Here is a 51,608-nt window from a genome sequence, read left to right on the forward strand (position 1 = left end):
CCCCGCCATCCCTCAGCAGGCCCGCTGTTGCTGTTGCTCCTGAGGTTGCCGGCCAGCGGCCGGCACTACCCGCGGGTGCCGGGTGCAACCCGGCCGCAAACCCCATCCCTCAAAGCGGCAACTGGGTCGTCTGCTTGATCCGCTGCATCGGAATCTCGGTCTTCGTGTTCTGCACCCCGGCGATCCGGTTCAGGTGCTGCATCTGGAACTGCCGGTAGGCATCAAGATCAGCCACCGCCACCCGCAACAGGAAATCGCAGTCGCCCGCCATCAGATGGCATTCAAGCACTTCCGGGAAAGACTTGATGCTGTTGATGAAGTGATTGGTGGTGTCCTCATCCTGCCCGCGCAGCCACACCCGCACGAACACCGTGAAGCCCCGCCCCACCTTGGCCTCGTTCAACAAGGCCACGTAGCGGTCGATGTAGCCGCCCTCCTCCAGCAGACGCACCCGGCGCAGGCACGCCGACGCCGACAGCCCGACCAGACGGGCCAGCTCCAGGTTCTGCAGGCGGCCATCGCGCTGCAGGGCGTCGAGGATGCGCCGATCAAGGTTGTCGAGCTGGTACTGCATGAAATTTCGTCCTGGTCGACTCTGGCCGCATGGAATATCAATCATCCAGAATCCAGTGGCATCAACGCAACCCGATTTCGCGATCGGACCGCTAGCATGGGCCACCCCCATCTCGTTGTGCCGTTCCATGGACGCCCGTACCACCCTCCCCCTGCCCGACGCCTGCGACACCGCCCCGCGTGCCGAATTCCTGCGCGGCCTGCGTGCCGCCGTGCCGGTGATGATCGGCTTCATTCCGTTCGCCCTGGTGCTCGGCGCGCAGGCGGCCCAGAAGGGCCTGAGCGCACTGGAAGTGCCGCTGATGACCGGCCTCAACTTCGCTGGCGGCTCGGAATTCGCCGCCGTCGAACTGTGGACCTCGCCACCGCACATCGCACTGATCGTGGCCATCACCGCGCTGGTCAACAGCCGCCACCTGCTGATGGGCGCCAGCCTGGCCCCACTGCTGCAGCACCTGCCGCGCCGTCGTGTGCTGCCGGCGCTGTTCTTCATGTGCGACGAGAGCTGGGCGCTGGGTGTGGCCGACGCGCGTCGCCGCGCACTCGGCTTCAGCCTGGCCTACTACCTGGGCGTTTCGGCAGGGCTGTACACGGTCTGGGTGGCCTGCACGGCACTGGGCGCGATCGTCGGGCCGATGCTGGGCGACATCCACGCCTATGGCTTCGACATGGCCTTCCCCGCCGTATTCCTGGTGCTGCTGCGCGGCATGTGGCAAGGCATGAAAGCGGCGCGGCCGTGGCTGGTGAGCATGGTGGTGGCCGCTGCCACCTACCTGCTGATTCCGGGCGCGTGGTACGTGGCCAGCGGCGCCCTGGCCGGCCTGGCGGCTGCCTGGCTGCTGGCGGAGGACGCAGCATGATCTTCAACGGACTGATCCACTGGACCTCGGTGCTGACCATCGTGCTGATGGCCGCCGCCACCTACCTGACCCGCATCGCCGGCTTCCTCGCCCTGCGCAACCGCACGCTGAGCAAGCGCGCAGTGACGGTGATGGAAGCCGCACCAGGCTGCGTGCTGATCTCGGTGATCGCCCCGGACTTCGTCGCCGACAAGCCCGCCGACCTGGCCGCGCTGGCGATCACCCTGCTGGCCGCCACGCGGCTGTCGATGCTGCCGACGGTGCTGATCGGCGTGGTCTCGGCGGGTGTGCTGCGCTATTCGATGGGCTGACGCGCCCGCGACTTCCCCACATGATGTGACTGGAGGCGCAAGTGTCGCCATTGGCGCGACCTGCGCATGTCTCTGGCGCATCGAATGTGGCCCGGAGCCAACTACTGCAAGTGTTTGAAACAATTCCGATTGTCTGATCGAGCCAGAGTCGATACGCATTGACTACCGAGCCAGCGGGTTGAGCTGATCGGTCAATCGACGTCAAACCTGGAGCGTACCAATGAGCAATCTACGAGCAATCGTGGCGGCAATCGGTATCACCTTCATCTCTGCTGGCGTGCTGCTCCCCTGATGCAGCGCCGTCAGCCCAAGCGTACCCAACCGGGCTCCGCCCTCGCGCTCTATGCTGGGCTGACGGCAATCCTTCTGGCCACAAGTGCGTGCCAATCCATCCAACTGCCTCCCCGGGACCTGGTCAGTCCCGATGGAGGGTATGCCACCCTGCTGCGAGGCCCATCCTCACATCTGAAGATCAGCACAGTGTCGGTGCTACCCGGCCCGGAAAGCTCGGAGTATCCCAATCGGTCCATCGAGTGCGGGTGGTCATCCGTCGCAACTCGACTTCTCTGGGCAGATGGAGCGCTTTCGGCCATGCAAGCATCACAGCTCTGCGAGGCCGCTGCACGACCCGCTGGACTGCCGCTCCAGGCCAATGGGCAGGAACGGACGCCTGTGCATTATCAGCTCACGATCGTAAGTGACGGAGGCGGCATCTGGCGACAACTGCCAGGACCAGAGCGGCCGGGCCAGGTGGTCAGCTTCTGGTTTCCCTCCAGCCCGGACGCTGATTCGCTGCGCAGGCGCGTGATCGCCACCACCGCGCATGAGTTCCAGCATATCGCCACCGCATTGTCAGGCCAGCCTCGGCGCGGCCGGCAACGGGAACCAGACGCCTATCTGGCTGGCGCATGTGCGCAGCTATTGATCGAAGGCACCCTTGCGCGCGCGAACCTCCCGGGCGGACACGATCCGCGAGCTGATCCGTTCCTGCCATCTGCTGCCAGAAGCTCCGCGCACGCGGGCAGTACGACCGGGGCAGCACTGCTGCGGTTCTTCGGTGACGCAGACACCTTGCACATCAATGAGGGAGGTCGCCACCTCGTGCAGCATTGCCACGAGACGATCGGCTTTCCCCTGCAGCAGTGAACGCTCCCTGCGACACCCGGTCGCAGGCCTTCGCGCTACGCGCTTGACCAATGTCAAACCGCCCGCTGCCACGCGGGCGTATTCCTATGCAGAACCCGAACACGCCGGCGTTACCGGCCTCTACAAGGACCCTGCGATGAGCTACTCCCCCGACAACGCCCAGCTCGTGAATGCGCTGCAGAACGTCATGGTGATCTCCACCACCGACCTGCAGGGCAACATCACCTACGCCAACGACCTGTTCTGCACGCTCACCGGCTTCGCCCGCGAAGAGCTGATCGGCCAGCCGCACAGCATCGTGCGCCATCCAGACGTACCCAAGGCCGTCTACAAGGACATGTGGGACACCATCAAGGCCGGCAAGACCTGGACCGGGATCGTGCCCAACCTCGGCAAGGGCGGCGTGCTCTACGTGGTCGATACCACCGTGCAGCCGCTGTTCGACGCCGACGGCAACATCACCTCGTACATCAGCATCCGCCGCGTGGTGAACGACCTGATGCACAACTACGATCTGGTCGAGTTCAGCAAGGAGAAGTTCGACGACTTCTACGAGGCCGCGTGAACGCCCTCCCGGCCAGTATGCCCTTCAGCCGCCTGCTGGTGGGTTTCGCGTCCGAGTCGGGCAATGCCCGCGCCCTGGCCCAGCGCCTGGGCGCGGACCTACAGCCGCACGCGCCGCAGGTGCTCCCGTTCAACGACATCGACGTGGCCAGTCTCGGCCACGGCGATGTGCTGCTGGCGATTTCCAGCTCGTTCGGCGATGGCGAACCGCCGGCCAATGGCGAGCGGTTCTTCGAAACCCTGCGCCAGACCCCGACGCTGAGCGGCCTGCGCTATGCGGTGTTCGGCCTCGGTGACACCGGCTATCCCAGCTTCTGCGGCTTCACCAAGGCGCTGGATGCCGCGTTGAGCGAGCGCCAGGCCCAGCCGCTGCTGCACCGCGTGGACGCCGATCTGGGCTACGAGCAGTTCTTCCAGCAATGGCAGCCGGTGCTGGGCCAGGTGCTGGGTGGCGACCTCAACGCTGGCCAGGACCTGCACCTGCAGGTCACCGCCTATGGCGAAGACAATGCCTTTGCCGCCCCCATTCTCGAACGCCGCCGCTTGAACAGCAGCGACCCCGCCGCCTGGCACCTGCAGCTGGACATTGCCGGCAGTGGCATGGCCTACCGCGCGGGTGACACCCTGCACGTAGTACCCGAGAACGACCCTGCCCTGCTGCAGGCATTGGCCATCTGGTATGGCGACACCGCCGCCGTGGCCGCCCTGCATGACCGCGAGCTGCGCCTGCTGAGCAAGGGCGTGCTGCGCGAACTGGCCAGGCTCGGCGGCAGCGAGGGATTGAAGCGCCTGTTGAAGGTCAACCAGAAGTGCGAGCTCGACGCCTACCTGCATGGCCTGGACCTGCTGGACGTGCTGCAGGACCACGCCACGCCGCACAGCGTGCCGCTGGCCAGGCTGCACGAACTGCTGTCACCGCGGCTGCCGCGCGCCTATTCCATCGCCTCGCACCCGTGCCACGACCAACTGAGCCTGTGCGTGCGCGAAGTGCGCTACACCCTGCGCGGCCGCGAGCGCTTCGGCACCGCTACCGGCAGCCTGCTGCACGGTGGCGACCACGCCCGGGTGTACTGCCGTTCCAACCCTGGCTTCCACCTGCCCGATACCGGCCAGGCACCGCTGCTGCTGGTCGGCACCGGCACCGGCATCGCGCCCTTGATGGGCCTGATGCAGGAACTGCAGGCCAACGCCTGCGAACGTGAAGTGCACCTGGTGTTCGGCGAGAAGCACAGCAAGCACGACTACCTGTACCGCGACCAGCTGCAGGACTGGCATACCCGGGGCGTGCTGGCTGGCCTGCATACCGCGTTCTCGCGCGATGGCGTCGAAATGGTCTATGTGCAGCACGTGCTGCAGCAGCGCGCCAGCGAAGTGCGCGACGTTCTGGCCCGCGGTGGGCATCTGTACCTGTGCGGCAACAAGCGCCACCTGGAAGGCGCGGTGCGCGAGGCCATCGATGCCGTCGCCGGTGCAGGGCAATGGGACGCGCTGCGGAATGAAGGCCGCACGCACTGTGAACTGTATTGATCCGTTGATCCTGTAGAGCCGAGCCCACGCTCGGCTGCTGTTGGCGGTGTCGCGCAGAGCAGCCGAGCATGGGCTCGGCTCTACAGGTGCAGGTCAATCGCCGACGATGCGGCCGTCCACCATGCGCGCCACCTGCTGGCCGAACATGGCCGCGTCCTGCGGATCATGGCTGATCAACAACAACGGGATGCCGGTCTTGTCCAGCACCGCCTCCAACTCCTGGCGCAGGTGCTGGCGAAGGTCATGATCCAGTGCGGAGAACGGTTCATCCAGCAGCAGCGCCTGCGGTTGCGTCACCAGCGCCCGCGCCAGTGCGGTGCGCTGGCGCTGCCCGCCGGAAATCTGCGAGGGCAGCAGATCACCCACCGTGTCGATGCGGAAGGCCTGCAACCACTGCTCCACCGCATCGAAACGCTGGCCGATCCGAGGATTCAACCACCCCTTCTGCAGCCCGAACGCCACGTTCTGGCGCACGCTCAGGTGCGGGAACAACGCGTAATCCTGGAACACGTAGCCCAGCCGGCGGCGCTGCGGCGGCAGATCCACGCCGGTGGCCGCATCGAACAGGGTCTGCCCCTGCACGCGCACATGACCCTGGCCCGGCCGCAGCAGCCCGGCCACCGCCTTCAGGGTCAGGCTCTTGCCCGCGCCCGAGGGGCCGAACAGCACCACCTGCCGCTGCGTGCACTGCAGCGATACGTCCAACACGAAATCCTGGCCGGCCGCCTGCAGGCGGCGCTGCACCTGCAGGTCAAGCCACATCACGCAGCTCCCGGCGGCGTCCGCCCACCAACCGCGCGGCCAGCAACAGGATCACGATGCAGACCACCGAGGTCAGGATCACCAGCGCATTGGCCTTGCCGTCCTGGCCGGCCTGTACCGCCTCGTAGATAGCGATCGACAACGTCTGCGTCCGGCCCGGAATGCTGCCGGCCACCATCAGCGTCGCGCCGAATTCGCCCATCGCGCGCGCAAACGCCAGCAGCAGGCCGGCGAGGATGCCGCGCCACGCCAGTGGCAGCGTGATGCGGAAGAATACAGCCGCTTCGGACACACCCAGCGTGCGTGCGGCCTGCTCCAACTGCCTGTCCACTTCCTCGAACGCCGCGCGTGCCGGCTTGAACACCAGCGGCAACGAGGCCACCGCCGCAGCGATCACCGCCGCCTGCCAGGTGAACGCCAGGTTGATGCCGAACCACGACTGCAGCCACGCGCCGATCGGGCCGTTGCGACCGATCAGCACCAGCAGGTAATAACCCAGTACCGTCGGTGGCAGCACCATCGGCAGGGTCAGCAGCGAATCCAGCAGCTCACGGCCAGGAAAGCGCCGACGCGCCAGCAGAGCGCCCAGTGCCACGCCCAGCACCAGATTGATCGCGGTGGCCCAGCCGGCCACCTTCAGCGACAACCCCAGCGCGCTCCAGTCCAGATCCATGCGTCAGGGCTTGCCGAACCCGTGCCTGGCCAGGATCGCCTGGCCCTGCGGCGAACGCACGAAGGCAGCGAAGCGCCTGGCTTCCGCCGGCTGCGTACTGGCCCTGGTCACCGCCAGCGGATAGGCAATGCGCCCGGGCACCGGAACCGCGAATGCACGGCGCACCCGGTCGGGCATTGCCTGTGCATCGGTGGCATAGACGAAGCCGGCATCCACTTCACCGCGCGCCACGTAATCCAGCGACTGGCGCACGTTCTGCGTCGTGATGATCCTGCCCTGCACCGACGGCCACAGGCCCGCCGCTTCCAGCGCGCCCTTGGCATAGCGGCCGACCGGCACGCTGTCCGGGTTGCCCAGTGCGATGCGCTGCACACCAGCACCGGCCAGGTCCTTCAAGGTATGCGGCGCAGCCTTGGCCTGCGGCGGCACCACCACCCACAGCGCATTGACCGCGAACACCTCGCGGGTGCCGGCCGCCAGCAGGTCCTGCTGCTGGGCATGGTCCATCGTGGTTTCATCGGCCGACGCGAACACATCCACCGGTGCGCCGCGGCTGATCTGCTGCAGCAGCACGCCGGAGGCGGCGAAGTTGAAATCCACCTTGGTTCCCGGGTGCGCCTTTTCGTAGGCCGCGCCCAGTTCACGGAAGCTCTCGGTCAGGCTCGACGCCGCCGACACCGTCAGCTCAGCCGTCCAGGCCGGTACTGCAACCAGCATTCCCAGCAACAACAGCCCCGCTCGCATCATGGGTCGGCCCCTCGCCTACCTGATCAGTCCAGTCCGGATTCCCGGGTCACGGCCAGTTCCGCCAGCCGCTCGGGTTGCAGCAACAGCATCTCACGTTGGCTCACCGCAATCACACCCTCGTCGCTCAACCGGCGCAGCACCCGGCTCACCGTCTCCGGCGCCATCCGCAGGTAGTTGGCAATCTCGGTACGGGCCATGCTCAGGTTGAAACGGGTGGCGGAGAATCCGCGCCGGGCATAGCGCCCGGAAAGATCCAGCAGGAACGCCGCCATGCGCTCCTCGGTGCGATGGTTGGCTGCCAGCGTGGCGACCTTGCCGATCTCGGCACTGAGCAGGCTGAACAGCCGCGCCTGCAACCCCGGCATGCGCGTGGCCAGCAGGCTCAATCGCGGAAACGAGATCCGGCACAGGTAGACGGTGTCCAGGGCCACCGCATTGCAGGGGAAGCGCGCGCCGTGGATGGCATTGAGCCCGATCACCTCGCCGGGCAGGCTGAACCCCAGTACCTGCTCGTTGCCCTGGCTGTCATCGACGAAGGTCTTGACCATGCCCGCGCGGACCGCTGCGATCGAATCGAACGGATCGCCTGCACGGAAGAGATAGTCGCCAGCCTGGAACGGACCGACGTGGTCGACCAGCACATGCAACTCGCCCAGCGCAGCCTTGTCATAGCCCTGCGACATGCAGGCGTCGGAGAACGCACAGGTACTGCAGAAGTGCAGCGCGTCACCGTCATCGGCCGCTGCCGGATTGGGCGTAGCCGGTCGGGACGCAGAGGGAGCGGAGGGGTTCAGGGGCATTGCAGCAACGCAGGAACGAAGGCCGTCATCATACGACAGCGGGGCGCCCCACCCTGCGCACCATGCGCCTACTCTGCCGCAGGTTCAGCCCGTCGCTGCGGGCCACGCTGGCGCATGCTGTCGCGCACGTCCACGTCGAACTGGAGCTGCAACATGCTGTCGTCATCCAGGGCGATTCCGAAGCCCAGGCCATCGCGGCAAGGCAGCCGCCCCGCCAGCCCTTCAACAGCTTCGCGTGGCAACACCAACCGGCAGAACGTGCCGCCATCAAGCAGCACGGCCTGATCGCCTGCATGCAACGAGACCGCTGCGCCCCAGCCGCCGTTGCCGCCAAAGCGGGTCAGGTTCTCGACCGACTCACCGGCCAGCAATCGTGCCAGTTCTTCCTCATCCACGCGCAGGCGCATCGATTGCTGTTGCAGCTGGACCTTCATGCCGTGATGGACTCCCATTCTGATGGTGTATTGCAGTTGAGCAGCAACGCCTGATCCTCGGGTGCCAATGGCAGCCGGGTCACGCCCAGGCGTTCCTGCAGCGCTCGCAGTGAACGGCGCGCCGTCGGGTCATCGATCAAGGCCTGCAGCACGCGGCGGCAATGATCATCGATCTGCAACCGCATCGGCAACGGTTCATCGTCGAATACCGTGCAGGCGGTGTCTTCTGACAGACGCAGTCGCTGCAGCAGTGCCGGGCTCACTCGTGGCGTATCCACCGGCACCACCCAGGCCGGCCCGTCAGGCATCTGCATCGCCACGCTGTAGAGCCCGCCCAGCGGCCCGCAGCGTGCCACGCGGTCCGGGACGCCGCCAAACGCCGGGTAGTCGCCGCTCACCCACACCCGCCGGGCGCCCGCCTGCTTCAACACGCCGCGCATGTGTTCCAGCAGGGTGCGGCCCTGCCAGGGCAGCAGCGCCTTGTCGCGGCCCATCCGGCTGGACAGGCCACCGGCCAGCACGATGCCGTTGATGCTCATCGCAGTAGAGCCACGCCATGCGTGGCTGCGCCGGCCGGATTCATCGGGAACGCCTCATCCACGCATGGCGTGGATCTGCTGGACCCGGCGCCTCCCGAAGGGCGCGGTCAATGCCCGTGGTCATGTGTGTGGTCGTGGGAGTGCGAAGCTTCGCTGTCCGCATGGCACAGGCTGCAACCTTCGCTCCACTGGCTGTCGCCGTCCTCGTAATGCTCCTGCTTCCAGATCGGGCACTGGTGCTTCACCGCTTCGATCAGCTGCCGGCACGCGCGGAACGCCTCGTCGCGGTGCGGGCTGCCGGCGGCCACCACCACCGCCACATCGCCGATGCCGAGCCGGCCCTTGGCATGGGCCACATACAGTTTCAGCTTCGGACCGAACGTAGCCTCGACCTCGGCCGCCAGGCGCTTGAACTCGTTCAATACCAGCGGCTCGAACAGATCGTAGGTGATCCCGGTCACCCGCCGGCCCACATTGACGTCGCGCACCTTGCCGATGAACACATCGATGCCGCCGAAGCCCGGATCGGAGACCGCGGCGATGCCCTCGGCCGGATCAATCGCCGCCTGCGCGCGGTCCACCACCTTCGCGATGATCTTCTCGTTCATGGCTCAGCCCCCGCTCACCGGCGGCAGGATCGCCACCCGGCCATCGTCGGGCAACGCCTCGTGGTCGCGCAGCACGCGTTGCTGGTCGGCGAATGCCGAGTAATCCAGCAGGCCGGCACGGAATCCCGGCCAACGCAGCGGCAGCAGTTCACGCAGCGCCTGGCGCAGATCGGCCACGGTGCCGCCGGCCACCTCCACGGCAATCTCGCGGCTGGCATCCAGATCGGAGAACGCGCCGAACAACTGCAGATTTACCTGTCTCATTACGGCTCCTGGCTCGCCAGCTGCACCGGGTCCTGATGACCCCAGCCCTGCACACGCACCGGCGTGCCGGCGGCGACCACGCCGCCCTCGCCTTCCAGCACCACCCAGGCGTTGGCCCGCAGCATGGACATCAAACGGAACGACTCCTGCCCGGCCAGCACGCGCGCACTCAGGCGGCCCTGCGCATCCACTTCCACCCGCGCCCGCGCATGGAAACGCAGGCCGGGCGGCGTGCGCACGTCGGCCTGCAGCGGCAACGTCAGCACCGGCTCCGGTGCCAGCCCCAGCAGGCGGCGCAGCACCGGCTCGACGAAGAAGCGCTGGCCCACTGCAGCGGAGACCGGGTTGCCCGGCAGGCCGAAATACAGCGCGCCATTGGGCAGCACCGCGAACAGCAACGGCTTGCCGGGGCGGATCGCCACCTTGTGGAACAGGATGCGCGCACCCCGTCCGCGCAGCGCGTCGGGAACGAAATCGTAGCGGCCGGCCGACACCGCGCCGGTGCTGATCAACAGCTGCGCACCCGCGTCCAGCGCTTCATCCAGGACCGCGTTGAACGCCGCCACCTCATCGCCCACCGTGCCCTGCCAGACCACCTCGGCACCGGCGGCCTGCAGGCGGCCGACCAGATACGGCCGGTTGCTGTCACGAATCTGCCCGGATGCCAGCGTCTGCGCCGCCTCGGTCACCAGCTCCTTGCCGGTGGCGATCACCGCCGCCTTTGGCTGCGCCACCACCGCCACCTCGCCCACACCGATGGCATGCAGCAGGGTGCGCGCGTTGATGTCCAGCACCTGCCCGGCCTGCAGCACGCGCTCGCCGTCGCTCACATCCTCGCCGCGCAGGCGCACGTTCTGGCCTGGCTTCACCGTGCCCTTCAGGGCAATGCGGGTCGGGCGTCCTTCTTCGCTGGCGAGGATCTCCACATTCTCGACCGGCACCACCGTATCCAGCCCGACCGGCATGCGCGCACCGGTCATGATTTCCCAGGCACCCTCGCCGCCTTCGGCGCCGGCATCGCCTGCTGCCTGCCAGCCCTGCACAGCGAACTCGGTACCAGCTTCGAACGTCGCGCCGTTGGCGCGCAGCGCGAAGCCGTCCATCGCCGAGTTGTCGAACGGCGGCAACGACTGCCCGCTGTGGATGTCACTGGCCAGCGTGCGGCCCGCGCCCTCGTGCAGCGGCAGATGTTCGGCCGGCAGCGGCGTGGCCGCGTCCAGTAGGAGCTGCAGGGCTTCGCTGTAGGCAATCATCAGTGGCCACCGCCATCGACCATCGCCAGGGCGTGGCCCAGTACAGGCGCCAGGATGTCCAGGCACTGCGCCGCTGCCTTCGGGCTGCCGGGCAATGCGAACACCAGCATATTGCCCAGCTGCACCACCTCGGCGCGGCTCAGCCAGGCCATCGGCGTGTGCTGTGCACTGAGTGCCCGCACCATCTGCGCCAGGCCATGCACCGGCCGCGCGTTCAAGGAACGCAGCGCCTCCGGGGTCAGGTCACGCGGGCCCAATCCGGTACCGCCGGTACACAGGCAAAGGCGCACGCCCTCGGCGGCCAAGGCCTGCAGGCGGCCCGCCAATGGCTCGATGCCATCGGGCAGTACCTCGGCGGCCACGACCTCGCCGCCCAGTTTTTCCACGCCGGTCACCAGAGTCGGGCCAGAGATATCCTCATAGGTGCCTTCGCTGGCGCGATCGCTCAGCGTGATCACCGCGCAGGCCGCGCCTTCCAGGCCCTTCGGCGCACGCGGCTTGAACCGCTCACGCTCGGCCTCGTCCATGCCGTCCGGGTGCAACCAGACACCGCGCTTGCCGCCTTCCTTGAACAGCAGGCGGATACCTTCGATGCGCAGCGCCGGTTCCACCGGCTTGCTCAGGTCGTACAGGGTCAGCAGCGCGGCGTTGACGCCGGCCAACGCCTCCATCTCCACACCGGTGCGCGCCTCGCTGGCGCACTCGCACCACACGCGGATCGCCTGCCGTTCCGGTACCGGCGCGCAGAACACCTGCACCAGTTCCAGCGGCAGCGGATGGCACAGCGGCATCAGCATCGACGCCATCTTGGCGCCCTGCAGGCCGGCAATCTCGGCCATCACCAGCGCGTCGCCCTTGGGCAGGCGGCGCTCGACGATCAGTGGATAGGCCACCGGACCGGCATGCAGCTCGCCCACTGCCACCGCACGGCGGCGGGTGATGCGCTTCTCGCGGACATCGGCCATATGGAAGGCCGCATTCAATTCCCCACTCATCGTGTTGCTCATCCTCCGATGGAGGCCAGGTGCGGGGTCAGCCCGGTCTGGCCCTGGTGCAGTCCGTGCCCGGCCGCTTTCAGGCCAAGCTGGGTGGTGATGCGTGCCAGCAGCGCGTCATGGTCCTCGTCGCGTTGCAGCAGCGGGCGCAGTGGCACGCCGAACTCGCCGAACAGGCACAGCCGCAGGTCGCCCTTGGCGGTCACCCGCAGGCGGTTGCAGCCCTTGCAGAAGTCACGCGAATACGGCGCGATGATCCCAATGCTGCCGCGATGCTCCGGGTGCACGAACTCGCGCGCCGGCCCGGCATCGGCCGCGCGCGGCCGCTCGTGCCAGCCCGCGGCCAGCAGCTGCTCGATCACCACGTCGGCACGCAGGTGGTGGCGCTGGAAATAGGCTTCGTTGTCGCCGGTGCGCATCAGCTCGATGAAGCGCACGCTGAAGGGTCGGTCACGCAGGTAGTCCATCCACTGCGGCAGCTCGTCGTCGTTCAGGCCACGCAGCAGCACCGCGTTGAGCTTGATCGCCGGCAGGCCCAACGCCTGCGCCAGCGCCAGGCCCTGCTGGATCTCCGGCAGGCGGTCATGGCCGGTGATGGTCTTGAAGCGTTCGCGCTGCAGGCTGTCCATGCTCACGTTCAGCGCGGTCAGGCCGGCCTGGTGCCAGCCCGGCAGGCGCCGCGGCAGCAGCGTGCCATTGGTGGTGATGGCCACCTTGCGGATGCCCGGCACCGCCGCCACGGTGGCGATGATCTCGTCCAGATCCTTGCGCAGGCTGGGCTCGCCGCCGGTCAGGCGGATCTTGCTCATCCCCAACGCCGCAAAGGCCCGCACCAGGCGGCCGATCTCCTCCACCTGCAGGAAACGTGGGTGGCCGTCGGCCTGGTAACCGTCGGGCAGGCAGTAGCTGCACCGGAAGTTGCAGGCTTCGGTGAGCGACAAGCGCAGGTACGGAAAGCTGCGTCCGAAGCTGTCGGTGAGTTGGCTCATGGCTGTTCCGCCTCCTGGTACCACCCTGCAGCCCTGCCCCTGAACGGGTTGTCGACCCCAGCCCGCAGAGTGCGCTGGGGCGTTGAAAGCGTCAACCCGGGACAGCCCGCAGCCTGAATTGGCACCGCATGTCGTGATAGGCCCTTCCCGCCCGTCCCGTTCGCCGTGACAACCTCGACACCTGTCGCAGATTGCACGGTGCGGGCGGATCACTACGCCAGCCAGCGCTGGCGGTGCTTAACTGCATGGGAGAATGCCAAAAGCGTCTCCAATCGAGTGATGTTTGCAACTCTTCTGATTGGCATTGCACAGCGCCAGGGGCTCAGATGGCGTGCCACCGGAAAAGGGTGGCCGGGCTTCGAACACCCGAGTTGATGTTGATGTATGCGCTTGCCAGCCGGCGCCACCTTAGCGTGGCGCCGGCTGGCAATCCGTCTGCCGGCTATGGCGGGCGGTGCGTGGGGGCCTTCGGGCCCGCCGGACTGACATCAACCCGGTGTTCGAACCACGTACCGTCCGCCACTTTTATGGGTGGCGGCTACCGATTGCCCTGCACGGAGCCTTGCCATGAACGAATCGGACTTCCCGCATCTGCACGCCTACCGCAGCACCGCCGGCGACGACGGTTCGCCACAGGCTGCGCCTGCCACGGACAGGAACACCTTCATTGCCAATCTCCACCGCATCGGCTCCGGTGCGGCGGCCGACGGACAACCCTGGCCGGAGCGGCATCAGCTGCCCGGGCGCTGCCTGGCCCTGGCCGATGCCGATTGCGCGTTGAACGGGTTGCGAGTGGTGCTGGAAATGCTGCTGGCGGCGGAACGCACCCGGCAGAATGGCGACCCCGGGCAGTACGTGGGCGACCGGGTGATGGAAGGGTTGGTCATGGCCTGCCAGTCGTTGTGCGCCCAGGCGGTGGGGCGGTTGCAGCCCGAAGGGTGAATGCCATGTGCAACGGACTTCAACGAGAACCGCCTTCCACCCGACATGCCAGCGGCGTAGCGCCCTTCGCCAAGGGAATCGCGAGTACATTCCAGCGCTCGGCCAAGGTACGTTCGACGCGAACAGAGAATGACAGTGCCTCGGCGGGCATCTTCCCTTCAGAGAAGCCGATAGCTATCTCGAAGCGATCCAATCCGAGGTTCCCCGCCTCCAGTCCTGAGCCATCTTCCCGCTTCACTCCGACGTAGACGACAGGGCGCCTCACGTCCACTTTTGCCCTGGCAAGCTGGCGATCCAATTCAGCGCTGCCATCGAAGTACTGCATTCCTTCGTCCTTGGCGATAGAGCTGAGGGTCTGCTTGAACCGATTCACGCCCTCTTGGTCATGCACGCAGAACTGAATCATCTTGAAGGGCCGCTTTCCTACAGCCCATGCGCCGCCAGAGAATCCAAGTCCGACTCCAATCAGAAGTAGTGCTGTCAGGATCCTCACCATCATCAAGGCCTCAATTTGCAGAGTGTGGCGGCCAACGTCGCCGCAGGGCCAAAAATCGTGAAACCAAGCACGTCTCCGCTCGGTCTTCTCAGGCGCCTTCCCCCGGATGAGGGAGCCTTGTCGGGCTGAGGAATCTGGGCACGGAATGTCCTTCAGGGCACTGCACCCGCCATCGGCAGATGCTCGATCCGCCATGTCCTGGCGTAGATGAGAATTACGCTTCCGGTCGAGGTGGTCTCGATACGGAAACATTTCAGGCCGGACAACGGATAGCCAACCGCCTTCCAACGATCAAGAAGATGAGCAAGCCCCGGCTCGTCGTCCTCGACCCTGGCGAACTCTATTCCCTCCTCCCCCAGTACGCCGAAGTTCATGAGCGCCGAGCACCCGTAGGCTTCCGAGAAGCAGACGGTTGCCTGCCGGCCGTCCGGCCAGCGCACGTGGACCTTTACCTCGTCGCATACGCCAGGTTTGCTCCTGTCAATGTTGATGGCCAGCAACGTGGCGTCACACCATTCGAGCAAGTTGAAATCTTCATTCATCCACTGGAATCCGTCAGATGCATACCACGGAGGTGCGACCCCGGTCGCCCCTTCCTCTCTCTCACCGCTCCTGAAGCTCCCCAAGATTGAGATCCCGGGCATAGGACCGCCGACTACTGATCTGCACCGGCTTGGATGCGAACCTCCGGCCGTCCCTGCATTCAACGGCGAATTGGTAGCTCTGGGGTTCCGGCCCTGCAACGACCATCATGGGGACCGAGAATGTGCTTCCAACCGGTTTCGACGAAACTACACCTTCGCCCTCCCCGAGCATGCTCAGCTCACAATCGAGAGCGCGAACGTCACCCTGACCTGGCGGCACGCTTCCCGAGACGCGCACGATCATATCGCCACCCAATGTTGCACAGCCGGCCAGAACCAGACCGGCAATGACAGCTGCGGCACACCCACCTCACCTTTGGCATCCCCGAATCCTCAGTACGCACTGCGACGTCTCATGCCAATAGCCATTCAGGAACGCATCAATCTCATCAATAGATACCCGCCATGATACGAATGTAGTCGTCGAGCGAATCCACCCGCCGATCGACTGCAATACCACGTTTTTTTGCGAGCGATTGAAGCTCGAATATTAAAACTCCATAGCCCGAGTCCCAGCTATGAGCTTCACCAGGCGACAGTTCCTTCGAAAATCGATCTCCAGGACGAAGCTTCCCGGAGGGCAAACGAAGCTCGTCTGCAACATGCTCCAGCAGCTCCCCTACGATTTCCTGATCCAGGCCACTATCCGCATAGTATTGGTCATAGAAGCCAGTTGGCGACAGCGCATCTCTTTCTCTCAGATTGCCTTCCATTTCTATTCGCCTCTCCTTGCCGCCTGTCCTACAGCCACCATAGCCCATGGGGCCGATATCCCAGAACCCTCCCACACACGACGCTCAGCCGGAAATTGCCGAATCAGGTGCCGGAAAAGGAGGCTGCCAAATGCCACTCACGCATTCGCTTGCCAGGTGAGACCGTCCATCCACCTAGAATTTTATTCCGCTGTAAACAAGGCCCAGCTGTTCATCGCGCATGACCCAGCGACCAACATTACCCTCCGGGCACAGATAGAACTTGCCGCCATAGCTTGACGCTCGCGACCACGCGTTGCGGGCAAACTGAGGAAATCTCCGCATGACTCGCGCGTCGGACATCTCCGGCCTGCTCACTAGCCTGCAGTCTTCGGGCAAAGCAAGAACCCCACTGGTAAGGCGGAAAACCAGCCACGATTCATTTGTGTCCATGTCGTGCGACTCGCGTATGTTGACTGCGTCCTCAGGCAACCATGAAGGCAACCACTTCGATTCACCGATTGCTTGTCTTGAGACGGCTTGGTTGCGGTCTGCATACTCGGTGCTGGCAACTTCCATGCAACCAGAAAGTGTGATTGACAGCGTCACGATTGGGAGCAGCTTGGCAGCGTGCATTTGAGGCGTCCGAGTCATCAGTAGGGGAAGCTTCCACCCGGACGATAAGCTCCCGCACATCTGCGAGCAACTCCCCGTACGGTTCATTTGTCCAGATGATCGTCCGAGGCGATTTGCCAGCTGATCCGCAGCGGAGTCAGCGGCAGAGTCGTCCTTGATGTTTTGATCGAGCCACTCGCGCGAGTCACCTGCTGGCCGGGAAAGCGCAGGCCGAGTTCAAACACCACTCCATCGTCTTGCGGATCAGCACTCCGGATCCAGTCACCGAACACCTCGCTCTTGTTGCTCCACTCCCAAGCCCAGACATCGGACGACCGATCGATCACCACGCGAGGCTCACCCGGATGACGCTGAGTGAGCGCAGTTCCCCACTTGGCAGGCCTATTGCACAGGGGCGCTGGTCCGATGCGTGAGCATCAGGGGCAGCGCCGACATCAAGGGCGGTCCGTACTGACGGAGACAGAGCCGTCTTCCCTCAGCCAGAGGTTCACATAGGTATCTGGGGGAGGTATCCGATTGATCGACGCCCCTGCAGGAAGGATCTCCCAACTGGTGATCGAGCCGCAAACTGTTTTATGGATCAACCTGCGACTGTCCACCCCCCGTCTGACCAGTTCGGCAACAACCACTTCTGGAGGCTGGCGATCAAAGCCTTTGTAGACAGTGCAAGTCTTTCCCGTCTGACCCATGGGGTACGTTGAACTCTCCACCTCATCCCGGCACCCCAGCTGGCCCAGAACGAGCGAGAGGATGGCTAGTATCCGATTGCATCGCATTGCCTGTCGCTCCTTTCCTTTACTGCCCTGCTGTAAGCCTTGTCTACTGCGGCGCCTCCGAGTCCGCCGCCGCGCAGCCGAGTTGCACAGATCATCTGCTCTTGATATGCACGGCACTCAAGCTCATTTGCCAGCTGCCGATGCTCGATCCCACCATATTCCCAGTTCTTTGGGAATGGACTTGCACCTTTGGGCCTACCGACGCAGGCATTAGGAACCCTCTTTTCCAGTAACGCCTTATGGTTTCGCTCATGCATAACGGTGCATATCTTGTCGCAGCCCGAATTGCAGACACTGACCAGGAACCCTCCATTGCCATCACAAGTCACCATTCCCAGTTGTCCGCCACACGTACTTGTGTCGAACACAGGCTCAAGCCCAAGTGGGTCAACCGCGCGAAGCGGAGAAGCACTCGAGTACCCGTAGGCGGAGATGCCGCCGGACAGGCCTATGGGATCCGCTTGCGTATAGCGTCCGGTCGCAGCGTCGTATTCCCGCTGGTAGTTCCCGCCGAGGTGGTCAGCGCGGCCATTACCGGTGGCGCCACAGGCATAGGATCAATTCAGTGCGGTCGAAATCCAAGGCTCTACGGCGATTATTCAGGGCGTCCTCAGGAACGCTCGCCTTAAGTAAACCGATGCCCCGCAAAATGCGATCGCTCCCACAAGCCAGCTTCCAAGTAATAGCGATGGCCAAAGGTCTGCCACCAATGCCGTTGCTCCGAATCTCTCAAAGCTCTGTAGAAGCAAGCGCCCCCCCCCATCAATTGCCAGATTGGAAGAAGTGACAGCCACGACCCCGAGTACAAGACCAGCGACCAACCCCACCACTAAACTTCGCGGGATGCGGCGCATACTTTCGCATCGAGAGAGCGCATAGAATGTAACCGAAAGAAGTAGTGAGAGAAGCAGTACGTATGGAACTCGCATCGCTCCTATCTTCATGAAAGCGGATATCCATATCCATCCCGCAGAATTCACAGAAACAGATAGAGTGAAGCATATCAATGATGAGATAATCCTATCCTTCATTTGACTGGACATTCTGCCGCCTTTGCACTCTTGTGAAGAACACCCGGGAAGAGTGTTTGCTTTATCCCACACATTCCATCCAACGCGCCGGACACGTGGCTCGCACACCAGAAGCCACGTGCATCCCCCCACTCCTCCGCGTTCGCAATGAGAGTTAACTCTTGCTCCGGAGTCAAAGGGATTACCGTTAATTCAACTCGGCTACCAGTTCCCACCTGATACTTTTTGTAGCTGGCCAAGCTAGCATCGCGCCCCTCAAATAGCCCACCGGTTCCTCGACGACCACCAGGTGCGTAGGTGCCGGAAGGGTCGTACAGGAAATCAGGCTTGCCAGGTATCGAAACATGAATCGCCGAATGGTTTGCAATACCGAAATCGTATGTCGTTATTAGCGTCGTCGTCAGCCCAAGCGGATCAGTAAATCGGGCGGGGTTCGAGATCACGTAGCCATACGTACTGATGCCGGCGTTCAACCCAACGGGATCGCTCTCCACGTATCTGGCCGACGCCGGGTCATAGTCACGGAAGTAGTTGTAGAACAACCCACTCGCATCCGTCGCCTGCTGCCCCGGGAAGCGCAGCGCCAGTTCAAACGCCACACCATCCCCGTCCGGGTCTGCACTCGGAATCTGGTTGCCGAACACCTCGCTCTTGTTGCTCCACTCCCAGATCGCGACATCGCGCACCGGATCGATCACCACGCGCGGCGTACCCAGATGATCCGGCTGCAAGTAGGCCAGTTCCGGCACGCCGGTAGCCGGCGTGTTGATCAGTGCCACCGGGTAGTTGTCCAGCCAGATGGCCTGCTGTTGCGCCTGGCCCGTGGCCGAGTAGTTCCCCAGCCACTGCCCAGCTTCGTCGTACAACGTGATCTGTGCTGCGCCACCAGCCGGGGTACGCAGCACGCGCTCGCCGCGGTGGTTGTAAACGTAACTCTCCAGTGTGGCGTTACCCTGCTTCACCGCGTTCATGCGGTTGGCATCGTTGTAGGTGAACGCCTTGCTGCCAATACTGGTGGTATTGCCCGCTGCGTCATGGCTGCGTGCCTCGCCATCCACAGCAGTCAGGCGATGGCTGGTTGCGGGATAAGTGTAGCTGGCGGTGCCTGCCGAGGTGGTCAGCGCGGTGCGATTGCCGGTGGCGTCATAGGCATAGGTTTCGATCGGGGTGCCGGTCGCGCCGTCCTGGGTCTGGGTCAGGCGACCCAGCGCGTCATAGGCGTACTTGGCCAGCACCGTCGAGCCTGTGCCGTTCTTCAGCTCGGTGATCGAACCGACGGGATCGTAGCCATAGCCCAGCGACAGTCCGCCCGCGGCCGGGTCGTGCACCGCCTGCGGGCGGTAATCCAGATCCAACGGACGCTGCAGCTGGCGGCCGTTGCCGTAGGTCCAGCCGGTCGCCGGGCCGAAGGCCGCATAGGTCACGTTGTTCACCACGATCTGGCGCGCCTGGCCGGGGCGGGTCAGACCGATCTGGCTGATGCGGCCCTGGGTATCGCGCACGTAGTCAGCCACGCTGCCGTCGGGGTAGGTCAACGCGGTCAGGCGCCCCGACTTGCTGTAGGCATAGCGCAGCGTACTGGCAACGCCGTTGACGGTCTGCACCTTGCGGGTGACCTGGCCGAAGCGGTCATGGCAGTACTGGGTGCTGCCATTGGCATGCAGCACCTGCCCCAGCCGTCCCTTGGCGAAGCGCTCGTCGGCGGCACAGGCGGTCGGCGCCACGTCATAGTTGTAGCCCACGTCCAGATTGGGGTCCGGATAGGCGATGCCGATCAGGCGGTTGAGTGCATCGTAGTGATAGGTGGCGGTGACGCCGCGTGCATCGGTGGCCGTCTTGCGGTTGCCTGCCGCATCCACGGTGAAGCTGCTGGCGCCAGTGTCGGGGCTGACTTGTCCAGTCAGATCACCGAAGCCGTTATAGGCGTATATGGTGTGCAGGCCCTTCGGGTCGGTGACCTGGGTGACCTGGTCCAGCGCGTTGTACTGGCTGCGGATCTCCGCCGCCACGCCGCCGACGTCCTGCAGGGTCTGTGCCAGGCGGTTCAGCGGGTCGTACTGCTGGCTGGTCACGCGCTGCAGGGCGTCGGTGATCGTCTGCGGGTTGCCGTTGGCATCGTAGGCAAAGCCGGTGGCGTGGTTGCCTGCGTCCTTCAGTGCGGTCAGCTGGCCGAGCGTGTTGAACGTCCGTGCCAGGGTACGGCGCAGGGTACCGCCTGCATCGAGCGTGTCTTCCTTGAGGCGATTGCCGGCATTGTCCAGCGTGTAGTGAATCGTGTTGCCCGCGTTGTCCTCGATATCGGTCAAGCGCAGCGCCGCATCGTAGACATAGGAAACGCTGCTGCCGTCGGGCTCGGTGATCTGTTGCACCTGACCGGTCGGCCAGTAGCTGATCTGGGTGACCCGATTCTCGGCAGTGGTCGCGCCGCGCACGGTGATGGAGGTCGGCCAGCCGCGGGGATGGTAGGTGTAATCAGTCACCACGCCGTTGGCGTCCTTGACCGACAACGGCCGCCCGAACGCGTCGTAGGCCGAGGTCTCGACCGTCTGGCCCAGCGCATTGGTCACGCTGCGCAGGTCGCCCTTGCGATAGGTGCAGGCACCTCCGGTCGCGCACCCTGCATCATCCGCCGAGTAATAGGCATAGGTAACGTCATCGGCCACATCCGTGCGCGGGCCATCCACGCTCTTCAGCAGCCCTTCCACAGGGCAGCCCCCTGCCGCAGCCACATCAGCGGCTTCGCAGTAGGTGTAGCTGGTGATGCGCGTCTGACCGGACGCGATGTCGGTCACCGTGTTCGTTGTTGGCTGGCGCCGGGCATTGAAGGACGTTCGGGTTTCACGATTGCCGATGCGGGTGGTCAGCACCGCATTGGTTTCGACGTCGCGCGCGGTGGTCACCACCCGCTGCTCGGGCAGGCCGAACGCTTCGGTCACGGTATGGATGCTGACGGCACGACCACTCACCGGATCGGAACCCTGCGCATAGGTGTGCTTGGTCTGGATACCGCGGCGATCGGTGTAGGTATCCAGGCGCCGGCGGAAGTCGACACTCTGGTCGTAGTAGGTCCGGCTGACGGTTCCCTGCGAATCCGTCAGGCCAGTTACCTTGCGCGACGGCGCGGTGTCGCCGCCAGGTGTCAGGGTGTAATCGGTCTGCCGCCCCAGCGCGTCGGTCACCACCGCACCACCATTGGGGCTGTAGGCCAGTGTCACGCCATCGGCACCGCCGGCATGCTGACTGGAGATCACACGACCGATGGAATCGTAGGTAAAGGTGCTGTAGCGGCGACCGTCCTCGGCGGTGATGCCGGTCAGGTGCTGGGGGAAGTCCTGGTTCTCGTAGTGATATGTCCGCACACCACCACCCGCATAGGTCACCGTGGCGACCTGGTTCTGCGGCGTGTAGGTATAGGTGGCGAGCGCAACGCCCTCGACCAGCACCGAACTGATCAGCGCCTCATAGTCATTGGACTGGTAAACGAACTCCAGTGTGCGGCCACTGCTGTGGGTGACCGCCGCAAGGCGGTCGCTGTCGTCATAGATGTAGGTCAGCGACGTGCCATCCGGGAAGCGCTTGGCGGTCAGACGTCCGTCCGCGCCGAAGGTCGAGATGGAGCCCGCCGAGTACAGTGTCCAGTTGCCGTTCTGGACCAGACGGTCACCACTGTCGTCGTCCGCCTCATAGGCTTGGCCGATCTTCTTGAATGCACGCTGGAAACCGGTGCTTTCAATGATGCCCACGCTGTCAACGCCGTCCAGTGCCAGGTGGGCGCCCAGCGAATGGGTCCAGCCATAGCCGAAGCCACCGGATGAGGTGGAGATGCCGGAGTGATAGAAGCGCGTCAGCGCGATCCAGCCCAGATCGAAGTCCGGCGCGATCTCGTACTTCTCGCCCGTTTTGACATCACATGGGTTGCCGACATTGCCGTCGCAGGTACCGCCGTTGGAGGCCGGGTCCTTGTCGGGAATCGGACTCATGTTCGCCGCTGTATCGTTGCGGGACATGGGGCAGCTACCGTTGCCGCCGTCCTTGTCGCACTTCTGCGACTTCGAGGTGATGGTCGCAACGAAGTCCTCGTTGACGCAGGCGTTGTGCTTGTTGGACCACTGCGTAAGCGGAACAGGGCAATCAAGGCGGCGCTTGCGGCCGAAGGCCGCCTGACTCACGTGGGGCGTGCAGGGCGATTCGGCTGTGTTCTGCCCAATCATACGCGTGATCTGATAGTACCTGGACTCGACCACGCCCTCCATTTCGGGCACACCGGAGAACCAGTCTCCCTGTGGAGTCACAGCAGCCCCCGGACAGACAGGATTGGCGGCCTGGACGCCCGCGAGATAGCTCGCGACCATCGCCTCTTCGGTCGTAAATTCCGCCGTGCTCAGATAGGTCCAGTCTGGATCCGAAGGTTGCGCTTTTCCCATCCAGTAGGTGATCGACGTGTTTCCGTTCAAGTCCACGACTTTCGACTTGATCTTGTCGACAGATTGCCAGCCGAACTGGAACTCGGGCGGGAACGGGCTGGGTGCGGGCAGGCTCTTGATCGCCTGCACTGCCGCCTGCTGGGTCTTGTACTGCGTCGAATTGCCGCCGGGCTGCGAAATACGCCACGTGATCTTGCTTTCCTGCGCCTGGGCCACTGCAGGGCCGAAGCAGCCAACGGCAACGATCGCCAGCACGGCACACGAAATGGTCTTCAGTCGTTCCAACATCCCTGTTCTCCTTCCTGGACGAACACAGCGCCGGCGGGAACGAGAACGCGGAGCTGTGCCCCGCGTCATGCTTCGGATCGTCCCTGGTCCGGTATGCGGCAGTGCCACATGCCGCCTTTATCGTTGAAGACGTTTGCACGTTCAAGTGTGGAGTCGCGTAACCGGTCACAGATTCAAGCATCCGTGGCCATTCAGCGGCCTACGCCCGGCTCCCATGACTTCTTCTACAGGGAGTCCGTGTTCATAGCTCACAACACTACCAGCACACGCCCTGCTCTTCTCGGGCTTCACGCGCGGCTCGCACCGCTACCTGGCAACCGGCCACACCCTCCAGCGCGAGGAACCTGCTGCGGTGGTGGCCGCGATTCAATCGGTCTCCGACACCTCGAAGTAGCCGTTCCGGGCAACGGCTTCCCCCGTTGTTCCCCGCTACTGCCCGCGCAGGCGCACCGCGAAGTACCGCGCCGGGGAAAGGCCAAGCGCTTTCTTGAACATTGTGATGAAGGCCGTCACCGACTCATAGCCCAGCGTCTCGGAAACGCGTTGTACCGGTGCACCGGCGGCGAGTTCCCGAATGGCGATGAGCAGGTGCAGCTGCTGCCGCCAGCGCCCGAAGGACAATCCCGTTTCGCGTTCGATGAGGCGGGTCAACGTGCGCTCGCCCAGGGCCAGGCGCATGGCCCACTGGCCGATGGTGCTGCGATCTGCCGGATCCGCCGACAGCGCCGCCGCCAACGCCCGCACCTTCGGGTGAGGGCTGACCGGCAACGACAGGTGCTCGGCCGGCATCTGTACCAGCTCGTCCAGCAACACCCGCGCCAGCCGGTCGGTGTGGCTGCCATGCGGATAGTCCAGCGGCGCGTCGGCCAGGTGCAGGATCATCTCGCGCAGCATCGGGGAGATCGCCAGCGTCACGCACTGCGCCGGCAGGTCGACGACGCCGGGCTCGACGAACAGGTAGCACAGGCGCGCGTTGGCGGTGGCGCGATTGCTGTGCGGCATGCCGCCCGGGATCCAGACGCCACACTGGGGCGGCACGATCCACAACGCATTGGCCACTTCGCAGGTCACCGCGCCATGCAGAGCAAGAATGAGCTGGCCCTTGCGGTGCTCATGCACGGGAATTTCCGCGTCGTGCTCAGCCACCTGCAGGCGGCTGGCGACCGCCGGGCGATCGGTCTCGTCCGGGTCCAGGTCAAAGCCGGGGAGCGAAATGCGAGCCATTCTCACATTGACCGGTTTTAGCGATTGGTTGTCATTGTAGCGAAATTCGCCAGTGCGGCCGATCACTAGCATGAGCCGCATGCACTCCCCCACCCCTGCCCGTCCGCGCGTGTTCCAGGCATTCGCCAGGTTGAAAAGCCCTACCCTCAGGACCGATCAGGAGGCGGTGCTGTTCTCGCTCAAATGCCTGCTCGCAGCGTCGCTCGGGCTGTATGTCTCTCTAAGGATCGGTCTGAATCGCCCGTTCTGGGTGATCGGCACGGTCTATCTGGTATCGCAGCCCCTGTCCGGGGCGACCCTCAGCCGCGGCCTGTTCCGCCTGCTGGGTACCGTGGGCGGGGCCGTCGCCACCGTCGTGCTGGTGCCACGTTTCGCCAATGCTCCCCTGGTGCTGAGCGCCGCGCTCGCCACGTGGATGGCGCTGTGCCTGTATCTGGCGATGCTCGACCGCACGCCACGTGCCTATGCGTTCCTGCTGGCCGGCTATACCACCAGCCTGATCGGGTTTCCGGCGGTGATGGTGCCGGCAGAAGTGTTCACCATTGCCATCACACGGGTGCAGGAAATCGCCATCGGCATCCTGGCCGCCACGCTGGTCCATGGGCTGGTGCTGCCGCGCCGGGTTTCGTCGCGCGTGCACGCACGGGTTGCTGCCGTGCTGGATGACGCGGAACGATGGACACGGGACATGCGCGCCGGTGCATCGGACACGGTACTGGCGACGGACCGCTCGAAAGTGGCCGCCGACCTGCTCGAGCTGCATGTGCTGTCGATCCACCTGCCCTTCGACAGCGCCCACGGCGTGGCCCAGGTGCAGATCCTGCGTGCCGTGCATGACCGGATGCTGGATGTACTGATGCTCTCCAGCGCGGTGGAAGATTCCATCGCACGGCCGTGTTCACCGCAGGCCGGCACAATGGATGCAAGCGGCTGGCGCGATCTGCTGCAGGCCAGCCTCGCCACGCAACAGGCCGAGCTCGACCTGGCCCACGCCGACTGCCGCGTGCTGCAGGCGCAACTGCACACTGCCCGGCCCGACTGGCGCCTGCATGTACCTGCTCGCCTTGCGCGACATGCGCGTGGTGCGGCGCTTCACCGGGATCATCAGCTTGCCCTGCGCAGCGCGCTGGGCGCGTTCGTCGGCATCCTGCTGAGCTGCGTTCTGTGGATCGTTACCGGCTGGTCGGAGGGCGCCACGGCGGTGTCCATCGTCGGCACGGCGTGCGTGCTGTTCGGCACGATCGAAGCGCCGGCACCGCATGTCATGCGCTACCTGGTGGGATCGTGCATCGGCGTGGCCGTCGGCCTGCTCTACGGTCTGCTGATCTTCCCCGCGTTGTCCGATATTACCGGCCTGATTGCCGCGCTCGCGCCGGTGCTGCTGCTGTGCGGATCGTTCCTGGCCCGGCCGCCCTTCATCATGGCCGCCCTGGGCGTGGTACTGACCTTCCCGATCATCGCAGGCCTGGGCGCGACCAATTCGGTCAACATCGTCGGCGCACTCAACAACAGCGTTGCGTTGTTCGTGGGTACGACGGTGGCACTGTGCAGCATGCAGCTGCTCCAAACCGCCGACGCGGGCCGCAACCGCGCACGGTTGGAGCATTCGATCCGTCGGGATATCGCACGACACGCCGCCGGACAAGGTGATGTGACACGCGCCTGGCTCAGCCGCATGCTGGATCGAATCGGGCTGCTCGCTCCCAGGCTGCAGGGCCGTTCCAGCGCGGGACACGACCTGCGGGCATTGTTTGCGGAGGTTCGTGCGGCACGTGCATCCAGCCAACTCCGCGCACTGGGCAGGCGCCTGGACGATCCGCGCACCCAGTCGCTTCACGCCGCGCTGGTCGAGCGCATCGCCGCACATTTCAGGATGCGCACTCGCGCGCCAAGCAGTGGCGACATCCATCTTCTGAAACTGCTGGACCGCATGCGCGAGGCTGCGGCGGCCAGCAGCGGGGCTGATCGGGAGCAACTGTCGCACCTGCTCTGCGGGTTGCGCCGCGACCTTCTCGTATCTCCGCTCACTCATCGGCGCTGAGCTCATGCTTCCTGATCTTTCGATTGACGGCGTGCTGATTCCCGGCCTGCTTGCGGTGGCCTTCGCCGCGCTGGCGCTGTCGATAGTGGCCTCGCGCCTGCTCGCCAGCCTCGGCCTGTACCGGCTGTTTGCCGCGTGGCCACTGGTGGGCCTGTCCCTGTTCGTGATCCTGGCGGAGCTGATGATCCGGCTCGCGCCCCTGTTCGAGAAATGAGATGAAACACACGCTTGCTGTCATCGGGCGCTGGAGCGCAACCCTGGTGGTGTTCGCAATTGCCGTCGTCGCTGCACTGGCCATCTGGCATCGCTACGAAACACGCCCGTGGACGCGCGATGGACGGGTGCGCGCCGACGTGGTGCGCGTTGCATCAGACATGGGGGGGCTGGTCACCCAGGTGCTGGTGCACGATAACCAGCGGGTGAGCGCCGGACAGCTGCTGCTGGTGCTGGACCAGCCGCGCTTCGCTGCCGCACTTGAGAAGGCCGACGCAGCGGCCAGCAGCGCACGCGCCACGCTGGCGCTGGCCCGCCGCGAATCGACGCGGGACAACGCACTGGGCAACCTGGTCGCTTCGGAAACCCGCGAACGCAATGCCGCCAAGGTCGATACCGAGCTGGCCGCCCTGGCGCAGGCGCGGGCCGAACAGCGCGTTGCCCGGCTCAATGTGCAACGCACCGAGGTGCGCGCGACCACCGATGGCATCGTCACCAACCTGGACCTGCACGCGGGCGACTACCTGCAGCCGGGGGCACAGGCGCTGGCGCTGATCGACACCCGCAGCCTGCGCATCGAGGGCTATTTCGAGGAAACCAAGCTGGGCTGCATCACCGAGGGCGATGCCGCGGTGGCCCGGCTGATGGGCGACGACCACGACGTGCGCGGGCACGTGGATACCATCGCCGCCGGCATTGCCGACGATCAGCGCTCAAGCACGCACAACCTGCTGCCCGCCGTGGCGCCGATGTACACCTGGGTGAGGCTGGCACAGCGGATCCCGGTACGCATCCGCATTGATGATGCGCCGCCGGATACCCGCCTGATCGTCGGTCGCACTGCGAGTGTGACCATCACGCCCTCGGCACAGGGAGCCTGCAAGTGAGCGTGCGAACAGTACGTGGTGGGCTGCTTGCCCTGCTGCTGCCGATGACGGCCTGCGTCTCCGGCCCCGACTATCACCTGCCTGCGAATGCCGTCGCTGCCTCCACACGCGCAGCGCAGGCATTCGTCTCGGGCCGGGAGGCATCGTTCAGCCACGACGCGCCACCGGATCGGTGGTGGGAACTGTATGGCGACCCCCAGCTTGACGGCTACGTGCGCGAAGCACTGGCGGCCAACACCGACCTGCGCGCCGCTGATGCCAATCTTCGGCGCGCCAGCGCTACCGTGCTGGAATACCGCGCGCGCGGTGCCGTGCAGGCCGAGGTGGATGCATCGGGCACGCTCACCCGTGCCGGTGGTTACACCCAGGCGTCGGCCGCGCCGCAGTCCTATGCGCTGGGCCTTCACCTCTCCTATCCACTGGATCTTGCAGGCGGCATCCGCCGCGGCATCGAAGCGGCCAACGCGGACGCGGAGGCTGTCGCTGCAGCACGGGACCAGGTCCGCGTGGTCGTCGCTGCGGCCGTCACCCGTGCCTATCTCCAGATCTGCACAAGCAATCACACGCTCGCTGCGACCCGGCAGGTGCTGGCGATACAGCGCGCCACGCTGGAGGCAACCCGTCGCCTGGCCGCGGGCGGGCGCGGAACGGACTTCGATGTCAGCCGTGCCGGAGCCGCGGTCAACCGCAGCGCGGCGGGGATACCGCACCTGCTGGCGAAGCGCCAAGCCGCACTGTTCGAACTGGCCGCACTGATGGGCAGGGTGCCGGCAGACTATCCGAGGGAGGCGGAAGCGTGCCCGCGCCCCCCGGAGCTGGGGCAGGCGCTGCCGGTCGGTGAGGGCTGGCAGCTGCTCCAGCGGCGCCCCGACATACGTGCCGCGGAGCGTAGCCTTGCCGCGGCCACAGCGATGATCGGCGTAGAGACTGCGGAACTTTATCCGCGGGTCACCCTGGGCGCTTCCCTGGGCACGGTGGGCATGCGACGGCAGCTGCTTTCCGCCGACAGTTTCGGGGCGAGCGTCGGGCCGCTGCTGTCATGGCACTGGCCCAACCGCCGCGTGGCCAAGGCCCGCATCGCAGCGGCCGGTGCCAATGCAGATACCGCTCTTGCTTCCTTTGACGGCGCGGTGCTGCAGGCACTGCGCCAGACCGAGACTGCGCTTTCTGCCTGCACGCAGGAGCTCGAACGCGAGCACAGCCTGGCACAGGCGCGTGGGGACGCAGCGCGGGCCGCGGCGCAGGCACAGCAGCTCTACCGTTTCGGCAGGATCGATTTTCTCGATGTGCTTTCGGCCCAGGCCGCACTGGCAGATGCGGATTCCGCATTGGCCGCATCGCGCGCGGACCGGGTCGATCGCCAGATGGATCTGTTCCTGTCACTGGGCGGTGGTTGGGGCGCAACGGATCCGGCCCGGGACGGGACCCGTTGATCCGTTCCGGGGCGGCGACTGCACGTCACGCCGTGTGTTCAGGAAAGTGCCGCGCACACCCGTATTCATTCACGCTGCCTGCCCTATATTCCCGCCACAGCGCCGCATGCCGCGGCCATGACGAAGGCATCTCCATGAAGACCACACGTTTACTTGCCATCGCCTTGACCACCGCCACCGCGTTGGCTGCGGCCCCCGCCTTCGCCGATCCGCCGCACCACGCCCGCGGCAACGGCCCGCCGCCGCATGCAGGCGGCCCGCACAACCGCGATGCGCCGCCGCCGGGCTGGCAGAAGAAGGCCTGGCGTCGTGGCGACCGCCTGCCCTGGGCCGAAGTGGACCGCCGCTACTGGGTAGACGACTACGCGCGCTATGACCTGCGCAATCCGGGTCGCGGCCAGCGCTGGGTGCGCCAGTCCGACACCGAGTACCTGTTGGTGGAGATCGCGACCGGCTTGATCATCGACGCGCTGCATCGCTGAGACCTCCTGCGGTGTCCCTCCGCGCGGCAGCACGCCACGTGGAGGGATACTCACGACCGGGGCTGTGACGGTCGGCGGCGCTTACGCCCCCGACGCTGCACCTGCCTCCGCGGCCGCCCGGCATGCATGCCCTCCCGCAGTGCGATATGCCCGCACATCAGCGCTGTGGCAAACAGCCCCATCGCCACCAGCAGTTCGAATCCCCGATCACCGAAGAGCAGGCGAATGGAGACCTCCAGTGAGCACAGCCTGCCACAGCGCAGGCCCTGCTCGTTGAAGCCATGGACGAGCACCAGTACGCCCATCAGCCCGCACAACGCCATCAGGGCCAGGCTTGCAATGAAGATGAAAGGTCGATGGATACGCATGCGCTCTTCGCGGTCTTCTAGGGTGACGTCAAGCGCGACGTTGCGAGCACGCGATCGGAGGCATCCAGTTCCACCGACCACGCCTCGGTATCCAGGCCCAGCCGGTTCTCATACCACCATCGCTGCGCACAGCGGCCACTGCATCCACGGCTGGCATAGCGGGTAAAGGGAAGACCGGCATGCTCCACCACGTCAGGTTGCCCCAGCGCCCGGAGTACTTCGGCCTTGCCCGCCCCCGGCCGAACCGAGGCAAGCGCGCGGGAATGCCACGCCGAGACTGCCGAGCAACCGGCAACGTATGCCACGAACAAACCGGCAAGCCCCAATATCAGTGTCCTCATTGACAGATCCCCTCCTGCGCCGCGCGCCCGCGCATCATCCTCACAGACCTTCCTCAACGTCAAACCGGCCTGTTGCGGCGCCCAGCATCCGTGATAGCGTGCGCCGACGGATGATTCAGGATGAACACAAGGACGCCCGTCGATGGCAGGCAAGAGGCGGAAGGACAGGATCGCGCAGGAGATCGGCCTGTTGGAGAAGCAGTGCGCGCGCAAGGCGCAGGGCCATGCAGAACCCTACGACCGGCCGTACGACCGGGGCTGGGAGAGCGGCTCAAGCGCTTGCCGCCGGAAGAAGTGGGTAGGCTGCTTGCCGCAGAGGATGACGAGGATGACCAGCCCCGTCGCATTGGCCAGGCGCGCCATTGCCGTGACGTTCTGTAGCGCGCTATGCGCCTGCGGTATGGTGATGGACAGTTCGTTCGACACCCAGCAGCAGGCCATCGACGCCGACATGGTGAACAAGGGGTGGATTCCCGATTGGGTGCCCCACGAGGCGACCGACCTGCGCGAGGTGCACGACCTCGACTCGAACACCAGCGCGCTGGCCTTCACCAAACCCCCTGCGGTATCACTGCAGCTGCCTGCGGATTGCCAGGCAACGACATTCACTAGCAGCGATCCTGTTGCGTTCGATCGATACTGGTGGCCGGGCGACGGGACGCTCAAGTCGTCGTACCGCGTCTTTCGCTGCGCGCCGGAATCCGGAAAATCAGTCTTCGTCTCCATCAACAGGACCGAAGACCACGTGCTCTTCTGGCGAACCTACGCGCGGTGATGCGCCAGCGCCACCCCTATTCCTCCCCAGGCCCCATGATGCCCAACGCACGTGCACGCTTCGCCGCCCTCGTCCTTCTGCTCCCAGCGTGGCTGCCGGTCTTCGCTGCGCAGAACGCCCCTGCAGACGTCAAGGCCATCGAACAGGTGGTCGAATCGTTCCGCACCTCGCTGATCAACAAGGACAAGCCGACCTACATGAGCCTGTTCTTCTCTGACAAGCCGGAGGATATCGGCTGGCAGTTCGTTTCCGAGGACGCGCGCCTGCAGGACATCCGCAAGGCCAAGCCCGATGCGATCAAGGCGCGGCAGATCCCCGCCAACAACTTCATCGCGCTGATCGACGGGGCCGTGGCCTCGCCCAGGCCGAAGGAGGAGAAGTTCTCCAACACGAAGATCGAGACGGACGGCGATGTGGCCTCGGTAGCGTTTGACTACAGCTTTCACGACGATGGGGTGAAGACCAACTGGGGCAAGGAAATGTGGCAGCTGGTCCGGACCGAACAGGGCTGGAAGATCTTCTCGGTGATCTATTCGATCCGCGATTCACGCAGCCCGGCCGATTGAGCGATCTGTCAGACTGGCGCACACCTTTCGTCCATGCCCGCCAGACCCGATGACCCGCATTGCCGACCTCAGCGCCGACCAGCTCGCGCACCATGCCCTCAACATCTTCATCGCCCAGGGCCGTCACGTCGAAGGTGCGCGGGTGATCTACCGGGCGCTGCAGCTGGACCCGCATCATCCCGGTGCCCTGCGCTGCCTGAGCGATTTCCTGGCCCACGAGGGCACCGAGCCCTTCGCGGCGGCCACGCTGGAGCACGCCCTGTCCGGCGCCGTTCCATTGAATGACGATGCGCGCCGGATGCTGGATGACCTGCGTTTCCTCGACATCTGGTCCTGGGGATTCTCGCGGCACGTCTCTGGCGAAGCCAACCTCAACGGTGATGCCTTCCAGCGGCGCGAGGACTTCGTCTTCGATGGGCCGGCCTATGCGGCCTTCCTCAACACGGTCACCGAGCCGGCCGGTTCATTGCAGGGCGCCTTCCAGGCCGCAGTCCGCATCTGCGGGCTGATGTCCGGCCTGCTGCGCCATGCGGAGAAGGACAATCCGGCGTTCGATGACGTGCTGCGATCCTCCGCCTTCGTCGAGACCGAGGCGTACCCGGCATGGTTGGCCTCGCCGACGGATGAGCTGGACGCCCTCGACCAGGCCATCCAGGCGCAGCGCCAAGGCGGCTGAAGGAAAATCCAACGCGCGTCCGACGCGTTCCCGACGCCCGCCTGCACATCCTGTCGTGAGGTCAATTCATGGCAGGACCGGCATGCAGCCACTTCACCCCAGGGACAGCGGCAAGTACCCGCACGGCAAGACCGGGCTTCGCCGTATCTTCCATACGCTGATCCATTCGCGCGATGGCTTCATTGCCACCTTCCGTGGCGAAGCAGCCTTCCGGCAGCTGTTGCTGCTGCATGCACTGCTGATCGCCACCGGGTTCCTGCTGGACATCAGCAGGGTCGAACGCGCCGTGGTGCTGGCGGCCTGCTTCATCAGCCTGCTGGTGGAACTGCTCAACTCGGCCATCGAAGCGGTGGTCGACCGCATCTCGCTTGACCACCACCCACTATCCAAGAACGCCAAGGACATGGGCAGCGCCGCACAGACCACCGCGCTGCTGATGGTCGGTACGGTGTGGGTCGTGATCCTGCTGGGCTAGCGCACGCCCGACCCGCCGGGCAGGGCCCCGGCGCTACCTCGTGTTGATGCGCTACTGCGCCGACAGGGCGAAATCCAGGCCGGCGCAGACCGCCGCCACCTGGGCGTCGTTGCATTCCTGCGGATTGGTGCGCGGGCTGTCCGGGTAGACTTCGGTGGTGGTGGCAAAGCGTGCGTCGGTGAAGCCGGCGCAGGCGCCGATCGAACGCGACTCGCCCCAGACCACGCCCGGCGACTGCAGCGGCAGGCCGACCAGGTTGCCGTCGGCATCGGCCGGGGCGATGTGGGTGATGGGGGCCACGGCGGCAATCAGGGCCTTCTGGAACTCGGCCTGCGGGTCTTCGCTGTTGCCGATCACATAGAAGCCATCGGGAATGGTGTCGCGCTCGAACGGCTTGCCGTCGCGGGCGCAACGCGCCGGATCGAATTCGTGCAGGTCGCTGTCGGTGGTTTCGTGCAGGTCCAGGTGCACCAGCAGGTTCGGCTTGCGCTCGGCCACCCAGCGCATCAGGGCGGCCGCTTCCTCGATCTGGCCGCCGTCACGGAAGCTGCGGTTCGGGTCGATCGCACCCGGGTTCCAGCGCTGGATGCGCTCGTAGCCCCACGGGCTGACGCAGGGCGCCACGATCAGGTTCAGCCGGCCCAGGTAACGCTCGGCCTGCTGTTCCAGGAACTGCAGGGCGCCGTGCACGCCGCTGGTCTCGTAGCCATGCACGCCACCGGTGATCAGCGCGGTCGGCAGCGCCGGGTTCCAGTCGTGGTTGACCACCGCGAACAGCGGGTAATGGTCCGGTGCATAGTCCAGCTGGCCGTACTGGATCACGTCGAAAACGCTGTCGTCCAGGCGCTCGAGGGCGGCCACCACGTCATCGTGGTAGCTGCGCTGGCGCTGCTGGCGGGCCCGCCACTGTGCGCGTTCCACGTCGCCCCAGGGCTGTCCGGGGGTGCCGATCGGGTAGAACTGCGCAACAGTCATGGGGGTACTCCAGGGGTCGAACGGGTGGATGCAGCCGGAGATTCTAAGCCTTGTCGCGCCTGCGGGTACCGCCACCCAGGCCCCGCCTTCATCCAGCCGGGGTCATCTGGCTGTAAAATCAGTGGTTTTTGGCCCCTCACCCCTTGATGGCGAACGCAGCGCAGCCGGTCCTGGGTGGACCGGAGTTCCTCCGCCTGCTCGCCCGTCTCAGCGACGGCGCGATGCCGGCCAGCAGTCCCGTCCTGACCGATCGCCTCGGCCAGTGGGTGGACTGGAGCCGTGCCGTGGCCCTGTCCGGCGCGTTGGGAGGACGCCTGCCCGAGCCCGGCGAAGCTGCCGAGGCGGCCGGGGATGTACTGGCCGACTGCGCCCAGGCCCATGCCAGCCTGCTGGCCTCGATCCGCGAGGACGCCGAGGCCGAGCGCCTGCTGGACCTGGCCGAGGCCGCGGCCGCACCCAACTTCGCTTCGCTGCGCCAGCGCTACCGGGTGCTGCAGCAGGCCATCCAGACCGCCACCGGGCGCCTGCGCGGCCGCCTGCGCGACCAGCTGGTACAGGTCTCGCCGGAGCTGGCGCGACTGGCCGAGGTTGATGCGGTGATGGAACAGACCCTCACCCCGCGCGAGCACAGCCTGCTGGCCACCGCGCCGGCGGTGCTCGGCGCCCGTTTTGAACGCGTGCATGGCCAGCCCGGCTGGCGCGCGGCCTTCCGCCATGACATGCGCACGCTGCTGCTCGCCGAGCTGCAGCTGCGCTTCCACCCGATCGAAGGGCTGCAAGATGCCCTGCGCTCCCACTGACCGGAACACCATGTCCAGAACTGCTCTCCATGTCGTTGTTTTCCTTGTCGGCCTGCTGGCCGTGTGCTGGATCGGCATTGGCTACGTTTCGGTGCATCCGCTGGGTGCAGCGGTGGCGGCAATCATCGCGGCCTGCTACATCGCCGGCGGCGTGGAGCTGTACCGCTACCGCCAGGCCAGCAACGGCCTGCGCGCCGCACTGAACGACCTGTCCAGCGCAAAGGAAAGCCTCGCCCCCTGGCTGGAGCGCGTGCCGATGGGCCTGCGCAACGCGGTGCGCCTGCGCGTGGAAGGCGAGCGCACCGCCCTGCCCGCACCGGTGCTGACCCCTTACCTGGTTGGCCTGCTGGTGCTGCTGGGCATGCTCGGGACCCTGCTGGGCATGATGGACACGCTGCGTGGCACCGGACTGGCCCTGCAGAGCGCGACCGACATGACCGCGATCCGCGGCTCGCTGGCCTCGCCGGTGCAGGGCCTGGCGGTGGCCTTCGGTACCTCGATCGCCGGCGTGGCCAGCTCGGCGATGCTCGGCCTGTTGGCCGCGCTGCTGCGCCGCGACCGCCTGCAGGCCGTGCAGCAGCTGGACCGCGCCATTGCCGGCGACCTGCACCCGTATTCGCAGGCCTGGCAGCGCGCCGAATCGCTGCGCCTGCTGCAGGCACAGTCCGCCGCGCTGCCGGCGCTGGTCGACCGCCTGCAGGCGATGACCAGCACCTTTGAACAGCACAGTGCGGCCGCCAATGAGCGCCTGCTGGCAGGCCAGGCCGAGTTCCTGACGCAGAGCCAGGCGCTGCAGGAACGCCTGGCCCTGTCGCTGCAGCAGTCGCTGCGCGAAGGTGCCGAAGCCAGTGCCGCGGCCATCGGTGGCGCGCTGCAGCCGATGGCAGAGACCACCCTGGCCGGTCTGGCTCACCATGGCGAAGCGTTGCATGCCCGTGTCGAGCGGGCCGTGCAACAGCAGCTGGCGGGCCTGAGCGACGGTTTCGAACGCAGCCGGGTCGCCACCGAAGCCAGCTGGGCCAAGGTGGTGAGTGAACAGTCCCAGGCGCAGCAGGCGCTGGTGAGTGATCTGCGCCAGCACCTGCAGGCCTTCAGCGATGGCCAGGGCACGCACGCCGAAGCACTCGTCGCGCGTATCGGCGAGCGCCTGCAGGCCGATGCCAACGGCAACGCCGAGGCCTGGCGCGCCGCCATCGAGCAGCAGCAGGCACTGAACAGCGCGCTGATCGAGCGCCAGCAGCAGGCGCTGCTGGCGGCCGGCCAGCAGCTGGACGAGCACGCGCAGGCACTGCTGCAGGCACTGGAACAGCGCCACGAGGCCAGCCAGTCGCTGCTGCAGGACCACGAACAGCAGCGCTCGCAGCAGTGGCAAGCCGCCCAGGCCGCCGCCTCGACTGCGCATGCCCAACTGCAGGCCAGCCTGGACAGCCGCGAGCAGCAGCGCCAGGCACGCTGGGACGCGGTCAGCGCCGAGTTGCAGCAGGCCCACGCCGCCCTGCAGGCGCAACTGCAGGCCGGTGACGAACAGCGCCTGCAGCGCTGGAGCGATGCCTTGCAGCACGTTTCCAGCGAGCTGGCCGAGCGCCTGCAGGCCAATGGCGAACGCCTGGCTGCACAGCAGCAACAGGTCTGCGACGCGCTGGCAGCCACCGCACAGCAGATCGGCGAGAACGGTCGCGCGCAGGCCAGTGCCACGCTGGCCGAGGTGTCTACCCTGCTGCAGACCGCGGCCGCCGCTCCGAAGGCTGCGGCCGACGTCATCAACGAGCTGCGCAGTACGCTGTCCGAAAGCCTGGTGCGCGACAACGCGATGCTGGAAGAGCGCGGCCGCCTGCTGGCCACCGTGCAGACGCTGCTCGATGCGGTCAACCATGCGTCGCACGAACAGCGCACCGCCGTAGACGCGCTGGTCGGTGGCTCGGCCGAGTTGCTGGAACGCGTCGGCAACCGCTTCACCGACCATATCGCTGCCGAGACCGGCAAGCTGGACGGCATTGCGGCAGCACTCACCGGCAGCGCGGATGACGTCGGCCAGCTGGCCGGCGCCTTCGGTGAAGCGGTCGCGCAGTTCGGCGCCGCCGCCACCGCGCTGTCCGGCCGCCTGGAACAGATCGGTGGCGCCCTGGATGCCTCGCTGGCTCGTAGCGATGAGCAGCTGGCTTACTACGTGGCGCAGGCGCGCGAGGTGGTCGACCTCAGCCTGCTGTCGCAGAAACAGGTGATGGAAGAGCTGCAGCAGCTGGCCGCCCGCCGCGGCAAGGCCGGTAGCGCATGAGTGACGAGCTGGAGGTCGATGGCGGCTCGCACGCACCGATCTGGGCCGCCTTCGGCGACCTGATGTCGGTGCTGCTGGGTGCGTTCGTGCTGATCCTGGTGGGTGTGGTCGCGGTGCAGCTGGAGCTGTCGCAGCGGCTGGAGCAGGAAGTGAAGCAGCGCCAGGCCGAGGCCAAGCGCCTGCAGACCCTGGAACAGGCGCTGGCTGGCCCGCTGGCTGCCGGTCGCGTGACGCTGGTCGACGGCCGCATCGGCATCAGCGGCAGCGTGCTGTTCGCGCTGAACTCGGACCAGCTGCAGCCGGAAGGCCAGGAGCTGCTGCGCAGTCTGGCCGCACCGCTGGCCGCCTATCTGGGCAGCCGCGAAGAGATCCTGATGGTCAGTGGTTTCACCGATGACGCGCCGGTGCGCGAAGGCAACCGCCGCTTTGCCGACAACTGGGAGCTGTCCGCGCAGCGCTCGCTGACCGTGACCCGCACCCTGATTGCCGACGGCGTACCCGCAGATGCCGTGTTCGCCGCCGCGTTCGGCAGCGAGCAGCCGGTCAGTTCCAATGCCAATGAGGAAGGCCGCGCGCGCAACCGTCGCGTGGAGATCGCGCCGATTCCCAAGCCCAAGGCCCCGGATGCCAAGTAAGCCGCCCGCGCTGGAAGGCCTGCGCGCATTGGTGCGTGACCTCAATGCGGGGTCGCGCTCGCTGCCGTATTACCCACAAGTGCCGATGCTGCAGCAGGTGCAGCGCGAATGGTCGGAGCTGCGCAGCGAGCTGCAGGTGCGCCGCTCGCTGCGCGCCGAGGCCCCGGCCGATGGCGGCCCGCTGAACTCGGCGGTGCTGGTGCAACGCATGCTCGACATGATGCAGGCCACCAGCCCCGGCTACCTGCGGCATTTCATCGACTACGTGGACACCTTGTCCTGGCTTCAGGCGCTGCAGGACAGCGCCGCCAGCGGCGGTGATACCGCAAAGCCAAAACGTACGCGCAAGCCGCGCAGCGCGGGTTGAACACATTACGCCGACCTCGTTCGGCGCCCCTTGGACACGACAATCCTGATCCACGCTGCTGGTTACGCCAACATTGCTTGGCGCTTGTCGACTCCCAGCAGCGCTGCTGTCCAATCGCTACCGCGAGCCAACCACGTCAATGGTTGACCAAATTGAACAGCCTGAGGCGACTGCAATTGACGTGGAAGGACGAATTCCCCAGTGTTTGACTGCCCCCATTGCACTTGAATTCAATCTCAGCAAATGCCGCTTTCAGTAGAAGCCAGACTTCTCAAGCTTCGCGCGAATCTCAACGAAGCCGAGATGTACCTTGGCCCTCCAATTGAACGTCCTGACATCGACGCACTCCAGAGCTCGGCGCTTTCTACGCTAGGCATCGTCCTGCCAGAGTCCTATGTGGGCTTTCTTTCACGCCACGATGGCCTAGCAGCAGCGGGAGTCTTCCTCTACTCGAGTACTTCACGCTCATACTGCGATGGTGGGTCAGCCCTTGCCCTGGTGGAAATGAACCTTCTCGCTCGCGGCCAGGGATCCATGGGCGGCTATGTAGAACTCGGAGAGAGCGATATGGATTGCTACGTCTTTGAATTCGCAACAGGCCGGTACCAGATCCGTGACAAAGTAGCGTTCGATAACGTGTACGAAGAGTTCACTTCGCTAGATGGCCTGCTCGGTCACATCATCAGCCTGATCGAACAGCATTGCTGAACAAACAGACTCAAGAATGCCTATGCCACGCCGGGTTGGCATTGACAGCTACATTGGCTGCCTTCTGAATTAGCCGAGTCATGGGTTCGGCTCTGAGGACCTCAGCCGCGCAGGGTGGCGCCGCCGTCCACATACAGGTCGCTCATCGCTACGTGCCCGGCCTGCTCGGAGAGCAGGAACATCACCGAGTGCGCGATGTCCTCGGGGGTGGCCAGCTTGCGCAGCGGAATGCCGGCCTTGTAGGTCTCCAGGTTGCCGGCGATCACCCGCTCGGCGCCGTGCTCGTCCTGCCACATGCCGGTCTGCATCGGGGTCAGCGTCGAGCCCGGGGCGACGATGTTGCAGCGGATGCCCAACGGCGCCAGCTCCAGCCCGAGGCAGCGTGTGAACATCGTGCCGGCGGCCTTGGACGCGGCATACGCCGCCATGCCGTGCCGCGGCACGCCAGCCGCATTCGAGCTGACGGTAACGATTGCGCCCTGCCGGCGCGGCGACATCACCCGCGCCAGCGCACGACCGACATGGAACACGCCATCGGCATTGACCGCGAATACACGGCGCCAGTCGTCGTCGCCGGTCTCGGTGACACCGCCCACATGCAGTACGCCGGCCACGCTGGCGGCCAACATGATCGGCCCGATGCTGGACTCGACCTGGTCCACCAGGGCGTCCACCGCGGCGCTGTCGGTTACATCGAGTGCAAACGACGTCACCCGGGTATCTGACACGCGCGGCGCCTCGCGATCGGTCGCCACCACGGTGCTACCGGCCGCGGCCAGTAACCGTACCAGTGCCTCGCCGATGCCGCCGGCAGCGCCGGTCACCAGTGCCACGCGACCTTCAAAGCCGGTCAACTGCATGCTGCGATCTCCTGTTGCTCGTCCCATTGGCGCAACCGCGCCGACAACCACGGCGCCAGCTGCGCCACCGCATCGCGGCCGGTCAGTTCTGCATGCAGGAACGGCAGTTCCAACGACTGCACCCTGCGCGCGTGTGTCCGCCACAACGCCGACTGCAACTGTGGCCGCGCCTGGTGATCCCGGCCCGCACGCACATGCACCAGCGTGCCATCGAACGGCCGGTGGATATGTTCACGGATCAGTCGATTGGTGCCGGTCACGGCGCGCACCACGCCATCCAGCACGACATCCGGCAGGCTACCCAGCGCACTGCCACCACGACGCAGGAACGCGAGAATGCGCTCCCGGCTGTCCAGTTCCGGATGCGCATCCGGGTCATGCCCGGCAATCGCCAGCAGTGCCCGCAATGCGGCGATGGCATCGGGTTCCGGCTCGGCCCGCCAGCACTCGCTGGGATAGGCATCCAGCAGTACCAGTTCGCCGACCTCGCGGCCGATCTCATGCAGGCGCACCGCCATCGCCTGGGCGAGGATGCCCCCCACCGACCAGCCCAGCAGGTGCACCGGCCCCTTTGGCTGCAATGCAACCACGCGCTGTACGTAGTCGCTGGCCATCGCCTCGATGCTGCTCGGCAGCGGCTGCCGCGCGTCCAGTGCCGGCGACTGCAGGCCATACACCGGGCGTGCCGGCTGCATTGCCCGGGCCAGGGTGCGGTAGTTCCAGGCGATGCCGCCGGCCGGGTGCAGCACGAACAGCGGCGATGTCCCGGCCGCTTCGGCCGCGGCCAGCGCGATCACCGGCCCCAGCGCGTGATCGGCCAGCGCGGGTGGCTCGGCAATGCGAACCGCCAGCGCGGCCACGGTGGGCTGGGCAAACAAGGACCCCAGACCGAGATCGCAGCGCCAGCGCTGTTCGATCGCCAGCAGCAGGTGCACCGCCGACAGCGAGTCACCGCCGAGACTGAAGAAATCCGCATCCACCGCCACCGGCGCTTCTCGCCCGAGTGCCTGGGCAAACAGCGACGCCAGCTCCTGTTCCAACGGCGTGCGCGGCGCCAATCCGGCGACCTCATGTTGTGGTGGTTTCGGCAACGCGTTGCGGTCGAGCTTGCCGTTGGCGGTCACCGGCCAGTCGTCCACGCCGACAAACGCCGAGGGCAGCATGTAGTCCGGCACACGCGTGGCCAGATGGCTGCGCAGCATCACGGCATCGGCAAGCGCAGTCGGCACATACGCCACCAGACGCGCGTCGCCGGGCGCATCCTGGCGCAGCAGCACTTCCACCCGCTCCATGCCCGGCAGTTCGCGCAAACCCGCCTCGATCTCACCCAACTCGATGCGCAGGCCGCGCAGTTTCACCTGATGGTCGCTGCGGCCCAGGTACTCCACCGCACCATCGCTGCGCCAGCGCGCTATGTCGCCGGTGCGGTAGATGCGCTCGCCCGCCAGGAAAGGATCGGCAAGGAAGCGTTCGGCAGTCAGGTCCTCGCGACCGAGATAGCCGCGCGCCAGTTGCACACCGCCCAGATAAAGGTCACCGGCCACACCGACCGGCACCGGCTGCATCCGCGCGTCCAGCACGTAAAGTCGGGTATTCCAGACCGGGAAGCCGATCGGTACCGGCCGCGATCGATCCTGCGCCGACGCCGGCCAGTAGCTGACGTCCACGGCGGCTTCGGTCGGGCCATACAGGTTGTGCAGCTCGGCGTGCATGCGCGCGTGGAAGCGGTCGCGCAACGCGGCGTCCAGCGCCTCGCCACTGGTGAATACCCGTCGCAGCTGCAGGCCTTCGGAGGCCGGTGCAGCGAGGAAGGCATCGAGCATCGACGGCACGAAATGCGCCGTGGTGATGCCATGGCCACGGATCAAGCGGGCCAGTTCAGTGGGGTCGCGATGCGCATCGGGCCCGGCAATCACCACCGTTGCCCCGCACAGCAACGGCAGGAAGAACTCCCAGACCGACACATCGAAGGTGGCCGGGGTTTTCTGCAGCACGCGGTCATCGGCGCGGATGCCGTAGTGCTCGCGCATCCACAGCAGGCGGTTGACGATGGCACGGTGTTCGACGACCACGCCCTTCGGTTCCCCGGTCGAACCGGAGGTATAGATCACATAGGCCGCATCGCTGGGCGCCGGATCGGCCCAGGGCGCAGCGAAGCTCAGCGCGGCCCACTGCGACGGCGCGAGCACCGGTACGCCGGCCGTGCGCGCCGAAATCTCCGCCGCAGCCAGAACGCACACCGGCTGCGCCGAGGCGAAGATGCGCGCCAGCCGCTCGTCGGGATGGGCAAGGTCCAACGGAAGATAGGCCGCGCCTGCACGCAGCACCGCGACCAGCGCGATCACCAGCTCCAGCGAGCGCGGCAATGCTACCGCCACCACGCTGCCCGGGCCGACATCCATTGCCCGCAGCTGTGCCGCCAGCGCGAAACTGCGCGCTTCCAGCGTCGCGTAATCCAGCGTCGCATCGCCGAACACCAACGCAGGCGTGTGCGGGTCCCGATCCATGACCTGCTGCAGCAATTCAACCAAGGTGGTCTCAGGAAGCGCGTGCGCGGTGGCGTTGAAACCTTGCAGCAGCTGCTGCGCCTCCGCGGGCGTCGCCAGGGGCACGGCGGCGATATCGTCAGCCTGCAGCGCCGCCGACACGAAATGCAGCAGCCGCGCCGCGTGCGCCTCGACATCCTCGCGACTGTACAGCGCGGGATTGGCCTCGATCTCCAGATCCAGCAGGTGTTGGCCATCGCCACGGAAACCCAGCGCCAGATCATCCACCGGCCCGGTGCACAGCACCTCCAGCGCCGCCTGCACACCAGTCAGCGCCAGCGGCCTGTAGAACGGCTGCACATTCACCAGCGGGCCGTGCAGGCGCTGCTGCGTGCCGACCAGGCCCAGGTCCCGGCGCAGCTGCTCGCCCCGGTAGCGGCCGTGCCTGCGGCCTTGACTGAGCTGGCGACCCAGGCCCCGGGCAAAGGCCTCGACGCTGCCCTCGCCGGCCGCCACGCGCAGCGGCAACACATTCATCACCATCGCCGGCACCCGCGCCGACGCGTTGCCCAACCGCCCCATGTAGGGCACGCCCAGCACCACTTCATCGGCGCCACTCATCCGCCGCAGGTACTCGGCCGCCAGCGCGACCAGCATATCCGGCCAAGGCTGCAGCCAACGCACCGAAGCCTGCAGCAACAGCTCACGGAAGGCCGCATCGAGCGGCTGCACCCAGCGCAGCGCGTCGTCACTGGCCGCGAGCGTGCCGGCCAGGCCTGCGCCTGCCGGTGCGCCCTGCATGTGCTCACGCCACCACTGCCCGGCCTGCACGCGGCGCGGATCGGCACGGTAGGCGGCATCATCGGCCAGCACGCCCGCCAGCCCCGGCAGTGACTCACCGGTACGACCGGCATACAACGCGCACACCCGATCAGTGAACAGCACCATGCCGTAGCCATCGGCCGCCAGATGATGCACGCGCAGGTACCAGACCCAGCGCAGGCCACCCAGATCGAACAGTACCTGCTGGCTGATCCGGTCCCTGGTGGGATCGACCGGGCTCAGCCGGTCGGCGTGCATCAGGCTGCGTGCCGCAGCGGCGGGATCCGCCTCGGTAGAAACATCGCGCACCGAAAGCAACGGCACGTGTGCCGTGTCATGCCACTGCAGCGGCTGGCCATCGGCACCTTCGGCAAAGCGCAATGCGAAAGCCTCAGCCTCGCGCGCAGCCTGGTCTGCGGCTGCGACGAACGCGGCCACGTCCAGCGGGCCGTCGATCCATACCGCGTGCGCGGTATTGAATGACGGATTGTCCGGTGCCAGCCGCTGTGCGAACCACAGCCCCGCCTGGGCCTCGGTCAACGCCACCGGCGTGGCCAGCGCTGCGGCGTTCATGCGTTCTGCGCGGCCTGCAGTTGTTGCACCACACCCCACCACTGGCGCAGCGTGGTGTGCTCGGCCAACTGCGAGAACTCCAGCGGAAGGCCAGTGTTGCCCCAGGCCAGGACCAGGCCGAGCATGCGCATTGAATCCAGGTCCAGGTCGATCAGGTTGTCGTCGTCGCCGATCTCGGCTGGCGTGCACTCCAGCACGCGCGCCACGTCGGCACGCATCCGCTCCAGATCCACCGCCTCACCCATGGCAGCCATCACAGCACCTCCAGCAGCTGATCGGTGGTCATCGGCACACCACAGGTGCGCGCGATCCAGTGCAGCGCCTGATCGTGATCGGCACGCGAGAAGTCCGCCACCGCATCTGCGGCGATGAAGGCCTCGATGTCACGCTGGAAGGCCTCGACGACGGTCGCGGTACAGCCGATATGGGCGTACACGCCGGTCACCAGCAGCTGATCACGCCCACGTACCCGCATCAGCGTCTCCAGGTTGCTGCGCTGGAAGGCGCTATAGCGATGCTTGACCAGCACATGCTCGCCCGGCTGCGGCGCCAGCGCCTCGATGATCGGCTCATGATCGGCGCTGCGACGCATGCCCGGTCCCCACAGGTCGGCCTGCAGGCCACGATCACGCCGGTCCTGGTCGCCATGCTGGGCGGTGTAGAACACCGGAATGCCCTGCGCGCGGCAGTGCGCCAGCAGGCGTGCGATGTTGTCCACGGCCGGCCGCAGCGGTGCATTGCCGGCGTCGAATGCGGCCAGGAAATAACGCTGCATGTCGTGCACCAGCAGCGCGACACGATCGCGCTGCGGGCGCCACGGGCCACGCGCCTGCGGTAGTTCGGCGGCGGTCGGCAAGGGGTAATCAGTGATACGGGGCAGCGCCATCAGCGCGTTCCTCCTGTCTGTTGCAGATGACGCGCACGCAGTTGCGCGCGCAGTTCGCGGCGGCTGATCTTGCCGACCGCGGTGGTATCGAAACTGTCGACGAACACGACCTGATCGGGCACCTTGAACGCCGCCAGGCCACGCCCGCGCATCCAGGACTTCAGCGCCGGCGCCTTGAACGGTTCGCCCTGCGGAATCACGAAGGCGCAGCTGCGCTCGCCCAGGTACTCATCGGGAATGGAGACCACGGCCGCATCGAACACACCCGGATGTGCCAGCAAGTGGTCCTCGATCTCCTCGGCGGAGATCTTTTCGCCGGCACGGTTGATGTGGTCACCCGCACGCCCCTGTACCACCAGATAGCCCCCGGGCAGCTGCTGCACACGGTCGCCGGTGCGATAGAAGCCGTCGTCGGTGAACGAGCGCGCATTGGCCACCGCATCGTTGTGGTAGCCACGGATGGTGTACGGGCCACGGGTGAGCAGATGCCCCACCTCGCCCTCGGCCACCGGCTGGTCATGGTCATCGACCACGCGCACTTCATCATCCGGACTGATCGGCCGCCCCTGGCAGGCCACGATCAGTTCTTCCGGATCGTCCAGGCGGGTGTAGTTCACCAGCCCTTCGGCCATGCCGAATACCTGCTGCAAGGTACAGCCGAGGCCGTCGATCACCCGCCGCGCGGCTTCCGGCACCAGCTTGGCGCCGCCCACCTGCAGTACCCGCAGGCTCGACAGGTCATGCTTGCTGGTGGCGGCCGCCTGCGCCCACAGCAGCGCCAGCGGCGGCACCAGGCCGCAGCAGGTCACCTTTTCGCGGGCGATCAGCGGGAATGCGGCGTCCGGCCCGGGGCCGGGGCTGAGCACCACGCGGGCGCCGGCGTACAACGCGCCGAAGAAGCCGGGCGAGCTCATCGGGAAATTGTGCGCGGCCGGCAGCGCGACCAGGTAGACGCTGTCGCGGTCTATGCCGCAGAGGTCATTGCTGGCGCGGAACGAGTAGATGTAGTCGTCGTGGGTACGCGGAATCAGCTTGGACAGCCCGGTGCTGCCTCCGGAAATCTGCAGGAACGCCACCGATTGCGGGTCCGGATCGACCGGCAGCTGGCTGCGATCGCCCTGCAGCGCCTCCAGCGCGATGAACTCCGCCGCATCGCCGTCGATCACCACATGGCGCACTGCCGGGGCCTCGGCCTGTAGTGCCCGCGCCAGCCCGCGATGATCGAAGCCATCGTGCAGTGCCGTGGTGATGTAGGCACTGGCTTCGGCCTTGTTGGCGAAGTGCGCCAGCTCGGTGATGCGGTGCGCCGGCAGCGCGTACACCGGCACCAGGCCGGCCCGGAACAGGCCGCAGACCGTGGTGATGAAGCCTGCGGTGTTGCCCAGCTGCACCAGCACCCGTTCGCCAGGCTGCAGGCCGAGCGCCAGCAGGCCGGCACCGATGCGCCCGGCCTCGTGCCACAGCTGCGCGTAGCTCAGGCGCACGTCGCCGGCGACCACCGCGATGTCGTCGGCATAGCGTTCCGCACGTTCGCGCAGGAACGCCGGGAAGGTCTCGCCACGCCAGTGACCGGCCTCGCGATAGCGCGCCACCAGCGCGTCGGGCCACACCTGCTGCAGTGGCAGGCGGGAGGATTCAACGGAAGCATTCATGCGGCAGGCTCGATGGCGGGCGCGGATTCATGGACACCCAGCGCGTTCAACAGGGCAGCAAACTTCGCTGCGGTTTCGGCCACCTCGGCCTCGGGGTGCGACTCGGCGACGATGCCGGCACCGGCATACAGGCGCAGTTGCGTGCCCTGCAGGCGCGCGCAGCGGATCGCCACGTACCAGTCGCCGTCACCCTGCGCGTCCAACCAACCCACGGCGCCGGCATAGAAGCCACGCGGTACAGGTTCCAGCTCGCGGATGCGCTGCAGCGCCGCCAACCGCGGCGTACCGCAGACCGCCGGCGTGGGATGCAGCTGCGCCAGCAGCGCGGCCGCCGATGTCTGCGGATCCTTCAGCGTGGCATGGATGCGGGTACCCAGATGCCACATGCTGGCGGTGGCATGCAGCGCCGGCCGCGGCTGTGCATCGATGTGGCTGCAGTACGGTGCCAGGCCCTCGACGATGGCTTCGACCACGTGGCGGTGCTCGTCGTGGTCCTTGGTCGAGGCCAGCAGCGCCTGCGCCGCACGCTCGTCCTCGGCGGCATCGGCACTGCGCCGTGCGGAACCCGCCAACGGATGCGACAACAGTTCGGCGCCGCGCTTGCGCAGCAGCAGCTCCGGCGTCGCACCGACCAGCCAGGCCGGTACCTGGCCCAGCTCCACCGGAAGCGGCACCGCGTAGGTCGCCACCGACGGATCCGCGCCCAGGCGTGCCAGCAGCACGTCCGGGAACAGCACCTGGCGGGTGCGCGCCAGCAGGCTGCGCGCCAGCACCACCTTCTGGAGGTTCAGTCCGGGCGCGCGCAGTACCTGCACCGCAGCCGCCACCGACGCCGCGTATGCCTTGGGCGCGGGCTCGGCCTGCAGGGCACCCTCCAGCGCCGGCGCGGCCTGCGGCGGCAACGGCAGGGCCGGCAGCAGGCGCTCGGGCTGGTACAACGCGTCGTCCGCACGCGGTTCGAACGGCACCGCCCCCACCAGCAGGCCCGGGCCGCCACGCTGCTGGGCAAAGAACGCCGCAACGCGCTCTGCCAACGTCGCCAGTGCACCGGCCGGCAGCGTGGCGCGGCAACCGCGTGCGTGCACGTGCTGGCCAGCGTGCTGCAGCAGGAACAGCGACGCGTCGTCGCTGCTCTCCTGCGGCGCTGGCGCAGCCTCCGGCCACGCGCCCTGCATCAGGGAATCGTTCATGGGGTCTCCTTCATCCGATGCACTGCAGCCAACGCGCACAGCAACAGCAGCAACGCGCCGACCAGCAGGTAAGGCAGGCTGGGCCCGCCGCGATACAACAGCGTGCCGAGCATCGGCCCGGCCACCATGCCCAGGCCCTGCGCTGCCGCGACGGTGCCTGCTGCGGCACCCTGCTCGTGCGCTTCCACCGCGTCGGCGGCCAGCGCCTGGAACGAGGGGAATACAAAGCCTATGCCGAACGCTGCCAGCGCATACGCCGCCGGCAACTGCCAGCCCTGCTGCACGCCCGCCACCGAAGCAAAGCCAATGCCAGAAATCAGCGCACCGAGGACGATCCAGCGGCGTGGATGGACCTCCAGCTTCATCACCAGTGCCTGCGCCAGGATCAGGCCGACGCCGACTGCTGTGAGTGCAATGCCGGCCATGCGTGCGCCCGCAGCCGCATCCAGTCCCAGCCGATCAATCGCGAAAAAGCCCACCGTCACCTGCGCGATGGTCACCGAGACCATGGCGATGAACGCCGCCAGCTGCGGCAGGCGCAGGCGCGGGTCGAGGCAGCTCATCGGCGCGCGGCGCTGGGCGGAAACGCCCACCACGGGCGGCGTCGCCGGCAGCCGCCAGGCCAGCAACGCCAGTGCCAGCAACGGCAGCAGCGCGGCCACGTACAGCGCCAGCGACAGGTTCGTGTAGGCCAGCCAGCCCGCGGCGGCCGGGCCGAGCACCATGCCCAGCGCGTTGGCGCTGCCCAGGCGGGCGAGGAATTTCGCACGTTGGCCGGTCGGTGCCTTGTCGGCGATGAGCGCGGCTGCGGTAGGAGGCACCGCCGCATAGAACAGGCCAATCAGGCCACGCGCGCCGACCAGCACCAGCACTGACACCAGTACCGGCGGCACCGCCTGCAAGGCAATGTCGATGAACACCGCCAGCGCGATGTAGACCACGGTGTAGGCACTCATCGCCAGCATCAGCACGCGCTTGCGGCCGATGCGGTCGCTGAGCTGGCCCCAGGGGCGCGCGGCCAGCATCCACAACACGCCCGCGGCGGTGACCGACAGTCCGGCATGCCACTCGGACAAGCCGAGCATGCGGACCACCGGACCGATCACCGCGACGAAGGACATCATCGCCATGGTGCCGATCAGGGCAGCCAACACCAGCGCCGGCAAGCCGGGAACGACGGGACGTGCGTGCATGAAACACCAGCCGTAACAGGGAAGGATTGGCCGGACACGCCTGCGCGCCCCGCCCGGCATCCGCCCCGCTCAGGACCGGACGCCATCCTCAAATGATAACGGCTCGTATTTGCATTTGATACCCATTCTCTTGAATGGGCATGCAACAGTCGGTTCAGCGCATCGGACGCAGGCCCAGCAGGCCACGGCGCTTGAACCACCACTCCAACGGCAGCGTCACCAGCGGCGGGATCGCTGCCAGCAGGGCCAGGGCACTGGCCCACCACGGCCAGCGCAGGCGCACTGCCGCAAACAGGGTGACTGCCACATAGACCAGGAAGGCCACGCCGTGCAGCGGCCCGAACAGCTTCACCAGCGCCACGTTGGCCATCGGGCCGTACTTCATCCACATGCCGATGAGCAGGCCGGCCCAGGTCACGGCCTCGATGAAAGCCACCGCGGCGAACAGGCGTCCGGTCGGGTGCATGGGGGAAGGTTGGGTCACGTGGGGCTCCGGCATCGGGGTATCAAATGCGAATGATACGCAGATGCGAACCCCATGTAGAGTCGAGCCGTGCTCGACTGCTGGAGCGTGTCCACCAAGGTAGACACCTACCCGAGCATATGCGGCAGAACCTGCTCCCCGATCTCACGCAGCACCGCGTCCATCGGCCGCCCGTTGTCGACCAGATTGAACATCACATGCGCCACGCCCTGCGCATGCACGCGCAGCAGGTAGTCAAGCAGGCCATCGCGGCCGACCTTCAGGCCCAGCGGCAGCGACTCGGCTGGCGCCTGCGGATCGGCCTGCAGGTCCAGCAGCATCGACTGCACGAACGGCTTGCCTGGCCCACCGCGCTGCATCAGCGCCTGTTGCCACAGACCGATGCGCCCTTCCTGCGCGGCTTCCTCGCGATGATAGGTGGCCCAGCCCTCGGCCTCACGCGCGATCCACTGCAGGCTCTGCCGCGCGGTACCCACCACCAGCATCGGAATGCGCGCCGCCGGCGCCGGCAGCACGTCGAAGCCACCCGTGGCCTGCAGTACGGCGCTCCGCTCATCGGCCGCCGGTGACAGCGCCGCGCGCAGCAGCGACCAGCGCTCACGGAAGGTCGCCGCCCTGCCCTCCAGATCCTCGCCGAACGCAGCGAATTCTTCCGGGCGATCACCCGAACCCAGCCCCAGCACGAAGCGTCCGTCGCTGATCCGGTCCAGGCTCAGGGCCGACTTCGCCACCTGCAGCGGCTGGCGCAATGGCAGCACGATGGCCGCGCTGCCGATCACGATGCGCTCGGTCGCAGCGGCCAGCATGCCCAGCCACAGGAACGGGTCATCCAGCGCGCTCGCTACCGCGTCCGGACCCTGCGGCACCATCAATGGCACATCACGCGTCCACAACGCGGCAAAGCCCAGGTCATCGGCCAGCCGTGCGATGCGCCTGGCGTCATGCGGATCGGCCAGCCCATGCGCGGCGACAGGCGTCATCAGGCCCAGGCTCAGCCCCTGTTGCGGAAACAACGCAGCGTAAGCGGGATTGAAATCACTCATGCCGGCAGCTTAGCGTGTAGTCATGCGGCGACGATGACGCGCCGCCCACTACCGGAAGAACACTGCATGCCGACGATTCGCCCTGCCCACGTCGATGACCTGCCCGCGATCAGCGCGGTGTGCCTGGCCGCGTTCACTGCGGCGGTCGCGCCTTCGCTCAGCGCAGCCGGCATCGCCACGTTCGGCAATGTCGCCGCCGCCGATGCGTTCGGTGAACGCCTCGGCGGCGACAACCATATCCTGGTGGCCGAGCAGGACGGCCGTATCGTCGGCGTGGTCGAGCTGAAGGAAGGCCGCCACCTGGCGATGCTGTTCGTCGATCCCGCCTGCCAAGGACAGGGCATCGGCCATGCACTGTTCGAGGCGGTGCTGCCGCAGGTACGCGAGCCGGTCCTGACCGTGCGCGCCTCGCTCAATGCTGTGCCGACCTATCTGCGCTATGGCTTCGTGGTTGACGGTGAGGCCGGCGAGTTCAACGGACTGGTCTACCAGCAGATGGTGCGGGCGGCCGCCTGAAGGCAGCGGGTGTCATGCCCAGCTGCCCAGCCGATATAAGCAAACTGAATCAGCACACTCCCCGGCCATTCCTACAATGGACTGTCCCCCTTCGAGATGCCGCCGATGCGCGTCGCGCTTTCCGTGTTGCTGCTGGCGTCGGCGCTGAGCGCCTGCACCCCGGCCCCGGTTTCCACCGCCAACTCCGCCGAGGCACCTGCGCCGGCCAAGGGAATCGCGTGGCGCCAGGGCGACGTCGATGATGCCTTCGCCGAAGCCGCCGACAGCGGCAAGCCGGTGCTGCTGTACTGGGGCGCGGTCTGGTGCCCGCCGTGCAACCAGCTCAAGGCGGGCCTGTTCAAGGACCCGGCCTTCATCGCGCTGACCGGCAAATTCGTTCCTGTCTATCTGGATGGCGACGAGGAAGGTGCGCAGGCCTGGGGCGAACGCTTCGGGGTGCGCGGCTACCCGACCCTGATCGTACTGGACCCACAGCGCAACGAAATCACCCGCGTGGCCGGTGGCAACGACGCCGCCGAACTGACCCGGGCGTTGACCGTCGCCGCCGGGCGCCGCAGTGCAATCGCTGCCACCCTGGCTATTGCCCTGGCCACGCCGGAGAAGTTGGCTGCCGAAGACTGGCAGGTGCTGGGCGACTACGGCTGGGAAGTCGACGCCAACCGCCTGGCCGGCGAGCGCAGGAGCCAGGATGTACTGCGGCAACTGTCCAAGGCGGCACCGGATGCCGCCCTGCAGCGCCGCTTCGCCCTGCTTGCCCTGGCAACCGCCGAAAAGCCCGATGCCTCGCCCACCGAAGTGCGCGAACTGCTGCAGGCGGTGCTGGCGCAACCGGCGGAAGTCCGCCGCAACCGTGAGTTGCTGGGCTATGCAGGCGCACAGCTGGTCACGCAGGCCAGTACTGGGCCGGCCACCCGCAACACGCTGGGCCAGCAGCTGCTGGTCGCGCTGGAACGCGCAGATGCCGAGCGCGGCGACCGCGCCGACGACGCATTGTCGCGGGCGCTGATCGAAGTATCGCTTGCCCGCCAGCAGCAGCCGAAGGGCGCACTGCCCCCGGCCCTGGTTGAGCGGGTCAAGCAGCGCGTGGCCGCTGCCGATGCCGCCGCCACCGATGCGCACGCGCGCCAGGCAACGATCAGCAGCGCGGCGTACGCATTGCGCCAGGTCGGTGACGACGCCGGTGCCGAGGCGTTGTTGCTGGCGGAGCTGAAGCGCAGCGAGCAGCCCTACTACTACATGCCCGAGCTGGCCGAACTGGCCGAGCAGCGCGGCGACACCGCCGGGGCGCTGGAGTGGTTGAAGCGTGCCTACGACGGTGCGCAGGGCCCGGCCACCCGCGTGCAATGGGGCGTGCTGTACGTGGAAGGGTTGCTGAAGCTGGCGCCGAACGACGCGCCGCGCATCGAGCAGGCCACCGCCTCGCTGATCGCCGAACTGGAGGCGCAGCCGTCGGGCTACCACCAGCGCACCCGCCAGCGCTTCGAACGCCTTGCCGGGCAGTTGAAAGCGTGGAGCGGCAAGCACCAGGGTGCGGAGACGCTGGCGCGACTGCAGCAGCGGATGCAGCAGGCGTGCGGTGAACAGGTGGATGGCGCGTGCAAGCAGTGGTTGAGTTGAGTTGATGAAAACGCGGGCGGCTGGTTCGCCTGCCGGCGCTTTTGTTGATACGTGTGGGAGGGGGCGGGGGC

General features: G+C 66.4%; 52 protein-coding genes and 2 pseudogenes. 23 read left to right on the top strand and 31 right to left on the bottom strand.

Annotation, left to right across the window (positions count from 1 at the left end; translation table 11 throughout):
• Positions 1–109 precede the first annotated feature (109 nt).
• Entirely contained in the window at positions 110–574 is a 465-nt protein-coding gene (locus AB839_RS14970; RefSeq protein ID WP_061479961.1) for an Lrp/AsnC family transcriptional regulator, read from the bottom strand.
• A gap of 127 nt (positions 575–701) precedes the next feature.
• Between AB839_RS14970 and AB839_RS14975 the strand changes: the two genes are divergently transcribed.
• From AB839_RS14975 to AB839_RS14995, 5 genes are all read left to right on the top strand, one after another.
• Positions 702–1,433: an AzlC family ABC transporter permease gene (locus AB839_RS14975; RefSeq protein ID WP_061479962.1), complete on the top strand. Its 732-nt coding sequence runs from the start codon at positions 702–704 to the stop codon at positions 1,431–1,433.
• Positions 1,430–1,744 carry an AzlD family protein gene (locus AB839_RS14980; RefSeq protein ID WP_061479963.1) on the top strand — a complete coding sequence of 105 codons (315 nt, stop codon included), beginning with the start codon at positions 1,430–1,432 and terminating at the stop codon, positions 1,742–1,744. The genes AB839_RS14975 and AB839_RS14980 overlap by 4 nt, the downstream gene beginning before the upstream one ends.
• 591 nt (positions 1,745–2,335) lie before the next feature.
• The gene (locus AB839_RS14985; protein WP_156476670.1) at positions 2,336–2,890 is read left to right on the top strand and encodes a hypothetical protein; all 555 of its coding nucleotides are present in this window, start codon (positions 2,336–2,338) and stop codon (positions 2,888–2,890) included.
• A 136-nt stretch (positions 2,891–3,026) separates the two neighbouring features.
• On the top strand, positions 3,027–3,455 hold the full coding sequence (locus tag AB839_RS14990; protein WP_061479965.1) for a PAS domain-containing protein: 429 nt from the start codon (positions 3,027–3,029) through the stop codon (positions 3,453–3,455).
• Positions 3,452–4,981 carry a sulfite reductase flavoprotein subunit alpha gene (locus tag AB839_RS14995; protein ID WP_061479966.1) on the top strand — a complete coding sequence of 510 codons (1,530 nt, stop codon included), beginning with the start codon at positions 3,452–3,454 and terminating at the stop codon, positions 4,979–4,981. The genes AB839_RS14990 and AB839_RS14995 overlap by 4 nt, the downstream gene beginning before the upstream one ends.
• 93 nt (positions 4,982–5,074) lie before the next feature.
• On the opposite strand, the gene AB839_RS15000 is transcribed toward AB839_RS14995, so the two are convergent.
• The 11 genes from AB839_RS15000 to moaA form a co-directional block, all read right to left on the bottom strand.
• Positions 5,075–5,743 (bottom strand): ATP-binding cassette domain-containing protein, encoded by a 669-nt coding sequence (locus tag AB839_RS15000; protein ID WP_061479967.1) that lies wholly within the window; start codon positions 5,741–5,743, stop codon positions 5,075–5,077.
• On the bottom strand, positions 5,733–6,416 hold the full coding sequence (gene modB, locus AB839_RS15005) for a molybdate ABC transporter permease subunit (RefSeq protein WP_061479968.1): 684 nt from the start codon (positions 6,414–6,416) through the stop codon (positions 5,733–5,735). The genes AB839_RS15000 and modB overlap by 11 nt, the downstream gene beginning before the upstream one ends.
• Before the next feature lie 3 nt (positions 6,417–6,419).
• Complete coding sequence (gene modA, locus AB839_RS15010) at positions 6,420–7,163, bottom strand: molybdate ABC transporter substrate-binding protein (protein WP_061479969.1); 744 nt, start codon at positions 7,161–7,163, stop codon at positions 6,420–6,422.
• A gap of 23 nt (positions 7,164–7,186) precedes the next feature.
• Positions 7,187–7,963 (bottom strand): helix-turn-helix domain-containing protein, encoded by a 777-nt coding sequence (locus AB839_RS15015; protein ID WP_061479970.1) that lies wholly within the window; start codon positions 7,961–7,963, stop codon positions 7,187–7,189.
• A 68-nt stretch (positions 7,964–8,031) separates the two neighbouring features.
• Positions 8,032–8,397: a hypothetical protein gene (locus AB839_RS15020; RefSeq protein ID WP_061479971.1), complete on the bottom strand. Its 366-nt coding sequence runs from the start codon at positions 8,395–8,397 to the stop codon at positions 8,032–8,034.
• Positions 8,394–8,936, bottom strand: coding sequence for a molybdenum cofactor guanylyltransferase (locus AB839_RS15025; RefSeq protein WP_061479972.1), 543 nt, complete (start codon positions 8,934–8,936; stop codon positions 8,394–8,396). Before AB839_RS15025 ends, AB839_RS15020 begins: the two co-directional genes overlap by 4 nt.
• 107 nt (positions 8,937–9,043) lie before the next feature.
• Positions 9,044–9,544: a molybdenum cofactor biosynthesis protein MoaE gene (locus AB839_RS15030; RefSeq protein WP_061479973.1), complete on the bottom strand. Its 501-nt coding sequence runs from the start codon at positions 9,542–9,544 to the stop codon at positions 9,044–9,046.
• A gap of 3 nt (positions 9,545–9,547) precedes the next feature.
• Complete coding sequence (locus AB839_RS15035) at positions 9,548–9,808, bottom strand: MoaD/ThiS family protein (RefSeq protein WP_005413671.1); 261 nt, start codon at positions 9,806–9,808, stop codon at positions 9,548–9,550.
• Positions 9,808–11,061, bottom strand: coding sequence for a gephyrin-like molybdotransferase Glp (gene glp, locus AB839_RS15040; RefSeq protein ID WP_061479974.1), 1,254 nt, complete (start codon positions 11,059–11,061; stop codon positions 9,808–9,810). Before glp ends, AB839_RS15035 begins: the two co-directional genes overlap by 1 nt.
• Positions 11,061–12,056, bottom strand: coding sequence for a bifunctional molybdenum cofactor biosynthesis protein MoaC/MoaB (moaCB, locus tag AB839_RS15045; RefSeq protein WP_061479975.1), 996 nt, complete (start codon positions 12,054–12,056; stop codon positions 11,061–11,063). The genes glp and moaCB overlap by 1 nt, the downstream gene beginning before the upstream one ends.
• Before the next feature lie 8 nt (positions 12,057–12,064).
• Positions 12,065–13,045, bottom strand: coding sequence for a GTP 3',8-cyclase MoaA (gene moaA, locus AB839_RS15050; RefSeq protein ID WP_061479976.1), 981 nt, complete (start codon positions 13,043–13,045; stop codon positions 12,065–12,067).
• Positions 13,046–13,612: 567 nt separating this feature from the next.
• On the opposite strand from moaA, the gene AB839_RS15055 reads away from it, so the two are divergent.
• The gene (locus tag AB839_RS15055) at positions 13,613–13,987 is read left to right on the top strand and encodes a hypothetical protein (protein ID WP_061479977.1); all 375 of its coding nucleotides are present in this window, start codon (positions 13,613–13,615) and stop codon (positions 13,985–13,987) included.
• Between the two features lie 19 nt (positions 13,988–14,006).
• Here AB839_RS15055 and AB839_RS15060 read toward each other — a convergent pair whose 3' ends face one another.
• From AB839_RS15060 to AB839_RS15080, 7 genes and pseudogenes are all read right to left on the bottom strand, one after another.
• Positions 14,007–14,486, bottom strand: a complete 480-nt coding sequence (locus AB839_RS15060; RefSeq protein ID WP_241776790.1) for a hypothetical protein — start codon at positions 14,484–14,486, stop codon at positions 14,007–14,009.
• A gap of 149 nt (positions 14,487–14,635) precedes the next feature.
• Entirely contained in the window at positions 14,636–15,025 is a 390-nt protein-coding gene (locus tag AB839_RS15065) for a hypothetical protein (RefSeq protein WP_061479978.1), read from the bottom strand.
• A gap of 491 nt (positions 15,026–15,516) precedes the next feature.
• Positions 15,517–15,840, bottom strand: a complete 324-nt coding sequence (locus tag AB839_RS21585) for a hypothetical protein (protein ID WP_156476672.1) — start codon at positions 15,838–15,840, stop codon at positions 15,517–15,519.
• Between the two features lie 174 nt (positions 15,841–16,014).
• Complete coding sequence (locus AB839_RS15070; RefSeq protein WP_154350965.1) at positions 16,015–16,455, bottom strand: hypothetical protein; 441 nt, start codon at positions 16,453–16,455, stop codon at positions 16,015–16,017.
• An 83-nt stretch (positions 16,456–16,538) separates the two neighbouring features.
• Positions 16,539–16,784 (bottom strand): hypothetical protein, encoded by a 246-nt coding sequence (locus AB839_RS21590; protein WP_061479980.1) that lies wholly within the window; start codon positions 16,782–16,784, stop codon positions 16,539–16,541.
• A 425-nt stretch (positions 16,785–17,209) separates the two neighbouring features.
• Positions 17,210–17,737, bottom strand: a pseudogene (locus tag AB839_RS21255) (RHS repeat-associated core domain-containing protein); the annotation flags it as partial.
• Between the two features lie 521 nt (positions 17,738–18,258).
• On the bottom strand, positions 18,259–22,974 hold the full coding sequence (locus AB839_RS15080) for an RHS repeat-associated core domain-containing protein (RefSeq protein WP_061479981.1): 4,716 nt from the start codon (positions 22,972–22,974) through the stop codon (positions 18,259–18,261).
• A 265-nt stretch (positions 22,975–23,239) separates the two neighbouring features.
• Here AB839_RS15080 and AB839_RS21950 point away from each other — a divergent pair.
• Positions 23,240–23,368, top strand: a pseudogene (locus AB839_RS21950) (alpha/beta hydrolase); the annotation flags it as partial.
• A gap of 35 nt (positions 23,369–23,403) precedes the next feature.
• Here AB839_RS21950 and AB839_RS15085 read toward each other — a convergent pair.
• On the bottom strand, positions 23,404–24,198 hold the full coding sequence (locus AB839_RS15085) for a helix-turn-helix transcriptional regulator (RefSeq protein WP_061479982.1): 795 nt from the start codon (positions 24,196–24,198) through the stop codon (positions 23,404–23,406).
• Between the two features lie 70 nt (positions 24,199–24,268).
• On the opposite strand from AB839_RS15085, the gene AB839_RS15090 reads away from it, so the two are divergent.
• The 5 genes from AB839_RS15090 to AB839_RS15110 all read left to right on the top strand — a co-directional run bounded on the left by AB839_RS15090 (position 24,269) and on the right by AB839_RS15110 (position 29,254).
• A complete protein-coding gene (locus tag AB839_RS15090; protein WP_241776791.1) occupies positions 24,269–26,239 on the top strand; it encodes an FUSC family protein in 1,971 nt (656 codons plus the stop codon).
• Positions 26,240–26,243: 4 nt separating this feature from the next.
• Complete coding sequence (locus AB839_RS15095; RefSeq protein WP_061479984.1) at positions 26,244–26,453, top strand: DUF1656 domain-containing protein; 210 nt, start codon at positions 26,244–26,246, stop codon at positions 26,451–26,453.
• Between the two features lies 1 nt (position 26,454).
• Entirely contained in the window at positions 26,455–27,339 is an 885-nt protein-coding gene (locus AB839_RS15100; protein WP_061479985.1) for a biotin/lipoyl-binding protein, read from the top strand.
• Positions 27,336–28,772 carry an efflux transporter outer membrane subunit gene (locus AB839_RS15105; protein ID WP_061479986.1) on the top strand — a complete coding sequence of 479 codons (1,437 nt, stop codon included), beginning with the start codon at positions 27,336–27,338 and terminating at the stop codon, positions 28,770–28,772. Before AB839_RS15100 ends, AB839_RS15105 begins: the two co-directional genes overlap by 4 nt.
• A gap of 134 nt (positions 28,773–28,906) precedes the next feature.
• The gene (locus AB839_RS15110; protein WP_021204235.1) at positions 28,907–29,254 is read left to right on the top strand and encodes an RcnB family protein; all 348 of its coding nucleotides are present in this window, start codon (positions 28,907–28,909) and stop codon (positions 29,252–29,254) included.
• Positions 29,255–29,304: 50 nt separating this feature from the next.
• Here AB839_RS15110 and AB839_RS15115 read toward each other — a convergent pair whose 3' ends face one another.
• Complete coding sequence (locus AB839_RS15115; RefSeq protein WP_061479987.1) at positions 29,305–29,622, bottom strand: hypothetical protein; 318 nt, start codon at positions 29,620–29,622, stop codon at positions 29,305–29,307.
• Between the two features lie 483 nt (positions 29,623–30,105).
• Between AB839_RS15115 and AB839_RS15125 the strand changes: the two genes are divergently transcribed.
• From AB839_RS15125 to AB839_RS15140, 4 genes are all read left to right on the top strand, one after another.
• On the top strand, positions 30,106–30,738 hold the full coding sequence (locus AB839_RS15125; protein WP_241776792.1) for a hypothetical protein: 633 nt from the start codon (positions 30,106–30,108) through the stop codon (positions 30,736–30,738).
• Positions 30,739–30,773: 35 nt separating this feature from the next.
• A complete protein-coding gene (locus tag AB839_RS15130; protein WP_061479989.1) occupies positions 30,774–31,304 on the top strand; it encodes a nuclear transport factor 2 family protein in 531 nt (176 codons plus the stop codon).
• Between the two features lie 49 nt (positions 31,305–31,353).
• A complete protein-coding gene (locus tag AB839_RS15135) occupies positions 31,354–31,980 on the top strand; it encodes a hypothetical protein (RefSeq protein ID WP_061479990.1) in 627 nt (208 codons plus the stop codon).
• Positions 31,981–32,062: 82 nt separating this feature from the next.
• Complete coding sequence (locus tag AB839_RS15140) at positions 32,063–32,455, top strand: diacylglycerol kinase (RefSeq protein WP_061479991.1); 393 nt, start codon at positions 32,063–32,065, stop codon at positions 32,453–32,455.
• A gap of 51 nt (positions 32,456–32,506) precedes the next feature.
• Here AB839_RS15140 and AB839_RS15145 read toward each other — a convergent pair whose 3' ends face one another.
• Positions 32,507–33,430 carry a M14 family metallocarboxypeptidase gene (locus AB839_RS15145; protein ID WP_061479992.1) on the bottom strand — a complete coding sequence of 308 codons (924 nt, stop codon included), beginning with the start codon at positions 33,428–33,430 and terminating at the stop codon, positions 32,507–32,509.
• Positions 33,431–33,576: 146 nt separating this feature from the next.
• Here AB839_RS15145 and AB839_RS15150 point away from each other — a divergent pair, with 146 nt between their 5' ends.
• The 5 genes from AB839_RS15150 to AB839_RS15170 all read left to right on the top strand — a co-directional run bounded on the left by AB839_RS15150 (position 33,577) and on the right by AB839_RS15170 (position 38,215).
• Positions 33,577–34,230 carry a DUF3348 family protein gene (locus tag AB839_RS15150; RefSeq protein WP_061479993.1) on the top strand — a complete coding sequence of 218 codons (654 nt, stop codon included), beginning with the start codon at positions 33,577–33,579 and terminating at the stop codon, positions 34,228–34,230.
• 10 nt (positions 34,231–34,240) lie between these two features.
• Entirely contained in the window at positions 34,241–36,505 is a 2,265-nt protein-coding gene (locus tag AB839_RS15155) for a DUF802 domain-containing protein (RefSeq protein WP_061479994.1), read from the top strand.
• Positions 36,502–37,140, top strand: a complete 639-nt coding sequence (locus AB839_RS15160) for an OmpA family protein (RefSeq protein ID WP_061479995.1) — start codon at positions 36,502–36,504, stop codon at positions 37,138–37,140. Before AB839_RS15155 ends, AB839_RS15160 begins: the two co-directional genes overlap by 4 nt.
• Positions 37,130–37,507 (top strand): DUF2894 domain-containing protein, encoded by a 378-nt coding sequence (locus AB839_RS15165; RefSeq protein ID WP_061479996.1) that lies wholly within the window; start codon positions 37,130–37,132, stop codon positions 37,505–37,507. Before AB839_RS15160 ends, AB839_RS15165 begins: the two co-directional genes overlap by 11 nt.
• A 243-nt stretch (positions 37,508–37,750) precedes the next feature.
• Positions 37,751–38,215 (top strand): YrhA family protein, encoded by a 465-nt coding sequence (locus AB839_RS15170; protein WP_061479997.1) that lies wholly within the window; start codon positions 37,751–37,753, stop codon positions 38,213–38,215.
• Positions 38,216–38,316: 101 nt separating this feature from the next.
• Here the strand turns inward: AB839_RS15170 and AB839_RS15175 are convergent, their stop codons facing one another.
• The 9 genes from AB839_RS15175 to AB839_RS15215 all read right to left on the bottom strand — a co-directional run bounded on the left by AB839_RS15175 (position 38,317) and on the right by AB839_RS15215 (position 49,404).
• Positions 38,317–39,075 carry a 2,3-dihydro-2,3-dihydroxybenzoate dehydrogenase gene (locus tag AB839_RS15175; protein WP_061479998.1) on the bottom strand — a complete coding sequence of 253 codons (759 nt, stop codon included), beginning with the start codon at positions 39,073–39,075 and terminating at the stop codon, positions 38,317–38,319.
• A complete protein-coding gene (locus AB839_RS15180; RefSeq protein WP_061479999.1) occupies positions 39,066–42,956 on the bottom strand; it encodes an enterobactin synthase subunit F in 3,891 nt (1,296 codons plus the stop codon). Before AB839_RS15180 ends, AB839_RS15175 begins: the two co-directional genes overlap by 10 nt.
• Positions 42,953–43,210, bottom strand: coding sequence for a phosphopantetheine-binding protein (locus AB839_RS15185; RefSeq protein ID WP_061480000.1), 258 nt, complete (start codon positions 43,208–43,210; stop codon positions 42,953–42,955). Before AB839_RS15185 ends, AB839_RS15180 begins: the two co-directional genes overlap by 4 nt.
• Positions 43,210–43,842: an isochorismatase family protein gene (locus AB839_RS15190; protein ID WP_061480001.1), complete on the bottom strand. Its 633-nt coding sequence runs from the start codon at positions 43,840–43,842 to the stop codon at positions 43,210–43,212. Before AB839_RS15190 ends, AB839_RS15185 begins: the two co-directional genes overlap by 1 nt.
• Complete coding sequence (locus AB839_RS15195) at positions 43,842–45,494, bottom strand: AMP-binding protein (protein WP_061480002.1); 1,653 nt, start codon at positions 45,492–45,494, stop codon at positions 43,842–43,844. The genes AB839_RS15190 and AB839_RS15195 overlap by 1 nt, the downstream gene beginning before the upstream one ends.
• A complete protein-coding gene (locus tag AB839_RS15200; RefSeq protein WP_061480003.1) occupies positions 45,491–46,684 on the bottom strand; it encodes an isochorismate synthase in 1,194 nt (397 codons plus the stop codon). The genes AB839_RS15195 and AB839_RS15200 overlap by 4 nt, the downstream gene beginning before the upstream one ends.
• A complete protein-coding gene (locus tag AB839_RS15205; protein ID WP_061480004.1) occupies positions 46,681–47,877 on the bottom strand; it encodes an MFS transporter in 1,197 nt (398 codons plus the stop codon). Before AB839_RS15205 ends, AB839_RS15200 begins: the two co-directional genes overlap by 4 nt.
• A 154-nt stretch (positions 47,878–48,031) precedes the next feature.
• A complete protein-coding gene (locus AB839_RS15210) occupies positions 48,032–48,343 on the bottom strand; it encodes a DUF3817 domain-containing protein (protein ID WP_061480005.1) in 312 nt (103 codons plus the stop codon).
• Positions 48,344–48,468: 125 nt separating this feature from the next.
• A complete protein-coding gene (locus AB839_RS15215; RefSeq protein ID WP_061480006.1) occupies positions 48,469–49,404 on the bottom strand; it encodes a TIGR03571 family LLM class oxidoreductase in 936 nt (311 codons plus the stop codon).
• Positions 49,405–49,470: 66 nt separating this feature from the next.
• Between AB839_RS15215 and AB839_RS15220 the strand changes: the two genes are divergently transcribed.
• Both AB839_RS15220 and AB839_RS15225 read left to right on the top strand, forming a co-directional pair.
• A complete protein-coding gene (locus AB839_RS15220) occupies positions 49,471–49,920 on the top strand; it encodes a GNAT family N-acetyltransferase (RefSeq protein WP_061480007.1) in 450 nt (149 codons plus the stop codon).
• Between the two features lie 96 nt (positions 49,921–50,016).
• Entirely contained in the window at positions 50,017–51,537 is a 1,521-nt protein-coding gene (locus tag AB839_RS15225) for a thioredoxin family protein (RefSeq protein ID WP_061480008.1), read from the top strand.
• Positions 51,538–51,608 lie beyond the last annotated feature (71 nt).

This window comes from Stenotrophomonas sp. DDT-1 (assembly GCF_001580555.1).
Classification (GTDB): domain Bacteria; phylum Pseudomonadota; class Gammaproteobacteria; order Xanthomonadales; family Xanthomonadaceae; genus Stenotrophomonas; species Stenotrophomonas sepilia.

Excerpts from the sequence above, each read along its gene's own strand:
- AB839_RS15190 (WP_061480001.1), bottom strand. The coding sequence starts at position 43,842 with ATGGCGCTGCCCCGTATCACTGATTACCCCTTGCCGACCGCCGCCGAA.
- AB839_RS15035 (WP_005413671.1), bottom strand. The coding sequence starts at position 9,808 with ATGAGACAGGTAAATCTGCAGTTGTTCGGCGCGTTCTCCGATCTGGAT.
- AB839_RS15115 (WP_061479987.1), bottom strand. The coding sequence starts at position 29,622 with ATGCGTATCCATCGACCTTTCATCTTCATTGCAAGCCTGGCCCTGATG.
- AB839_RS15000 (WP_061479967.1), bottom strand. The coding sequence starts at position 5,743 with ATGTGGCTTGACCTGCAGGTGCAGCGCCGCCTGCAGGCGGCCGGCCAG.
- AB839_RS15015 (WP_061479970.1), bottom strand. The coding sequence starts at position 7,963 with ATGCCCCTGAACCCCTCCGCTCCCTCTGCGTCCCGACCGGCTACGCCC.
- AB839_RS15220 (WP_061480007.1), top strand. The coding sequence starts at position 49,471 with ATGCCGACGATTCGCCCTGCCCACGTCGATGACCTGCCCGCGATCAGC.
- AB839_RS15030 (WP_061479973.1), bottom strand. The coding sequence starts at position 9,544 with ATGAACGAGAAGATCATCGCGAAGGTGGTGGACCGCGCGCAGGCGGCG.
- modA (WP_061479969.1), bottom strand. The coding sequence starts at position 7,163 with ATGATGCGAGCGGGGCTGTTGTTGCTGGGAATGCTGGTTGCAGTACCG.
- AB839_RS14990 (WP_061479965.1), top strand. The coding sequence starts at position 3,027 with ATGAGCTACTCCCCCGACAACGCCCAGCTCGTGAATGCGCTGCAGAAC.
- AB839_RS15065 (WP_061479978.1), bottom strand. The coding sequence starts at position 15,025 with ATGAATGAAGATTTCAACTTGCTCGAATGGTGTGACGCCACGTTGCTG.
- AB839_RS15095 (WP_061479984.1), top strand. The coding sequence starts at position 26,244 with ATGCTTCCTGATCTTTCGATTGACGGCGTGCTGATTCCCGGCCTGCTT.
- moaA (WP_061479976.1), bottom strand. The coding sequence starts at position 13,045 with ATGAGCCAACTCACCGACAGCTTCGGACGCAGCTTTCCGTACCTGCGC.
- moaCB (WP_061479975.1), bottom strand. The coding sequence starts at position 12,056 with ATGAGTGGGGAATTGAATGCGGCCTTCCATATGGCCGATGTCCGCGAG.
- AB839_RS15055 (WP_061479977.1), top strand. The coding sequence starts at position 13,613 with ATGAACGAATCGGACTTCCCGCATCTGCACGCCTACCGCAGCACCGCC.
- AB839_RS15025 (WP_061479972.1), bottom strand. The coding sequence starts at position 8,936 with ATGAGCATCAACGGCATCGTGCTGGCCGGTGGCCTGTCCAGCCGGATG.
- AB839_RS21585 (WP_156476672.1), bottom strand. The coding sequence starts at position 15,840 with ATGGAAGGCAATCTGAGAGAAAGAGATGCGCTGTCGCCAACTGGCTTC.
- AB839_RS15185 (WP_061480000.1), bottom strand. The coding sequence starts at position 43,210 with ATGGCTGCCATGGGTGAGGCGGTGGATCTGGAGCGGATGCGTGCCGAC.
- AB839_RS15205 (WP_061480004.1), bottom strand. The coding sequence starts at position 47,877 with ATGCACGCACGTCCCGTCGTTCCCGGCTTGCCGGCGCTGGTGTTGGCT.
- AB839_RS15100 (WP_061479985.1), top strand. The coding sequence starts at position 26,455 with ATGAAACACACGCTTGCTGTCATCGGGCGCTGGAGCGCAACCCTGGTG.
- AB839_RS15080 (WP_061479981.1), bottom strand. The coding sequence starts at position 22,974 with ATGTTGGAACGACTGAAGACCATTTCGTGTGCCGTGCTGGCGATCGTT.
- AB839_RS15135 (WP_061479990.1), top strand. The coding sequence starts at position 31,354 with ATGACCCGCATTGCCGACCTCAGCGCCGACCAGCTCGCGCACCATGCC.
- AB839_RS15150 (WP_061479993.1), top strand. The coding sequence starts at position 33,577 with ATGGCGAACGCAGCGCAGCCGGTCCTGGGTGGACCGGAGTTCCTCCGC.
- AB839_RS15160 (WP_061479995.1), top strand. The coding sequence starts at position 36,502 with ATGAGTGACGAGCTGGAGGTCGATGGCGGCTCGCACGCACCGATCTGG.
- glp (WP_061479974.1), bottom strand. The coding sequence starts at position 11,061 with ATGATTGCCTACAGCGAAGCCCTGCAGCTCCTACTGGACGCGGCCACG.
- AB839_RS14985 (WP_156476670.1), top strand. The coding sequence starts at position 2,336 with ATGCAAGCATCACAGCTCTGCGAGGCCGCTGCACGACCCGCTGGACTG.
- AB839_RS15145 (WP_061479992.1), bottom strand. The coding sequence starts at position 33,430 with ATGACTGTTGCGCAGTTCTACCCGATCGGCACCCCCGGACAGCCCTGG.
- AB839_RS15155 (WP_061479994.1), top strand. The coding sequence starts at position 34,241 with ATGTCCAGAACTGCTCTCCATGTCGTTGTTTTCCTTGTCGGCCTGCTG.
- AB839_RS15110 (WP_021204235.1), top strand. The coding sequence starts at position 28,907 with ATGAAGACCACACGTTTACTTGCCATCGCCTTGACCACCGCCACCGCG.
- AB839_RS15085 (WP_061479982.1), bottom strand. The coding sequence starts at position 24,198 with ATGGCTCGCATTTCGCTCCCCGGCTTTGACCTGGACCCGGACGAGACC.
- AB839_RS14980 (WP_061479963.1), top strand. The coding sequence starts at position 1,430 with ATGATCTTCAACGGACTGATCCACTGGACCTCGGTGCTGACCATCGTG.
- AB839_RS14970 (WP_061479961.1), bottom strand. The coding sequence starts at position 574 with ATGCAGTACCAGCTCGACAACCTTGATCGGCGCATCCTCGACGCCCTG.
- AB839_RS15225 (WP_061480008.1), top strand. The coding sequence starts at position 50,017 with ATGCCGCCGATGCGCGTCGCGCTTTCCGTGTTGCTGCTGGCGTCGGCG.
- AB839_RS15195 (WP_061480002.1), bottom strand. The coding sequence starts at position 45,494 with ATGAATGCTTCCGTTGAATCCTCCCGCCTGCCACTGCAGCAGGTGTGG.
- AB839_RS15140 (WP_061479991.1), top strand. The coding sequence starts at position 32,063 with ATGCAGCCACTTCACCCCAGGGACAGCGGCAAGTACCCGCACGGCAAG.
- AB839_RS15130 (WP_061479989.1), top strand. The coding sequence starts at position 30,774 with ATGATGCCCAACGCACGTGCACGCTTCGCCGCCCTCGTCCTTCTGCTC.
- AB839_RS15215 (WP_061480006.1), bottom strand. The coding sequence starts at position 49,404 with ATGAGTGATTTCAATCCCGCTTACGCTGCGTTGTTTCCGCAACAGGGG.
- AB839_RS15210 (WP_061480005.1), bottom strand. The coding sequence starts at position 48,343 with ATGCACCCGACCGGACGCCTGTTCGCCGCGGTGGCTTTCATCGAGGCC.
- AB839_RS15175 (WP_061479998.1), bottom strand. The coding sequence starts at position 39,075 with ATGCAGTTGACCGGCTTTGAAGGTCGCGTGGCACTGGTGACCGGCGCT.
- AB839_RS15090 (WP_241776791.1), top strand. The coding sequence starts at position 24,269 with ATGAGCCGCATGCACTCCCCCACCCCTGCCCGTCCGCGCGTGTTCCAG.
- AB839_RS15165 (WP_061479996.1), top strand. The coding sequence starts at position 37,130 with ATGCCAAGTAAGCCGCCCGCGCTGGAAGGCCTGCGCGCATTGGTGCGT.
- AB839_RS15070 (WP_154350965.1), bottom strand. The coding sequence starts at position 16,455 with ATGCACGCTGCCAAGCTGCTCCCAATCGTGACGCTGTCAATCACACTT.
- AB839_RS14975 (WP_061479962.1), top strand. The coding sequence starts at position 702 with ATGGACGCCCGTACCACCCTCCCCCTGCCCGACGCCTGCGACACCGCC.
- AB839_RS15180 (WP_061479999.1), bottom strand. The coding sequence starts at position 42,956 with ATGAACGCCGCAGCGCTGGCCACGCCGGTGGCGTTGACCGAGGCCCAG.
- AB839_RS15060 (WP_241776790.1), bottom strand. The coding sequence starts at position 14,486 with ATGATGGTGAGGATCCTGACAGCACTACTTCTGATTGGAGTCGGACTT.
- AB839_RS15200 (WP_061480003.1), bottom strand. The coding sequence starts at position 46,684 with ATGAACGATTCCCTGATGCAGGGCGCGTGGCCGGAGGCTGCGCCAGCG.
- AB839_RS15020 (WP_061479971.1), bottom strand. The coding sequence starts at position 8,397 with ATGAAGGTCCAGCTGCAACAGCAATCGATGCGCCTGCGCGTGGATGAG.
- AB839_RS15125 (WP_241776792.1), top strand. The coding sequence starts at position 30,106 with ATGGCAGGCAAGAGGCGGAAGGACAGGATCGCGCAGGAGATCGGCCTG.
- AB839_RS15170 (WP_061479997.1), top strand. The coding sequence starts at position 37,751 with ATGCCGCTTTCAGTAGAAGCCAGACTTCTCAAGCTTCGCGCGAATCTC.
- modB (WP_061479968.1), bottom strand. The coding sequence starts at position 6,416 with ATGGATCTGGACTGGAGCGCGCTGGGGTTGTCGCTGAAGGTGGCCGGC.